Annotated in this window: 51 protein-coding genes and 1 other RNA gene (1 of these 52 running past the window's edge); 37 read left to right on the top strand and 15 right to left on the bottom strand. The window is 63.2% G+C overall.

All coding sequences use genetic code 11. From position 1 onward, the window contains the following. From ccoN (ACLEJU_RS16875) to ACLEJU_RS16800, 16 genes are all read left to right on the top strand, one after another. Window positions 1-539: the 3' end of a cytochrome-c oxidase, cbb3-type subunit I gene (ccoN, locus tag ACLEJU_RS16875; protein WP_261943296.1), read on the top strand. The gene continues 886 nt to the left of window position 1, outside the view; 539 of the gene's 1,425 nt are visible here — the last part of the coding sequence; the start codon falls outside the window, past its left edge; the stop codon is at window positions 537-539. Between the two features lie 13 nt (window positions 540-552). Further along, window positions 553-1,161, top strand: a complete 609-nt coding sequence (gene ccoO, locus ACLEJU_RS16870) for a cytochrome-c oxidase, cbb3-type subunit II (RefSeq protein ID WP_435423624.1) — start codon at window positions 553-555, stop codon at window positions 1,159-1,161. A gap of 5 nt (window positions 1,162-1,166) precedes the next feature. Further along, entirely contained in the window at window positions 1,167-1,373 is a 207-nt protein-coding gene (locus ACLEJU_RS16865) for a cbb3-type cytochrome oxidase subunit 3 (RefSeq protein WP_054884102.1), read from the top strand. Continuing rightward, on the top strand, window positions 1,370-2,305 hold the full coding sequence (gene ccoP, locus ACLEJU_RS16860) for a cytochrome-c oxidase, cbb3-type subunit III (protein WP_435423625.1): 936 nt from the start codon (window positions 1,370-1,372) through the stop codon (window positions 2,303-2,305). Before ACLEJU_RS16865 ends, ccoP (ACLEJU_RS16860) begins: the two co-directional genes overlap by 4 nt. Window positions 2,306-2,751: 446 nt before the next feature. Then, window positions 2,752-4,194 (top strand): cytochrome-c oxidase, cbb3-type subunit I, encoded by a 1,443-nt coding sequence (gene ccoN / locus ACLEJU_RS16855; RefSeq protein WP_159411429.1) that lies wholly within the window; start codon window positions 2,752-2,754, stop codon window positions 4,192-4,194. Further along, a complete protein-coding gene (ccoO, locus tag ACLEJU_RS16850; RefSeq protein ID WP_054884105.1) occupies window positions 4,194-4,802 on the top strand; it encodes a cytochrome-c oxidase, cbb3-type subunit II in 609 nt (202 codons plus the stop codon). Before ccoN (ACLEJU_RS16855) ends, ccoO (ACLEJU_RS16850) begins: the two co-directional genes overlap by 1 nt. A gap of 5 nt (window positions 4,803-4,807) precedes the next feature. After that, window positions 4,808-4,999 carry a cbb3-type cytochrome oxidase subunit 3 gene (locus tag ACLEJU_RS16845; RefSeq protein WP_435423626.1) on the top strand — a complete coding sequence of 64 codons (192 nt, stop codon included), beginning with the start codon at window positions 4,808-4,810 and terminating at the stop codon, window positions 4,997-4,999. Next, a complete protein-coding gene (gene ccoP / locus ACLEJU_RS16840) occupies window positions 4,996-5,976 on the top strand; it encodes a cytochrome-c oxidase, cbb3-type subunit III (protein ID WP_422763259.1) in 981 nt (326 codons plus the stop codon). The genes ACLEJU_RS16845 and ccoP (ACLEJU_RS16840) overlap by 4 nt, the downstream gene beginning before the upstream one ends. Window positions 5,977-6,297: 321 nt before the next feature. Next, a complete protein-coding gene (ccoG, locus tag ACLEJU_RS16835; protein ID WP_294337453.1) occupies window positions 6,298-7,713 on the top strand; it encodes a cytochrome c oxidase accessory protein CcoG in 1,416 nt (471 codons plus the stop codon). 17 nt (window positions 7,714-7,730) lie between these two features. Beyond that, the gene (locus ACLEJU_RS16830) at window positions 7,731-8,261 is read left to right on the top strand and encodes a FixH family protein (protein WP_435423627.1); all 531 of its coding nucleotides are present in this window, start codon (window positions 7,731-7,733) and stop codon (window positions 8,259-8,261) included. A 139-nt stretch (window positions 8,262-8,400) separates the two neighbouring features. Next, the gene (locus tag ACLEJU_RS16825) at window positions 8,401-10,872 is read left to right on the top strand and encodes a heavy metal translocating P-type ATPase (protein WP_435425626.1); all 2,472 of its coding nucleotides are present in this window, start codon (window positions 8,401-8,403) and stop codon (window positions 10,870-10,872) included. Then, the gene (gene ccoS / locus ACLEJU_RS16820; RefSeq protein ID WP_435425625.1) at window positions 10,854-11,069 is read left to right on the top strand and encodes a cbb3-type cytochrome oxidase assembly protein CcoS; all 216 of its coding nucleotides are present in this window, start codon (window positions 10,854-10,856) and stop codon (window positions 11,067-11,069) included. The genes ACLEJU_RS16825 and ccoS overlap by 19 nt, the downstream gene beginning before the upstream one ends. After that, on the top strand, window positions 11,062-11,745 hold the full coding sequence (locus ACLEJU_RS16815; protein ID WP_435425624.1) for a sulfite exporter TauE/SafE family protein: 684 nt from the start codon (window positions 11,062-11,064) through the stop codon (window positions 11,743-11,745). The genes ccoS and ACLEJU_RS16815 overlap by 8 nt, the downstream gene beginning before the upstream one ends. Window positions 11,746-11,860: 115 nt before the next feature. Continuing rightward, window positions 11,861-13,243 carry an oxygen-independent coproporphyrinogen III oxidase gene (gene hemN / locus ACLEJU_RS16810; protein ID WP_435425623.1) on the top strand — a complete coding sequence of 461 codons (1,383 nt, stop codon included), beginning with the start codon at window positions 11,861-11,863 and terminating at the stop codon, window positions 13,241-13,243. Window positions 13,244-13,428: 185 nt separating this feature from the next. Then, window positions 13,429-14,163 (top strand): Crp/Fnr family transcriptional regulator FnrA, encoded by a 735-nt coding sequence (gene fnrA / locus ACLEJU_RS16805; RefSeq protein ID WP_110636726.1) that lies wholly within the window; start codon window positions 13,429-13,431, stop codon window positions 14,161-14,163. A 55-nt stretch (window positions 14,164-14,218) separates the two neighbouring features. Continuing rightward, window positions 14,219-14,767 carry an adenine phosphoribosyltransferase gene (locus tag ACLEJU_RS16800; protein ID WP_054573138.1) on the top strand — a complete coding sequence of 183 codons (549 nt, stop codon included), beginning with the start codon at window positions 14,219-14,221 and terminating at the stop codon, window positions 14,765-14,767. Between the two features lie 116 nt (window positions 14,768-14,883). On the opposite strand, the gene recR is transcribed toward ACLEJU_RS16800, so the two are convergent. The 3 genes from recR to dnaX all read right to left on the bottom strand — a co-directional run bounded on the left by recR (window position 14,884) and on the right by dnaX (window position 18,096). After that, window positions 14,884-15,486 carry a recombination mediator RecR gene (gene recR / locus ACLEJU_RS16795; RefSeq protein WP_054884114.1) on the bottom strand — a complete coding sequence of 201 codons (603 nt, stop codon included), beginning with the start codon at window positions 15,484-15,486 and terminating at the stop codon, window positions 14,884-14,886. A 147-nt stretch (window positions 15,487-15,633) separates the two neighbouring features. Then, window positions 15,634-15,969 (bottom strand): YbaB/EbfC family nucleoid-associated protein, encoded by a 336-nt coding sequence (locus ACLEJU_RS16790; RefSeq protein ID WP_027921266.1) that lies wholly within the window; start codon window positions 15,967-15,969, stop codon window positions 15,634-15,636. Window positions 15,970-16,032: 63 nt separating this feature from the next. Then, window positions 16,033-18,096, bottom strand: a complete 2,064-nt coding sequence (gene dnaX, locus ACLEJU_RS16785; RefSeq protein WP_435425293.1) for a DNA polymerase III subunit gamma/tau — start codon at window positions 18,094-18,096, stop codon at window positions 16,033-16,035. A 123-nt stretch (window positions 18,097-18,219) separates the two neighbouring features. On the opposite strand from dnaX, the gene ACLEJU_RS16780 reads away from it, so the two are divergent. Next, window positions 18,220-18,987: a substrate-binding periplasmic protein gene (locus ACLEJU_RS16780; RefSeq protein ID WP_435425292.1), complete on the top strand. Its 768-nt coding sequence runs from the start codon at window positions 18,220-18,222 to the stop codon at window positions 18,985-18,987. Window positions 18,988-19,086: 99 nt separating this feature from the next. On the opposite strand, the gene ACLEJU_RS16775 is transcribed toward ACLEJU_RS16780, so the two are convergent. Continuing rightward, window positions 19,087-19,356, bottom strand: coding sequence for a hypothetical protein (locus tag ACLEJU_RS16775; RefSeq protein ID WP_435425291.1), 270 nt, complete (start codon window positions 19,354-19,356; stop codon window positions 19,087-19,089). Window positions 19,357-19,812: 456 nt separating this feature from the next. Between ACLEJU_RS16775 and ACLEJU_RS16770 the strand changes: the two genes are divergently transcribed. Then, window positions 19,813-20,055, top strand: a complete 243-nt coding sequence (locus ACLEJU_RS16770) for a hypothetical protein (protein WP_435425290.1) — start codon at window positions 19,813-19,815, stop codon at window positions 20,053-20,055. A 73-nt stretch (window positions 20,056-20,128) separates the two neighbouring features. Here the strand turns inward: ACLEJU_RS16770 and ffs are convergent. From ffs to ACLEJU_RS16745, 5 genes are all read right to left on the bottom strand, one after another. Continuing rightward, window positions 20,129-20,225: signal recognition particle sRNA small type (ffs, locus tag ACLEJU_RS16765), an RNA gene on the bottom strand. A gap of 276 nt (window positions 20,226-20,501) precedes the next feature. Further along, the gene (gene ligA, locus ACLEJU_RS16760) at window positions 20,502-22,832 is read right to left on the bottom strand and encodes an NAD-dependent DNA ligase LigA (RefSeq protein WP_435425289.1); all 2,331 of its coding nucleotides are present in this window, start codon (window positions 22,830-22,832) and stop codon (window positions 20,502-20,504) included. Between the two features lie 100 nt (window positions 22,833-22,932). Then, window positions 22,933-23,817, bottom strand: coding sequence for a cell division protein ZipA (gene zipA, locus ACLEJU_RS16755; protein WP_435425288.1), 885 nt, complete (start codon window positions 23,815-23,817; stop codon window positions 22,933-22,935). A 204-nt stretch (window positions 23,818-24,021) separates the two neighbouring features. Continuing rightward, the gene (smc, locus tag ACLEJU_RS16750; RefSeq protein ID WP_435425287.1) at window positions 24,022-27,510 is read right to left on the bottom strand and encodes a chromosome segregation protein SMC; all 3,489 of its coding nucleotides are present in this window, start codon (window positions 27,508-27,510) and stop codon (window positions 24,022-24,024) included. 3 nt (window positions 27,511-27,513) lie between these two features. Next, window positions 27,514-28,173 (bottom strand): GntR family transcriptional regulator, encoded by a 660-nt coding sequence (locus ACLEJU_RS16745; protein ID WP_435425286.1) that lies wholly within the window; start codon window positions 28,171-28,173, stop codon window positions 27,514-27,516. A gap of 267 nt (window positions 28,174-28,440) precedes the next feature. Between ACLEJU_RS16745 and xdhA the strand changes: the two genes are divergently transcribed. From xdhA to guaD, 4 genes are all read left to right on the top strand, one after another. Further along, window positions 28,441-29,895 carry a xanthine dehydrogenase small subunit gene (gene xdhA, locus ACLEJU_RS16740; protein ID WP_435425285.1) on the top strand — a complete coding sequence of 485 codons (1,455 nt, stop codon included), beginning with the start codon at window positions 28,441-28,443 and terminating at the stop codon, window positions 29,893-29,895. Further along, window positions 29,888-32,287 (top strand): xanthine dehydrogenase molybdopterin binding subunit, encoded by a 2,400-nt coding sequence (xdhB, locus tag ACLEJU_RS16735; protein WP_435425284.1) that lies wholly within the window; start codon window positions 29,888-29,890, stop codon window positions 32,285-32,287. The genes xdhA and xdhB overlap by 8 nt, the downstream gene beginning before the upstream one ends. A 160-nt stretch (window positions 32,288-32,447) precedes the next feature. Next, entirely contained in the window at window positions 32,448-33,293 is an 846-nt protein-coding gene (gene xdhC / locus ACLEJU_RS16730) for a xanthine dehydrogenase accessory protein XdhC (RefSeq protein ID WP_435425057.1), read from the top strand. A gap of 10 nt (window positions 33,294-33,303) precedes the next feature. After that, window positions 33,304-34,608 carry a guanine deaminase gene (guaD, locus tag ACLEJU_RS16725; RefSeq protein ID WP_435425056.1) on the top strand — a complete coding sequence of 435 codons (1,305 nt, stop codon included), beginning with the start codon at window positions 33,304-33,306 and terminating at the stop codon, window positions 34,606-34,608. Here the strand turns inward: guaD and aqpZ are convergent. After that, complete coding sequence (gene aqpZ, locus ACLEJU_RS16720; RefSeq protein ID WP_435425055.1) at window positions 34,605-35,303, bottom strand: aquaporin Z; 699 nt, start codon at window positions 35,301-35,303, stop codon at window positions 34,605-34,607. The genes guaD and aqpZ overlap by 4 nt on opposite strands. A gap of 150 nt (window positions 35,304-35,453) precedes the next feature. Further along, window positions 35,454-36,209 carry a GntR family transcriptional regulator gene (locus ACLEJU_RS16715; RefSeq protein WP_110636686.1) on the bottom strand — a complete coding sequence of 252 codons (756 nt, stop codon included), beginning with the start codon at window positions 36,207-36,209 and terminating at the stop codon, window positions 35,454-35,456. A 284-nt stretch (window positions 36,210-36,493) separates the two neighbouring features. Between ACLEJU_RS16715 and ACLEJU_RS16710 the strand changes: the two genes are divergently transcribed. After that, window positions 36,494-37,843, top strand: coding sequence for an NCS2 family permease (locus tag ACLEJU_RS16710; protein ID WP_435425054.1), 1,350 nt, complete (start codon window positions 36,494-36,496; stop codon window positions 37,841-37,843). Between the two features lie 161 nt (window positions 37,844-38,004). Here the strand turns inward: ACLEJU_RS16710 and uraH are convergent, their stop codons facing one another. Next, the gene (gene uraH, locus ACLEJU_RS16705) at window positions 38,005-38,358 is read right to left on the bottom strand and encodes a hydroxyisourate hydrolase (protein ID WP_435425053.1); all 354 of its coding nucleotides are present in this window, start codon (window positions 38,356-38,358) and stop codon (window positions 38,005-38,007) included. Between the two features lie 376 nt (window positions 38,359-38,734). Between uraH and puuE the strand changes: the two genes are divergently transcribed. From puuE to ACLEJU_RS16670, 7 genes are all read left to right on the top strand, one after another. Beyond that, window positions 38,735-39,661: an allantoinase PuuE gene (gene puuE, locus ACLEJU_RS16700; RefSeq protein ID WP_435425052.1), complete on the top strand. Its 927-nt coding sequence runs from the start codon at window positions 38,735-38,737 to the stop codon at window positions 39,659-39,661. Beyond that, the gene (gene uraD / locus ACLEJU_RS16695; RefSeq protein ID WP_435425051.1) at window positions 39,661-40,176 is read left to right on the top strand and encodes a 2-oxo-4-hydroxy-4-carboxy-5-ureidoimidazoline decarboxylase; all 516 of its coding nucleotides are present in this window, start codon (window positions 39,661-39,663) and stop codon (window positions 40,174-40,176) included. The genes puuE and uraD overlap by 1 nt, the downstream gene beginning before the upstream one ends. A gap of 52 nt (window positions 40,177-40,228) precedes the next feature. Then, window positions 40,229-40,732 (top strand): ureidoglycolate lyase, encoded by a 504-nt coding sequence (locus ACLEJU_RS16690; protein WP_054884133.1) that lies wholly within the window; start codon window positions 40,229-40,231, stop codon window positions 40,730-40,732. 45 nt (window positions 40,733-40,777) lie between these two features. Then, window positions 40,778-42,106 (top strand): urate hydroxylase PuuD, encoded by a 1,329-nt coding sequence (locus ACLEJU_RS16685; RefSeq protein WP_435425050.1) that lies wholly within the window; start codon window positions 40,778-40,780, stop codon window positions 42,104-42,106. A gap of 214 nt (window positions 42,107-42,320) precedes the next feature. Beyond that, window positions 42,321-43,676 carry a nucleobase:cation symporter-2 family protein gene (locus ACLEJU_RS16680; RefSeq protein WP_435425049.1) on the top strand — a complete coding sequence of 452 codons (1,356 nt, stop codon included), beginning with the start codon at window positions 42,321-42,323 and terminating at the stop codon, window positions 43,674-43,676. 144 nt (window positions 43,677-43,820) lie between these two features. Continuing rightward, entirely contained in the window at window positions 43,821-44,606 is a 786-nt protein-coding gene (locus ACLEJU_RS16675) for an outer membrane protein OmpK (RefSeq protein ID WP_159411453.1), read from the top strand. Between the two features lie 352 nt (window positions 44,607-44,958). Further along, entirely contained in the window at window positions 44,959-45,741 is a 783-nt protein-coding gene (locus tag ACLEJU_RS16670) for an outer membrane protein OmpK (RefSeq protein ID WP_435425048.1), read from the top strand. Window positions 45,742-45,807: 66 nt separating this feature from the next. Here ACLEJU_RS16670 and ACLEJU_RS16665 read toward each other — a convergent pair whose 3' ends face one another. Next, window positions 45,808-46,119, bottom strand: a complete 312-nt coding sequence (locus ACLEJU_RS16665; RefSeq protein ID WP_435425047.1) for a hypothetical protein — start codon at window positions 46,117-46,119, stop codon at window positions 45,808-45,810. Window positions 46,120-46,272: 153 nt separating this feature from the next. Here ACLEJU_RS16665 and ACLEJU_RS16660 point away from each other — a divergent pair, with 153 nt between their 5' ends. Further along, window positions 46,273-48,216 carry an LTA synthase family protein gene (locus ACLEJU_RS16660; protein WP_435425046.1) on the top strand — a complete coding sequence of 648 codons (1,944 nt, stop codon included), beginning with the start codon at window positions 46,273-46,275 and terminating at the stop codon, window positions 48,214-48,216. A gap of 4 nt (window positions 48,217-48,220) precedes the next feature. Here the strand turns inward: ACLEJU_RS16660 and ACLEJU_RS16655 are convergent, their stop codons facing one another. After that, complete coding sequence (locus tag ACLEJU_RS16655) at window positions 48,221-49,135, bottom strand: DUF808 domain-containing protein (RefSeq protein WP_435425045.1); 915 nt, start codon at window positions 49,133-49,135, stop codon at window positions 48,221-48,223. A 131-nt stretch (window positions 49,136-49,266) separates the two neighbouring features. Here ACLEJU_RS16655 and ACLEJU_RS16650 point away from each other — a divergent pair, with 131 nt between their 5' ends. Further along, window positions 49,267-49,878: a TetR/AcrR family transcriptional regulator gene (locus ACLEJU_RS16650; RefSeq protein WP_103446543.1), complete on the top strand. Its 612-nt coding sequence runs from the start codon at window positions 49,267-49,269 to the stop codon at window positions 49,876-49,878. 121 nt (window positions 49,879-49,999) lie between these two features. Here the strand turns inward: ACLEJU_RS16650 and ACLEJU_RS16645 are convergent, their stop codons facing one another. Further along, window positions 50,000-50,440: a GlcG/HbpS family heme-binding protein gene (locus ACLEJU_RS16645; protein WP_060508244.1), complete on the bottom strand. Its 441-nt coding sequence runs from the start codon at window positions 50,438-50,440 to the stop codon at window positions 50,000-50,002. A gap of 257 nt (window positions 50,441-50,697) precedes the next feature. Here ACLEJU_RS16645 and gcl point away from each other — a divergent pair, with 257 nt between their 5' ends. The 5 genes from gcl (at window position 50,698) to pyk (ending at window position 57,197) form a co-directional block, all read left to right on the top strand. Continuing rightward, on the top strand, window positions 50,698-52,473 hold the full coding sequence (gene gcl / locus ACLEJU_RS16640) for a glyoxylate carboligase (RefSeq protein ID WP_159411457.1): 1,776 nt from the start codon (window positions 50,698-50,700) through the stop codon (window positions 52,471-52,473). A gap of 54 nt (window positions 52,474-52,527) precedes the next feature. Further along, window positions 52,528-53,310 (top strand): hydroxypyruvate isomerase, encoded by a 783-nt coding sequence (hyi, locus tag ACLEJU_RS16635; RefSeq protein WP_435425044.1) that lies wholly within the window; start codon window positions 52,528-52,530, stop codon window positions 53,308-53,310. 49 nt (window positions 53,311-53,359) lie between these two features. Next, the gene (locus ACLEJU_RS16630; RefSeq protein WP_103446540.1) at window positions 53,360-54,253 is read left to right on the top strand and encodes a 2-hydroxy-3-oxopropionate reductase; all 894 of its coding nucleotides are present in this window, start codon (window positions 53,360-53,362) and stop codon (window positions 54,251-54,253) included. A 257-nt stretch (window positions 54,254-54,510) separates the two neighbouring features. Beyond that, window positions 54,511-55,785: a glycerate kinase type-2 family protein gene (locus tag ACLEJU_RS16625; protein ID WP_435425043.1), complete on the top strand. Its 1,275-nt coding sequence runs from the start codon at window positions 54,511-54,513 to the stop codon at window positions 55,783-55,785. Continuing rightward, window positions 55,782-57,197 carry a pyruvate kinase gene (pyk, locus tag ACLEJU_RS16620; protein ID WP_110636657.1) on the top strand — a complete coding sequence of 472 codons (1,416 nt, stop codon included), beginning with the start codon at window positions 55,782-55,784 and terminating at the stop codon, window positions 57,195-57,197. The genes ACLEJU_RS16625 and pyk overlap by 4 nt, the downstream gene beginning before the upstream one ends. Window positions 57,198-57,224 lie beyond the last annotated feature (27 nt).

Below are 57,224 nucleotides of genomic sequence, written 5' to 3'. Positions count from 1 at the left end.
GCGCCTGGCACAAACTGCGCAGCGACCCGATCCTGCGCTTCCTGGTGGTGTCGCTGGCGTTCTACGGCATGTCCACCTTTGAAGGCCCGATGATGGCCATCAAGACGGTCAACGCCCTGTCCCACTACACCGACTGGACCATCGGCCACGTGCACGCCGGCGCCCTCGGCTGGGTGGCGATGATCTCGATCGGCGCGCTGTACCACACCATCCCGAAAGTGTTCGGCAAGCAGCAGATGCACAGCCTCGGCCTGATCAACGCGCACTTCTGGCTGGCGACCATCGGCACCGTGCTGTACATCGCCTCGATGTGGGTCAACGGCATCGCCCAGGGCTTGATGTGGCGCGCAGTCAACAGCGACGGCACGCTCACCTACTCGTTCGTGGAAACCCTGGTGGCCAGCCACCCAGGCTTCATTGTGCGCTTCGTCGGCGGCGCGATCTTCCTCAGTGGCATGTTCCTGATGGCCTGGAACACTTGGCGCACCGTGCGTTCGCCGGCGCTCGACGCCGCCCCTGCGAACGCCCAGCTGGCTTGAGGAGACCTGCCTGATGAAACATGAAGTCATTGAGAAAAACGTAGGCCTCTTGGCCCTGCTGATGGTGTTTGCCGTGAGCATCGGCGGCCTGACCCAGATCGTCCCGCTGTTCTTCCAGGACGTCACCAACAAGCCGGTCGAAGGCATGAAGCCCTACACCGCGCTGCAACTGGAAGGCCGCGATATCTACATCCGCGAAGGCTGCGTCGGCTGCCACTCGCAGATGATCCGCCCGTTCCGCGCCGAAACCGAACGCTACGGCCACTACTCGGTCGCCGGCGAAAGCGTCTGGGACCACCCGTTCCTGTGGGGCTCCAAGCGCACCGGGCCGGACCTGGCCCGCATCGGCGGCCGCTACTCGGACGACTGGCACCGCGCGCACCTGTACAACCCGCGCAACGTGGTACCGGAATCGAAGATGCCATCCTACCCGTGGCTAGTCGCTGAAAAGGTCGACAACAGCCACACCGACACCAAGATGCGCACCCTGCGCACCCTGGGCGTGCCGTACACCGCCGAGGACATTGCCGGCGCCCGTGACGCCGTCAAGGGCAAGACCGAGATGGACGCCCTGGTCGCCTACCTGCAGGTGCTCGGCACCGCGATCAAGAACAAGAGGTAACCACCATGGAAATGGACATCGGCATGATCCGTGGCCTGGGAACCCTGGTAGTGATGATCGCCTTCATCGGCCTCTCACTGTGGGTGTTCAACCGTCGCCGCGACCATGATTTCGCCGAAGCGCGCCTGCTGCCCTTCGTCGACGACCGCCTGCCCCCTGCCGGGCAGGAACCTGCTGCCATGACTGCGGCTGTGAGGAGCAAAGCGCAATGACCACCTTCTGGAGTACCTACATCAGCGTACTGACCATCGGCAGCCTGATCGGCCTGGCCTGGCTGTTGCTGTCGACCCGCAAGGGCCAGAGCAACAACACCACCGACCAGACCATGGGGCACAGTTTCGATGGCATCGAAGAGTACGACAACCCGCTGCCCAAGTGGTGGTTCTGGCTGTTCGTCGGCACCCTGGTGTTCGGTGCCGGTTACCTGGTGCTGTATCCAGGCCTGGGCAACTGGAAAGGCATCCTGCCGGGCTACGAGAATGGCTGGACCGGTGCCAACGAGTGGCAGAAGGAGATGGAAAAGGCCGACGCCAAGTTTGGCCCGATCTTCGCCAAGTACGCCGCCATGCCCGTCGAGGAAGTGGCCAAGGACCCACAGGCGCTGAAAATGGGCAGCCGCCTGTTCGCCTCCAACTGCTCGGTGTGCCACGGCTCGGATGCCAAGGGCGCCTATGGCTTCCCCAACCTGACCGACAAGGACTGGCGCTGGGGCGGCGAGCCGGAAACCATCAAGGCCTCGATCATGAATGGCCGCCACGGCGTTATGCCGGCGTGGGTCGAGGTGATCGGCGACCAGGGCGTGGCAGATGTCGCCGCGTTCGTGCTGACCAACCTCGACGGCCGTAGCCTGCCTGAAGGGGTCAAGGCCGACCCGGTCAAGGGCAAGCAACTCTTCGCCAGCAATTGCGTAGCCTGTCATGGGCCTGAAGGCAAAGGCACCCCGGCCATGGGCGCGCCGAACCTGACCCACCCGCAGGCGTTCATCTATGGTTCTAGCTTCGCCCAGTTGCAGCAGACCATTCGCTACGGCCGCCAGGGGCAGATGCCGGCCCAGGCGGAAATCCAGGGCAATGACAAGGTGCACCTGCTGGCAGCCTATGTGTACAGCCTGTCGCAGGACGTTGAACAGCTGACCGCCCAGTAACACCCGGGGCCGCTTTGCGGCCCTTTCGCGACACAAGGCCGCTCCTACAAGGGACCGCGATCGCCTGTAGCAGCGGCCTTAAGTCGCGAAAGGCTGCACAGCAGCCCCCTCTCCCCGCTACACCCCTCCCTTGCACCCCCTCCGAACAGAACTAAGCTTGTTGCCACAGTGGGCTTCGCTCCGAAAAGACCGATGCAGACGCGGCGCACAGCCTGATGCCGCCCCAGAAAAAGCTTGACCGATCGATCAGAAAAAGATGAAAAACGGTACACATTACAAATATTTATTTGTGTACAATCGTCCCTACCCTATCGCCGTGGGACACCGGCGAAAGGGCCCGGACACGGGTCGGCGCAAGGATCCTTGCGTTGCCATAACCCAAGTGGTTATCGATACTGGCGCCGATTTTTCGACCAACAAGAACACCAAAACCGTGGAACCTTAGAATGAGCACAGCAATCAGTCCGACTGCTTATAACTATAAGGTCGTCCGCCAGTTCGCCATCATGACGGTGGTCTGGGGGATCCTTGGCATGGGCCTGGGCGTCTTCATCGCCTCGCAGCTGGTGTGGCCGCAACTGAACCTGGACCTGCCCTGGACCAGCTTCGGCCGCCTGCGCCCGCTGCACACCAACCTGGTCATCTTCGCCTTCGGTGGCTGTGCGCTGTTCGGCACCAGCTACTACGTGGTGCAACGGACCTGCCAGACCCGGCTGATCTCCGACAGCATGGCCGCCTTCACCTTCTGGGGTTGGCAGGCAGTGATCGTCGGCGCACTGATCACCCTGCCGATGGGCTTCACCACCACCAAGGAATACGCCGAGCTCGAGTGGCCGCTGGCGATCCTCCTGGCCATCGTCTGGGTCACCTATGGGCTGGTGTTCTTCGGCACCATCGTCAAGCGCAAGACCAAGCACATCTATGTCGGCAACTGGTTCTACGGCGCCTTCATCGTGGTCACCGCGATGCTGCACATCGTCAACCACATCTCGCTGCCGGTGAGCCTGTTCAAGTCGTACTCGGCCTACGCCGGCGCCACCGACGCGATGATCCAATGGTGGTACGGCCACAACGCGGTGGGCTTCTTCCTCACCACCGGCTTCCTGGGGATGATGTACTACTTCGTGCCCAAGCAGGCTGAACGGCCGATCTACTCCTATCGCCTGTCGATCGTGCACTTCTGGGCACTGATCACCCTGTACATCTGGGCAGGTCCCCACCACCTGCACTACACCGCCCTGCCGGACTGGGCGCAATCGCTGGGCATGGTGATGTCGATCATCCTCCTGGCACCGAGCTGGGGCGGCATGATCAACGGCATGATGACCCTCTCGGGCGCCTGGCACAAACTGCGCACCGACCCGATCCTGCGCTTCCTGGTGGTGTCGCTGGCGTTCTACGGCATGTCCACCTTCGAAGGCCCGATGATGGCCATCAAGACCGTGAACTCGCTGTCGCACTACACAGACTGGACCATCGGCCACGTGCACGCCGGCGCCCTCGGCTGGGTGGCGATGATCTCGATCGGCGCGGTCTACCACATGATCCCGAAACTCTACGGCCGCGAGCAGATGCACAGCGTCGGCCTGATCAACGCGCACTTCTGGCTGGCGACCATCGGTACCGTGCTGTACATCGCCTCGATGTGGGTCAACGGCATCACCCAGGGCCTGATGTGGCGCGCCATCAACGATGACGGCACGCTCACCTACTCCTTCGTCGAAGCCCTTCAGGCCAGCCACCCTGGCTATATCGTCCGCGCCCTGGGCGGTGCGTTCTTCGCCACCGGCATGCTGCTGATGGCCTACAACGTGTTCCGTACCGTACGTGCCGCCAACCCGGTACAGGCCGAGGAAGCCGCCAAGATCGTCGTCGTGGGAGCGCACTGATGAAGCATGAAGCCGTCGAGAAGAACATAGGCCTGCTGGCCTTCTTCATGGTCATCGCCGTGAGCGTCGGTGGCCTGACCCAGATCGTCCCGCTGTTTTTCCAGGACGTCACCAACAAGCCGGTCGAAGGCATGAAGCCGCGCACCGCACTGGAAGTCGAAGGCCGCGACATTTACATCCGTGAGGGCTGCGTTGGCTGCCACTCGCAGATGATCCGCCCGTTCCGCGCCGAAACCGAACGCTACGGCCACTATTCAGTCGCTGGCGAAAGCGTCTGGGACCACCCGTTCCTGTGGGGTTCCAAGCGCACCGGCCCGGACCTGGCCCGCGTCGGTGGCCGTTACTCCGATGACTGGCACCGCGCGCACCTGTACAACCCGCGCAACGTGGTACCGGAGTCGAAAATGCCGGCCTACCCGTGGCTGGTCGAGAACAAGCTCGACGGCAAGGACACCGCGAAGAAGCTGGAAGTGCTGCGCACCTTGGGCACACCGTACAGCGACGCCGACATCGCCGGCGCCCGCGACGCGGTCAAGGGCAAGACCGAAATGGACGCACTGGTCGCGTACCTGCAGGGTCTTGGCACCATCATCAAAAGCAAACGGTGACGCTGATGGATATCGGGATGATTCGCGGCCTGGGCACCGTCGTGGTGATGGTGGCCTTCGTGGGCCTGGCGCTGTGGGTGTTCAACCCACGGCGCAAGAAGGACTTCGACGAAGCGACCCAACTGCCCTTCGCGGATGATCCCGGGGCCAGCAAGCAAGTCGAGCAAGCAAAAGCTTCTGGGAGCAAACAACAATGACAACCTTCTGGAGTCTGTACGTTACCGTCCTGACCCTGGGCACCATCTTCTCGCTGACCTGGCTGCTGCTGTCGACCCGCAAGGGCCAGCGCGAAGAGGTCACCGACGAAACCGTCGGGCATGCCTTCGATGGCATCGAGGAATACGACAACCCGCTGCCAAAGTGGTGGTTCTGGCTGTTCGTCGGCACCATCATCTTCGCCCTCGGTTACCTGGTGCTGTACCCCGGCCTGGGCAACTGGAAAGGCATCCTCCCGGGCTATTCGTACCTGGATACCGACAAGCAGACCGAGTTTTCCAACGGCCAGCCGGGCTGGACCGGCGTGCACGAGTGGGAAAAGGAAATGGCCAAAGCCAACGCACGCTTCGGGCCGATCTTCGCCAAGTTCGCGGCGATGCCGATCGAAGAGGTCGCCAAGGATCCGCAAGCACTGAAGATGGGCGCCCGGCTGTTCGCCTCGAACTGCTCGGTGTGCCACGGTTCCGACGCCAAAGGTGCCTACGGCTTCCCCAACCTGACCGACCAGGACTGGCGCTGGGGCGGCGAGCCGGAAACCATCAAGACCACCATCATGGGCGGCCGCCACGGGGTGATGCCGGCCTGGGGTGAAGTGCTGGGCGAACAGGGCGTGGCCGATGTCGCCGCGTTCGTCACCAGCAAGCTCGATGGCCGCACGTTGCCAGAAGGCGCCAAGGCCGATGCCGAGAACGGCCAGAAGCTGTTCGCCGCCAACTGCGTGGCCTGCCACGGGCCTGAAGGCAAGGGTACTCCAGCCATGGGCGCGCCAAACCTGACCCACCCGCAGGCGTTCATCTACGGCTCGAGCTTTGCCCAGCTGCAGCAGACCATTCGCTATGGTCGCCAGGGGCAGATGCCGGCGCAGGAACAGCTGCAGGGTAACGACAAGGTGCACTTGCTGGCGGCTTATGTGTACAGCCTGTCGCACCAGCCGGAAGCGGCCCAACAGGCCGAGTAACGCAGGCCTGGCCTCTTCGCGGGTAAACCCGCCCCCACAGGTACTGCACAAGTCTCAGGTTCTGTGCGCCCCCTGTGGGAGCGGGTTTACCCGCGAAGAGGCCATTACAGGCAGTGCATTTCTCGCCGGTAAATGACCTGGATCAATTGACACCTGCCATAACACGTTTCACACCACCAACCCAACGCGACTAAAGGTCGCAGCGCGATCCCATATCGCCACCAGCGGCGTATCATTGATCGCAGCGCGCTAGCAGAAAGCGCGAGACTGCGGCCGGCACGCACTGGCCGCGGCGTTTCTCCACTGCCGTGGGACTTGATGATGAGCAAGCAAATTCCGGTACATGACGTCACCCCGCCTGCCAACAAAGGGAAGGATTCCGTCGACCTCTACGCCTCTCGCGAGAAGATCTACACCCGCGCCTTCACCGGCATCTTCCGCAGGCTGCGGATGGTCGGCGGTGCCGTGCTGTTCCTGCTCTACTTCGGCACCGTGTGGCTGAACTGGGGCGGCCACCAGGCCGTGTGGTGGAACCTGCCGGAGCGCAAGTTCTACATCTTCGGCGCCACCATCTGGCCCCAGGACTTCATCCTGCTGTCGGGCATCCTTATCGTCGCCGCCTTCGGCCTGTTCTTCATCACTGTGTTCGCCGGCCGCGTATGGTGCGGCTACACCTGCCCGCAAAGCGTGTGGACATGGATCTTCATGTGGTGCGAAAAAGTCACCGAGGGTGACCGCAACCAGCGCATGAAACTGGACCGCTCGCCCATGAGCGGCAACAAGTTCCTGCGCAAGTTCGCCAAGCACAGCTTGTGGCTGCTGATCGGCTTCGTCACCGGCATGACCTTCGTCGGCTACTTCTCGCCGATCCGCGAACTGCTTACCGAATTCTTCACAGGCGAAGCCGATGGCTGGGCCTACTTCTGGGTCGGTTTCTTCACCCTGGCCACCTACGGCAACGCCGGCTGGCTGCGCGAGCAGGTTTGCGTGTACATGTGCCCCTACGCGCGCTTCCAGAGCGTGATGTTCGACAAGGACACCCTGATCGTCTCCTACGACCCGCGCCGCGGCGAAACCCGCGGCCCGCGCAAGAAGGACATCGACTACAAGGCCAAGGGCCTGGGCGACTGCATCGACTGCACCATGTGCGTGCAGGTCTGCCCCACCGGCATCGACATCCGCGACGGCCTGCAGATCGAGTGCATCGGCTGCGCGGCATGCATCGACGCCTGCGACAGCATCATGGACAAGATGAACTACCCCAAGGGGCTGATCAGCTACACCACCGAGCACAACCTCTCGGGGCAGAAGACCCACATGCTGCGCCCGCGCCTGATCGGCTATGCCGTGGTGCTGCTGGTGATGATCATCGCTCTGGGCACCGCCTTCGCCACCCGCTCGCTGGTGGGCTTCGACGTCAGCAAGGACCGCGTGCTGTATCGCGAGAACGCCCAGGGCCGGATCGAGAACGTGTACAGCCTCAAGGTCATGAACAAAGACCAACGCGACCACGTCTACGTGCTCGACGCCGCCGGCCTGCCCGACCTGCGCCTGGAAGGCCAGCGCGAAATCCGCGTGGCCGCCGGCGATATCGTCAGCCTGCCGGTGCAGCTGTCGATCGCGCCTGAGAAGTTGCCTTCGACCACCAACGAAATCACCTTCATCCTCAAGAGCGCCGACGACAGCGCCGCGAAGGTTGAAGCCAAGAGCCGCTTCATCGGCCCACAGATCCGCTGACAGAGAGAACCCTGACAATGCCTGCCGCCACCGCCGCCAGCCCCTGGTACAAGCACCTCTGGCCCTGGATCATCATCGGCATCCTGACCACCTCGGTGTGCCTGAGCCTGACCATGGTCAGCATTGCCGTGCACAACCCGGACAACCTGGTCAACGACAACTACTACGAGGCCGGCAAAGGCATCAATCGCTCGCTGGACCGTGAGCTGCTGGCCCAGACCCTCAGCCTCAAGGCCAGCGTGCACCTGGATGAGCTGACCGGCGAGGTGGACGTGCGCCTGAACGGCAACAGCGACCCGCAGACCCTGGAGCTGAACCTGATTTCGCCGACCCAGCCGGAAAAGGACCGCAAGGTGCTGCTCAGCCGGGTCGAGGCCGGGCGTTATGTCGGGCAGCTGGATGACAAGGTCGACGGGCGGCGTTTCGTCGAATTGCTGGGCAGCCAGGATGACCATGTATGGCGGTTGTTCGAGGAAGAGAAGGTCGAGCATGGGGCCACTTTGCAACTGGGTGACGAAGCCATCCAAGGCGCCGAACACCTGCAATAGCCACATCACCATTCCCTGTGGGAGCGGGCTTGCCCGCGAATGCGCCAGACCTGAAAACATCATTGCCTGATCAACCGCATTCGCGGGCAAGCCCGCTCCCACAGGGTATATCATCTGCCCCACCAGCCGTGTTCGCCTTATGACCCAACCCACCCCCTGCTACCACTGCGCCCTGCCCGTCCCCGCCGGCAGCCGCTTCACCGCCGTGGTCCTCGGCGAGCCCCGGCAGTTCTGCTGCCCCGGCTGCCAGGCGGTGGCCGAGTCCATCGTCGCCGGCGGCCTGGAGCACTACTACCAGCACCGCAGCGACAGCAGCGCCAACCCCGAGGCACTGCCGAAACAACTTCAAGACGAACTGGCCCTGTACGACCGCAGCGACGTGCAGCAGAGCTTTGTGCGCCATGCCGGCGACTTTTCCGAGGCGACCTTGCTGGTTGAAGGCATCAGCTGCGCCGCCTGCGGCTGGCTGATCGAAAAGCACCTGCGCAACCTGCCCAGCGTCGGCGAAGCCCGCCTGAACCTGTCCAACCACCGCCTCCTGCTCAACTGGGACGACCAGCAGCTGCCGCTGTCCCGGGTGCTCGCCGAACTGCGGCAGATCGGCTACGCCGCCCACCCGTATCAGCCCGACCAGGCCGCCGAGCAGCTCGCCAAAGAGAACCGCAGCGCCCTGCGCCGCCTGGGCGTGGCCGGGCTGCTGTGGTTCCAGGCGATGATGGCGACCATGGCCACGTGGCCGGAATTCAACATCGACCTGTCTCCGGAGATGCACACGATCCTGCGATGGGTTGCGCTGTTCCTGACCATTCCGATCGTGTTCTACAGTTGCGCACCCTTCTTCAAGGGCGCCGCGCGCGACCTGCGCACCCGCCACCTGACCATGGACGTGTCGGTGTCGCTGGCCTTCGGCCTGGCCTTCGGCGCGGGCATCTGGACGGCCGTGACCGGCAGCGGCGAGCTGTACTTCGATACCGTCGGCATGTTCGCCCTGTTCCTGCTCACCGGCCGCTACCTTGAGCGCCGCGCCCGCGAGCGCACGGCCGCAGCCACCGCGCAGCTGGTCAACCTGCTGCCGGCCTCATGCCTGCGCCTGGACAGCTACGGGCAAACCGAACGTATCCTGCTCGGCGAACTGCAGCGTGGCGACACCGTACAGGTGCTGCCTGGCGCGGTGATCCCGGCCGACGGGCGCATCGTCGAAGGGCGCTCCAGCATCGACGAGTCGCTGCTGACGGGCGAGTATCTGCCGCAACCACGGCGGGCCGGCGAGCGTGTCACCGGCGGCACGTTGAACGTCGAGAGCACATTGAACGTTGAAGTCGAAGCCCTCGGCCATGACTCGCGCCTGTCCGCCATTGTCCGCCTGCTCGAACGCGCGCAGACAGAGAAGCCCCGGCTGGCGGAAATCGCCGATCGCGCCTCACAGTTTTTCCTGCTGTTCTCGCTGCTGGCCGCCGTGGCTATCGGCGTGTGGTGGTGGTACCTGGACCCTGCACGGGCCTTCTGGATCGTCCTGGCCATGTTGGTGGCGACCTGCCCGTGCGCCCTGTCCCTGGCCACCCCGACCGCACTCACGGCCGCCACCGGCACCCTGCACAAGCTCGGCCTGCTGGTGACCCGCGGCCATGTGCTTGAAGGCCTCAACCAGATCGACACGGTGATCTTCGACAAAACCGGCACCCTCACCGAAGGCCGCCTGACCCTGCGCAGCATCCGCCCACTGGCGACGCTGCCGGCCGACCGTTGCCTGGCCCTTGCCGCCGCCCTCGAGAACCGCTCCGAGCACCCGATTGCACGCGCCTTTGGCCGCACCGCCAGCCCCGCCGACGACGTGCAGACAGTCCCGGGGCTCGGCCTTGAAGGCAGGGTCGATGGTCAGCCGCTACGCATCGGCCAGGCCACGTTCGTCTGCGCCCTGAGTGGTGCCGAAATCCCCACCGTTCCGGAACCTCGCGGCCAGTGGCTGCTGCTCGGCGACCGCCATGGCCCACTGGCCTGGTTCGGCCTCGATGATCGATTGCGCGAGGATGCCCCGGCGCTACTCGCTGCCTGCCAGGCGCGAGGATGGCGCACCTTGCTTTTGTCCGGCGACAGCTCGCCGATGGTCGCCGAGGTGGCCGCGCAGCTGGGCATCGACCAAGCCATCGGCGGCCTGCGCCCGGACGACAAGCTGGACCGGCTCAAGACACTGCAGGCATCCGGGCGCAAGGTGTTGATGCTTGGCGATGGGGTCAACGACGTACCCGTGCTAGCCGCCGCCGACATCAGCATCGCCATGGGCAGCGCCACCGACCTGGCCAAGACCAGCGCCGACGCGGTGCTGCTGTCCAACCGCCTGCAGGCCCTGGTACAGGCCTTCGACCTGGCCCGCCGCACGCGCCGCATCATCCTCGAGAATTTGCTCTGGGCGACCCTGTATAATGGCCTCATGTTGCCGTTCGCCGCACTAGGCTGGATCACCCCGGTATGGGCGGCCATCGGCATGTCGGTCAGCTCGCTGATCGTGGTGCTCAATGCCCTGCGTCTAACCCGCTTGCCTGCATCAGTTGGCTTGCCCGCGAACGACACAGCAGCTTACGGAAGGAAGTCGCCATGCCCGCCCTCTATGTGATGATCCCTGCCGCCCTGCTGTTGGTTGGCGTGGCCGTGTACATCTTCTTCTGGGCAGTGGACAGCGGCCAGTACGACGACCTCGACGGCCCGGCCCACAGCATCCTGTTCGATGATCAGGACCCGCGTCATCAGGCGGCCGTCAAACCCGAAGAAAGCGCAACGCCAGACGATAAGGAAACACCACCCCGTGCCTGACCTGCTTCCGCTGCTCGGCTCGGCACTGGTGCTCGGCCTGCTCGGCGGCGGGCATTGCCTGGGTATGTGCGGCGGCCTGATGGGCGCGCTGACCCTGGCCATCCCTCCCGAGCAACGCGGTCGGCGCCTGCGCCTGCTGATGGCCTACAACCTTGGGCGCATCCTCAGCTATGCCTGCGCCGGCCTGCTGCTGGGCCTGGCGGGCTGGGCGCTGGCCAGCAGCCCGGCGGCCATGGCCTTGCGTGCGGTGGCTGCGTTGCTGCTGATCGCCATGGGCCTGTACCTGGCTGGCTGGTGGAGCGGGCTGACCCGCATCGAAGCCCTGGGCCGGGGGTTGTGGCGGCATATCCAGCCGGCCGCCTCGCGCCTGATGCCAGTGTCCAGCATGCCCCGTGCGCTGCTGTTGGGGGCGCTGTGGGGCTGGCTGCCATGCGGCCTGGTGTACAGCACCTTGCTGTGGGCGGCCAGCCAGGGCGATGCGAGCTACAGCGCGGCGCTGATGCTGGCGTTCGGGTTGGGCACCTGGCCGATCCTGCTGGCCACCGGCCTCGCGGCGGAGCGGGTAAACGCCTTGTTGAGGCGGCGCAGCGTGCGCATGGCGGGCGGAGTGCTGGTGATCCTGTTTGGTATCTGGACTTTGCCCGGCCCGCACCAGCATTGGCTCATGGGCCACTGACGGGGGCCGCTTTACGGCCCATCGCAGCCCCTGTATGCCTTGATACAAATCAACACAGTTTCCTACAGACGGCCATAGACTCCGGACACTGCTGCATCATCCGGGGACCGCCCACATGCTCGCCGACCTACGTTGGGATGCCGACCTGATCCGCCGCTACGATCTCGCCGGCCCACGCTACACCTCCTACCCGACCGCGGTGCAACTGCACAGCGAGGTAGGCTCGTTCGACCTGCTCCACGCCCTGCGCGAGAGCCGCCGGGCCGTGCGCCCGCTGTCGCTGTACGTGCACGTGCCGTTCTGCGCCAACATCTGCTACTACTGCGCCTGCAACAAGGTCATCACCAAGGACCGCGGCCGCGCTGCGCCTTACCTGCAGCGCCTGGAGCAGGAAATCCAGCTGATCGCCTGCCACCTGGACCCTAAACAGCGCGTTGAGCAGCTGCATTTTGGCGGTGGCACGCCGACCTTTCTTAGCCATGTGGAACTGCGCCAGCTGATGGCCACCCTGCGCCAGCACTTCAATCTGCCGGATGACGATTCCGGCGACTACGGCATCGAAATCGACCCGCGCGAAGCCGACTGGTCGACCATGGGCCTGCTCCGTGAACTGGGTTTCAACCGCGTCAGCCTCGGCGTGCAGGACCTCGACCCGGCCGTGCAGCGTGCAGTCAACCGCCTGCAGAGCCTGGAGCAGACCCGCACCCTGATCGAGGCAGCCCGCACCCTGCAGTTCCGCTCGATCAACCTCGACCTGATCTACGGCTTGCCGAAACAGACCGTGGAAGGCTTCGCCCGCACCGTCGACGAGGTGATCCGCCTGCAACCCGACCGCCTCTCGGTGTTCAACTACGCCCACCTGCCCGAGCGCTTCATGCCGCAGCGGCGCATCGACAGCAACGACCTCCCGGCCCCGGCAGAGAAACTCGAGATGCTGCACAACACCATTCAACAGCTGACCACCGCCGGCTACCGCTACATCGGCATGGACCACTTCGCCCTGCCCGACGACGAACTGGCCATCGCCCAGGAGGAAGGCACCCTGCAGCGCAATTTCCAGGGGTACACCACCCACGGTCATTGCGACCTGATCGGCCTTGGGGTATCGGCAATCAGCCAGATCGGCGATTTGTACTGCCAGAACAGCAGCGACCTCAACACCTACCAGGACAGCCTGTCCAACGCCCAGCTGGCAACCCAGCGCGGGCTGGTCTGCAACCACGACGACCGCCTGCGGCGGGCCGTGATCCAGCAGCTGATCTGCCATTTCGAACTGGACTTCGAGCCGATCGAAGCGGCCTTCACCGTCGATTTTCGCGGCTATTTCAACGATCTTTGGCCAGAACTGCAGACCATGCAGCGCGATGGCCTGATCAGCCTGGACGACAAGGGCATCCGCATCCTGCCGGCTGGGCGCCTGCTGGCGCGCTCGGTGTGCATGGTGTTCGACGCCTACCTGGCGATGCAAAACCGCCAGCGCTTCTCGCGGGTGATCTGATTGCGGAGTCAATCCACCACATGGACAAGCTCCCTGGGCAGGCACACTATGGGCTGACAAGGACTCCCGGCATTTTCCTGCCGGGTTTTCGCCAGTTCGCTTCAAAGTAGCGCAGACTGGCCTACACCCTCGGTCGTGAGTTACCCTTACGACCTATGTGTGCTTTCCCACAAGGAATGATTCAAATGTCCGAGCCAGTCAAACTGCGCGCTCACAACCAGGCCCATTGCAAGGACTGCAGCCTGGCCCCCCTGTGCCTGCCTCTTTCGCTCAACCTGGAAGACATGGATGCACTGGATGAAATCGTCAAACGCGGACGCCCGCTGAAAAAAGGCGAGTTCCTGTTCCGCCAGGGTGACAATTTTGGCTCGGTTTACGCCGTACGTTCTGGCGCCCTCAAGACCTTCAGCCTGAGCGACGGCGGCGAAGAACAGATCACCGGCTTCCATCTGCCCAGCGAGCTGGTCGGCCTGTCTGGCATGGACACCGAGGCCTACCCGGTGTCGGCCCAGGCCCAGGAAACCACCTCGGTCTGTGAAATCCCCTTCGAGCGCCTCGATGAGCTCTCCGTTCAACTGCCACAGCTGCGTCGCCAGCTGATGCGGGTGATGAGCCGTGAAATTCGCGACGACCAGCAGATGATGCTGCTGTTGTCGAAGAAAACCGCCGACGAACGCATCGCCACCTTCCTGGTCAACCTGTCCGCCCGCTTCCGCGCCCGCGGCTACTCGGCCAACCAGTTCCGCCTGAGCATGTCGCGCAACGAGATCGGCAACTACCTGGGGCTGGCGGTGGAAACCGTGTCGCGGGTGTTCACCCGCTTCCAGCAGAACGGCCTGATCCGCGCCGAAGGCAAGGAAGTGCACATCCTCGACCCGATCCAGCTGTGCGCGCTGGCCGGTGGTGCAATCGAGGCCTGAGGCCGGCGTTTAGCGGGTATACTTGGGCATTCGTTTTCCCAGGATACCCGCAACAATGCACAGCGACGCCTTCGACCTCAAAGCCCTGATCCGCCCGGTAGTGGACTTCCCCAAGCCCGGCGTGATCTTCCGCGACATCACCCCGCTGTTCCAGTCGCCGCGCGGGCTGCGCTACGTGGCCGACCAGTTCATCGAGCGTTACGTCGAGGCTGAGTTCAGCCACATCGGCGCCATGGATGCGCGTGGCTTCCTGATCGGCTCGATCATCGCCCACCAGCTGAACAAGCCGCTGATCCTGTTCCGCAAGCAGGGCAAGCTGCCGGCTGACGTCTTGAGCGAGGGCTACCAGACCGAATACGGCGAAGCCTTCCTGGAAGTGCATGCCGACAGCCTGTGCGAAGGCGATTCGGTGCTGATCTTCGATGACCTGATTGCCACCGGCGGCACCCTGCTGGCTGCCGCTAACCTGGTGCGCCGCACCGGGGCGCAGGTGTTCGAGGCGGCGGCGATCATCGACCTGCCAGAGCTGGAGGGCTCGCGCCGGCTGCAGGCCGCTGGGGTGCCGACCTTCTGCCTGACCGAGTTTTCCCTGAGCGAATACTGAGTCTTCGGGGGGCGTTTTGCGCCCCTTTCGCGACACAAGGCCGCTCCTACAGGGGATCACGTTTCCTGCAGGAGCGGCCTTGTGTCGCGAAAGGGCTGCAAAGCAGCCCCAGCGATTTACAGCGAGATCGGCTTACGCCCGGCGAAGGCATGGGCCAGGGTGCCACCGTCAACCAGCTCCAGCTCCCCGCCCAGCGGCACACCATGGGCAATCCGCGACGCCACCAGCCCCTTCTCGTTCAGCAACTGGGCAATGTAATGCGCCGTCGCCTCACCCTCCACGGTCGGGTTGGTCGCCAGGATCACCTCGGTAAAGCTGCCCTGCTCTTCGATCCGCGCCATCAGCTGCGGCACTCCTATCGCCTCAGGCCCCAGGCCATCGAGCGGCGACAAATGCCCCTTGAGCACGAAGTAACGCCCACGATAGCCAGTCTGCTCCACCGCATACACATCCATCGGCCCTTCCACCACGCACAGCTGCGTGTCGTCACGGCGCGGGTCGCTGCACTGCGGGCATAGCTCCTGCTCAGTCAGGGTCCGGCACTGGCGGCAGTGCCCTACCCCTTCCATGGCCTGGCTCAACGCCTGGGCCAGGCGCAGGCCGCCGCTGCGGTCACGCTCAAGCAGCTGCAGGGCCATGCGCTGGGCGGTTTTCTGGCCGACGCCCGGGAGGGTGCGCAGGGCGTCGATCAGTTGGCGGATCAGGGGGCTGAAGCTCATGGGAAATGCCTGATAAATCAATGAGAGGCGGTTTATACCCAGCGCAGGCATGGGCGTCAAATCAGTAGACCCTGTGAGCGGGCCATTTGCACAGGCAAAAAAAAGCCGCCGCGGTTACCCCGCGGCGGCTCTGTGCAACGCGATGCCTTAGAACGGCATCTTGAAGCCCGGCGGCAATTGCATGCCAGCGGTCATGTTGCCCATCTTGTCCTGGCTGTTCTGCTCGATCTTGCGCACGGCGTCGTTCAGCGCAGCGGCGATCAGGTCTTCCAGCACTTCCTTGTCGTCTTCATCGGTCGACATCAGGCTCTGGTCGATGCTGACGCGCTTGACGTCGTGACGACCGGTCATCACCACGCTCACCAGGCCGCCACCGGATTGGCCGGTGACTTCGGCGTTGGCCAGCTCTTCCTGCATCTTCTGCATCTTTTCCTGCATCTGCTGGGCCTGCTTCATCAGGCCGGCCATGCCACCTTTCATCATGGGGTATACCTCGATTGGGTCATGTGATGCGGCCCGGCGAGGGGCCGGCCGCATGGTTATCGATTACTGGCCCTGGCTGGCCAGGGCTTCTACAGGCTCAATAGTATCCTGTCGCACCGTGGCACCGAACTGCTTGATCATCTGCTGGATCAACGGATCCTGCTCGATCGACAGCACGGCATCCTGCTGGCGCTCGGCACGCTTGCGTGAGGCTGCCTGGGCCGGGGTCTCCTGCTCGGGGCGAATCAGCTCGATCCGCAGGTTCAGGGTGCGCCCCAGGTGCTGGTTGAGCGCCTCGTTCAGCCGGCGTTGCTGGGTGGTATTGAACAGCGCGCCTTGGCCTGGGTCCAGGTGCAGCAGCCAGTCGTCGCCGTCGGCGGCCATCAGCGTACAGTTTGCAGCGATGTTGCCTGTCATGCCGGATACAGGCAACTGTGGGAATAATTCCAGCCATTGCAGGGCCAGGCCAGTCGCGGGCTGGGCAGCCGGCATTGGCTCGGGGGCGGCGGCAGGTGCTTCCTCCTGAACGTGTTCGGCCAGCTCGTCGAGGTAGCTGAAGCCTACCGGGTCGCTTTCGCCACCGTAGTAGTCCTCATCCATGGGCGGCTCATCGTCGCGATCCATGCCAGCCGAAGCGTAGGCGGACGGGTCGAAGGGCGGCTCGTCGTAGGCAGGCTGGGCGCTCTGCGAGGCTGCAACCGGAGCCGGGGCCGGAGCGGGTGCTGGCTCGGGCCCGGGCGCAGGCGTTGGCGTTGGCGTGGGCGTGGGCGCCGCAGCAGGCTCCTCCCAGGGGAGGTCGATGACCTCCTCTACCACCACCGGCTCAGGCGCGGCAACTTCGGGTTCAGGCTCTGGCTCAGGCGCCGGCGCCACAACCGGTGCGGCCTCAGCCTGCGGGGCCGGCGCCACGGGTGCAGGCTGCGGCGGCTCAACGGCAGGCGCCTCGTCAACAACGGCTGGCGCTGCCACCGGGGTTGCCGGATCAGCTGTGGCCTGGCTGATCCCCACTGGCTTTAGCACTGGTTTCGGCGCATCGTCGGTATCTGCCGGGCGGAAGGCCAGCATGCGCAGCAGGACCATTTCGAAACCGCCCCGCGGGTCCGGCGCCAACGGCAGGTCGCGGCGCCCGATCAGGCCCATCTGGTAGTAGAACTGCACATCTTCGGCCGGCAACGCCGAGGCCAGCGCCAGCACCCGGTCGCGATCACCCTGGCCGTTGTCAACTGCCTCGGGCAGCGCCTGGGCAATGGCCACGCGGTGCAGCACATTGAGCATTTCGGCCAGCACGCCGCTCCAGTCCGGCCCCTGTTCGGCCAGGTTGCGCACGGCTTCGAGCAGCGCCCGCGCATCACCTTCGAGCAGCGCCTGCAGCACGCCATAGACCTGGCCATGATCGAGGCTGCCGAGCATGGCGCGCACATCGGCGGCCAATACCTTGCCCTCGCCAAAGGCGATGGCCTGGTCGGTCAGGCTCATGGCGTCTCGCATTGAACCGTCGGCCGCACGGCCGAGCAGCCACAAGGCATCCGACTCGAACGGCACGTTCTCGGCCTGCAGCACGTGGCTCAGGTGCTCGACCACCCGCTCCGGGCTCATGTTCTTCAGCGAGAACTGCAGGCAGCGCGACAGGATGGTGGCCGGCAGCTTCTGCGGGTCGGTGGTGGCAAGGATGAACTTGACGTAGGGCGGCGGCTCTTCCAGCGTCTTGAGCAAGGCGTTGAACGAGTGGGTGGAGAGCATGTGCACTTCGTCGATCAGGTAGACCTTGAAGCGCCCACGGCTCGGCGCGTACTGCACGTTATCGAGCAGTTCGCGGGTGTCTTCGACCTTGGTGCGGCTCGCGGCGTCGATCTCGATCAGGTCGACGAAGCGACCCTCGTCGATCTCCCGGCACACCGAACAGGTGCCACAGGGCGTGGACGTGATGCCGGTCTCGCAGTTGAGGCATTTGGCGATGATCCGCGCAATGGTAGTCTTGCCCACACCCCGGGTACCTGTGAACAGGTAGGCGTGGTGCAGGCGCTGGTTGTCCAAGGCATTGATCAAGGCCTTGAGCACATGGGTCTGGCCGACCATTTCGCGGAACGAGCGCGGACGCCATTTACGTGCAAGAACCTGATAACTCATCGAAAAACCATCGCAGCCTGATCGAGCGGAAGATCGCTAATGCTAGCGGAGCGGGGGCAAAATTGCACCCTGCACGGCTCGTCTAAGCTAAGCAACTGGCGCGCTGTTCAAGGAGGATGTGCATTGCGACGTTTGCTGGCCCTGCTATTGCTCTGGACCACCCACAGCCTGGCGGACCTCCCGGTGCTGCGCTTTTCCGTGGCCGAGAGCTGGAGCATGCCGCTGGTGCGGGTCGAAGGCGGCCAGCCGGTGGAGGGCCTGGTATTCGACCTGATCCAGGCACTGGCCCGGGAGGCCGGCGTGCGCCCGGAGTATCACGTGATGGCCCGCCTGCGCCTGCAACAGGCGATGGATGCGGGTGACATCGATGTGCGCTGCTATGTGAGCAGCCAGTGGTTCAATGATCGGCCGGGGAATTTCGTCTGGAGCATTCCGTTGATTCTGCAGCGCGACGTGTTGGTCGGGCGACCGGGCGACGCCACCCCTGCTCGCCCCGAACAACTGCCACCCCAGGCGATCGGCACGGTGCTGGGGTATGCCTACGGCACGCTGGAGCCGCTGTTTGCCCAGAGGCGCCTGCTGCGCGAGGACAGCCGCAGCCAGCAACTGGCGCTGCAGAAGCTGCAGATCGGGCGGTATCGGCATGCGGTGAGCAATGAGCTGTCATTGCAGTGGTTCAACCAGAGCTTGCCCGCCGAGCAGCGGCTGCAGGTGCAGGCGGTGCTGGAGGAACAGGCGCTGGGGTGCATGGTGAGGAATGACCCGGCGATACCGACCCAGGGGGTTTTGCGGGCATTGGTGCGAATGAAGGAATCGGGGGAGATTGAGCGGATTGTGCGGCGGTATGGGGCGACAGCGTATTCAGGGGAGATTTCGGCGGTCCAGCGTTGAGTTTAGCCCGGACCGCTGGACGCCTGCCTGTATAGAGCATCTGGGCACCTGGAGGCCCTGACGCAATTACCTGCCAGGCACCTGCCAGCCCTCACGCGATCACTGCCTTTCCATAGCCGCCACCAGCGCATCCGCCTGCCCACAGGCAATCTGCATCGCTCGCAGCCCATGCTGGAGCAACTGCCGCGTCTCCTCATCCTCGATCCGTTCAAGCGCCCGGCGGCTATCGCTGTAGGCGAACATCAAATAATGGGAAACATTCATCAACACATATTCCATCGGGACAATGCCCTCGCTGATGGCGCGCGACAGGACCTTGCCTGGCTGTGGATCGAGGTCAAGGGGTGGATCAGGGACAATCTTTTTCATAACAGCTCCGTGTTGATTGTGCTGCGCTCCTCTTGCTTCCACGCATAAGGGTGGCAGCTGTACACGGGGTGGAAGACCAGGTACACGGCAAACCCGGCAGGTACGAATACCTCCCGCGCACAGCTGCCATAACGACAACCGCCAGTGTACTTGCTGGGCTTCCACACCCGATCGCTGAACCGACAGCGACCAGAAAATGCTAAAGGGCAGGCTTCCCAGGGACAATCAGACGGGTGGCAACAGGTTGCGTAGGATAATTCTTCAGCAAATGAATGCGTGTAGGAGATTTCTCTTTTTAGCCAAGGAGAATTCCAGGCACACGCTGCAGCCCTTGAAATATCGGAAAAATCAAAGCCACCGAGACTACAACAACATCCGAAGCGAACGATTTCCCTAAGAAAGGAAACAGAACAAAATAGCTGTACAGGCGCGCTCACTATCGAACAAGGAAGCCTCATGCGTCAGGACGAGCGTGACAACCTGGACCTCGACAGACTGCTGATCGAAAACCACAAACTCAGAGCTGAGGCCATTGAGGAAATCCGCGAGCAATTTCATCTTGACCTTGAGGAACTGGAAGAGGAAATGCGCAGAATCAGGAACGAGTCTCCCTGGCAAGCGCTGGTGCCTCTTGGTCTGGGAGCGGGATTCACTTTGGTTGTGATAGTTGTCGGCACGCTGATCATGCGACACCTGTAGCCAAGTGATACAGAGGGGGACGAATCTGAAAGCCGGGCCGAATGCAATTTTCCGACCCCGGAAATGGAGGCGGCCCCACCAGCCACACCCCGGCACTCGATGTTCCCGCTATGGCTGCTCCCTTCCGGGCCTGACCAGGTTAACGGGTAATCAATGCGGGGGGACCGATGGGGCCACCACTACGCGGCTCGCCAAGCAGCGAGCCGCGCCATTGTACCGGTCTGGGGCGAAGATACAACCTCTAGGGCGAGAAAAAGTCATCATTTCTCAATGACTTGACTGGATTGCGGTTAACGCAGGGTTGGCACAGGATTCGTGTAGGAGCGGCCTTGTGTCGCGAAAGGGGGCGCGAAGCGGCCCCAGATCTTCAGAACACTTCGGAAATGCCGGGGCTGCTTTGCAGCCCTTTCGCGACACAAGGCCGCTCCTACAGGGACCGCAGAACGTCAGACAGTGATGCCATGCTCTGCCAGGAAGGTTACAAAGGCCTCTTCATCCAGCACCTTCACCCCAAGCTCACTGGCCTTGGCCAGCTTGGAACCCGCACCAGGGCCAGCCACCACGCAGTGGGTCTTGCCAGACACCGAACCGGCCACCTTGGCACCCAGCCCTTCCAGCTTCTCCTTGGCGATGTCGCGACTGAAGCGTTCCAGGGACCCTGTCAGCACCCACGTCTGGCCAGCCAGCGGCAGGCCTTCGGCCACCTTCTTCTCGCTGCTCCAGTGCATGCCGAAGGCCAACAGCTGGGCCTCGATATCACGGGCCAGCTTCTGGTTGGCCTCATCCTTGAAGAACTCGCGCACCGCTTCGGCCTGTTTCGCCGCCAGGGCCTGGCGCAGGTCGATGCCGTCAGCCGCGATGATCTTGTCCAGGCTATCGAGCTTGGCGACCAGCTTCTCGGCGCCGGTCGGGCCGACCGAGGCGATGTCCAGCTTGGCGATCATGCCGGCAAGGGTCGTGCTGGCGGCGAACTCGGCAGCCAGCTCGCCTTCATCCTGCAGTTGCATGCCGCAGGCCAGCAACTGCTCGATGACCTTGCGGTTGTGTTCGTCCTCGAAGAAGTTGTGGATCTCGTGGGCAACTTCCAGGCCGATGTCCGGAAGATAGGTCAGCACCTGCGGCAGCGCCTGCTGCACGCGGGCAAGGCTGCCCAGCGAGCGGGCCAGGACCTTGGCGGTCTCCTCGCCGACATCCGGAATGCCCAAGGCGTAGATGAAGCGCGCCAGGCTCGGGCGCTTGCTGGCTTCGATGGCGTCCAGCAGCTTCTTGCTGGAGACCTCGGCAAAGCCCTCCAGGCCGACGATCTGATCGAATTCCAGCTTGTACAGGTCTGCCGGCGAGCTGATCAGCCCTTCATCCACCAGCTGCTCGACGCTTTTCTCGCCCAGGCCATCGATGTCCATGGCACGGCGGGAGACGTAATGAATGATCGCCTGCTTGAGCTGGGCGGCGCAGGCCAGGCGGCCGACGCAGCGGTACACCGCACCTTCACTGGTGGTTTCCTTGCCCTTGCTGCGCTTGACCAACTGGGTGCGCTCGACCTGCGAGCCACAGACCGGGCATTCGCTCGGCACCTGTACCGGGCGCGCATCGTCGGGACGGCGCTCAAGCACCACCTGCATGACCTGCGGGATCACGTCACCGGCACGGCGGATGATCACCGTATCCCCGATGCGCAGCCCCAGCCGGGCAATTTCGTCCATGTTGTGCAGGGTGGCGTTGGACACCGTCACACCGGCTACCTTGACCGGTTTCAGGCGCGCCACGGGCGTGACCGCGCCGGTACGGCCGACCTGGAATTCCACGTCCAGCACTTCGGTGAGCTCTTCCATGGCCGGGAACTTGTGGGCGATGGCCCAGCGTGGCTCGCGCGCGCGGAAACCCAGCTCGCGCTGGGCAGCCAGGCTGTTGACCTTGAATACCACGCCGTCGATTTCATACGGCAGGCTGTTGCGCCGCTCGCCAATGTCGCGGTAATAGGCCAGGCACTCTTCAATACCGGCCGCATGCCTGAGTTCACGGCTGATCGGCAGCCCCCACTGCTTGAGCTGCTCAAGGATGCCGATGTGGCTTTCGCCGATGCTCTCGGAAACCTGCCCGACGCCGTAGCAGCAGAATTCCAGCGGGCGGCTGGCAGTGATCTTCGAGTCCAGTTGGCGCAGGCTGCCGGCAGCGGCGTTGCGCGGGTTGGCGAAGGTCTTGCCGCCCGCTTCAGCCTGGGCAGCATTGAGGCGGTCGAAACCGGCCTTGCTCATGTACACCTCGCCGCGCACTTCGAGCACGGCGGGCCAGCCCTCGCCCTGCAGCTTCAGCGGGATGTTGCGCACGGTGCGCACGTTGGCACTGATGTCCTCGCCGGTGGTGCCGTCGCCACGGGTAGCACCCTGCACCAACTGGCCGTCACGGTACAGCAGGCTCACCGCCAGGCCATCGAGCTTCGGCTCGCAACTGAAATCCACCGCGCCAGGCTGGTCGAGCCCCTCGACCACCCGGCGGCCGAACTCGCGCAGGTCGGCCTCCTCGAAGGCGTTGCCCAGGCTGAGCATGGGCACCTCATGACGCACCTGGCTGAAGGCTGCCAGGGCAGCGCCGCCAACACGCTGGGTGGGCGAGTCGGGGGTGACCAGGTGCGGGTGCTCGGCTTCGAGCGCCTTGAGTTCATTGAACAGGCGGTCGTATTCGGCATCGGGCACGCTCGGCTCGTCGAGCACGTAGTAGCGGTAGTTGTGCTGATCGAGTTCGGCGCGCAGTGCGTGGATTCGGGTTTCGGCGGTCATTTTTCAGGTTCTCTTGCAAAGCAAAAGAGCAGCCCAGGGCTGCTCTTGCGCTTGAAACAGGGTGGGCGAGACCAAGGCCAGGTCCGCCCACTTGGGCACATCAGCGCTTCTGGGTCAGCGCACGGCGCTCGAACTCGACGATGCGCTGGCGGTAGTGCTCGATGGTCTGGGCGGTCAGCACGCTGCGCTGGTCGTCCTTCAGTTCGCCATTGAGCTCGTGGGCCAGCTTGCGCGCTGCCGCCACCATCACATCGAAGGCCTGCTTCGGATGACGTGGGCCTGGCAGGCCGAGGAAGAAGCTCACGGCACGGGTGCTGAAGTGGTCGATGTCGTCCAGGTCGAAGATGCCCGGCTTGACCGCGTTGGCCATGGAGAACAGCACTTCACCGTGACCGGCCATGCTTTCGTGGCGGTGGAAGATGTCCATCTCGCCGAAACGCAGGCCGCTTTCGAGGATGTTCTGCAGCAGGGCCGGGCCCTTGAAGCCGCCTTCGTCACGGGAAATCACGCTGATCACCAGCACTTCCTCGACCGGTGGCAACTCCTTGGTAGCGTTACCGGTGGCAGCAAAGCCGCTGTTGCGGGTGTTGTCGGCGGCGAAATCTTCGTCGGCATCGGCGAACAGGTCGGGCTCACGCGGCTCGGCGGCCAGGTTCAGGTCGCCCTGCTGCTGCGCCTCTGCCGCGCGCTTGCCGCGTTTGCTGGCCTTGGCCGGCTTCGGCTCGCGCTCACGTTCGCGCGCCGGTGCACTGAGCGACGGCAGGTCGGCCTCGTCCAGTTCAGGCTCCTTCTGGGTATCCAGTACCCGCGACGGGCCGAGCACTTCAGCGCTGCCCTCCTCGTCCGGCAGGTTGGAATAACTGCGATCCAGACGGAATTTCAGCTTGCCTTTTCCGCCGCGCATGCGGCGCCAGCCGTCGAAAAGAATACCGGCGATGACAATGACGCCGATGACGATCAGCCACTCGCGCAGACCGATTTCCATGTAATCCCGTGCCTCTATAAAAATATGCTTGAAAACAAAGGGTTCAAAGCCCTTTAACACGTGGCGCCAACTCTATGTTCTGACAGGCGTTTTACCCACGCAAAAAACGAGTGACATTAAGCTAGCACGACCAAAGACAACTTTACACCGTCTGTCGCACATGACAGGGGCATTTGCCTACAGTTTTCGCCCTATCTTCGCTCATCAGGCGTCTACCATGGCCAGGGCCTCCTCCACATCAACTGCAACAAGACGTGAGCAACCGGGCTCGTGCATGGTCACCCCCATCAATTGATCCGCCATCTCCATGGCAATCTTGTTATGGGTGATGTAGATGAACTGCACGCTTTCACTCATTTCCTTGACCAGCCGGGCGTACCGCCCGACGTTGGCATCGTCCAGCGGCGCATCGACCTCGTCGAGCATGCAGAACGGTGCGGGGTTCAACTTGAAGATGGCAAACACCAGCGCCAATGCGGTCAGTGCCTTCTCGCCGCCGGACAGCAAATGGATGGTGCTGTTCTTCTTGCCCGGCGGACGCGCCATGATCGTCACCCCTGTATCGAGTAGATCTTCGCCCGTCAGTTCCAGATAAGCGCTGCCGCCACCGAAAACTTTTGGAAAAAGTGCCTGTAATCCGGCATTTATCTGATCAAAGGTATCCTTGAAGCGGTTGCGGGTTTCCTTGTCGATCTTGCGGATGACGTTTTCCAGAGTGTCCAGAGCTTCGACCAGGTCAGCGTCCTGGGCGTCGAGGTAACGCTTGCGTTCGGACTGCTGTTCGTACTCCTCGATGGCCGCCAGGTTGATCGCACCCAGGCGCTGGATGCGGCCTTCGACCTGCTCCAGGTCCTGCTCGGTACTCTGCTCGCTGGCATCGGCCTCGACGGTGGCAAGCACGCCCTGCAAATCGTAGCCGTCGGCCAGAAGTTGTTCCTGCAAGGTCTTGCGGCGGATGTCCAGGCCCTGGTTTTCCAGGCGCATCTGCTCCAGCTGGCCACGCAGCAACTGGGCTTGCTGCTCGGCCTGGGTGCGGCGCTTTTCGGCATCGCGCAGCGCGCGGTCGGCTTCATCCATGTGCAGGCGCGCCAGGCGCATTTCCTCATCGACGCTCATGCGCCGCTCCAGCAACTCTTCGAGCTTCAGGCGCAGCTCTTCGAGCGGCGCCTCACCTTCCTCGAGGTTCAGGCTCAGCTGCTCCTGGCGCTCGCTCAGGCGTGCGGCCTGCTGCTCCAGGCGCTCCAGGGCCTGGCGGGTGGAGTCGTGCTGCGCACGCAGCGAACCCAGGCGCACGGCCAACTGGTGGGCGTGGTCCTTGTGCTGGCGGGCTTCCTGGCGGATGCGATCGAGAGCTTCGCGCAGGGTGTCGCGGCGCGCCATCAGCTGTTCGCGCTGCTCGGTGTCCTGGGCCATCAGGTCCAACGCCTCCTGCAGCACCAGGCGAGCCTCGCCCAGTTGCTCCTGCTCCAGAGCACGCTGCTCCTGAAGCTCGGTCAGTTCTTCCTGCAGGCGGCGCCGGCGCAGCTCCACTTGCTCGGCACGGGCGCGGCCGGCAGAGAGGTTGGCCTTGAGCTCGCCGTGCTGGCGGTTTTCATCCTGCGTGCGGCGGCGCAGCTGCTCGCGCTGCTCCTCCAGCTCCAGCTGCTGCTCGCGGGTTGCCTGAAGCTGCTGCTCCACCTGCTCCAGCGCGGCTTCAAACTCGAGCTGTTCCTGACCCAGGCGTTCGATTTCCTGACCACGGGCCAGCACGCCGCCTTGGGCCTCGCCACCCCGGCTGACGCGCAGGAAATGGCGGCCAACCCAGTAGCCATCCCGGCTGACCAGGCTCTGCCCTTCAGCCAATTCGGCGCGCCGTGCCAGGGCCTCGGCAAGGTCTTCGACCGGCTGCACTCGGCCCAGCCACGGGGCCAGATCGATGTGCCCTTCGACCTTGTCGAGCAGGCTGCCGGGCTGACGCTCGATGTCGCCAGCCGTCAGCAACAGGCGTAGCTCGCCCTGCTCCAGGCCGCTGAAGTCCAGCCCGGCAAAATCATCCAGCAGCACGGCCTGCAAATCGGCACCGAGCACGGTTTCCACCGCCAGCTCCCACCCCGGCTCCACGCGCAGGCCCTCAGCCAGGCGCGGGCGCTGCTCCAGGCCCTGCTCGCGCAACCAGTCGGCGGCGCCGACGCCCGGCTCCAGCGCAGCCTGCTGTAGTGCCTCCAGCGAGGCCAGGCGGCCGCCGAGGCGCTGCAGGTCACCCTGCTGCTCCTGTTGGGCATGGGTGGCTTGCTGCAGTTGCTCGCGCACGCTTTCCAGGCGCTCGACCAGCTGCTCCTCCGACAATTGCAACTCTTCAAGCAGCATCTCGCTGCTGGCCAGTTGCTCGGAGAGATCGAGCAGAGTGGCATCCTGTGGCTCCACCCCCAGCTGCTCGCCTTCCTCGACCAGTTTGCGCTGTCGTTCGGCCAGACGCTCCAGGCTGGTTTCCAGCTGCTGCAGGCGCGCTTGCTGCACTTCGGCCTGGCGCCGTGGCTCGGCAGAGCGGGTATTGAAGCGGTCCCACTGCTCCTGCCAGCCGTGCATGCCCAGCTCGGCCTCTTCGAGGGTGGCGGCAGCCTCTTCGGCGGCGGCCAGGGTCAGTTCCTGCTCGGGCTCGAGCGTGGCCAGCTCTTCACCCAGGGTGGCCAGCAGGGTGCGATCATGGCCCAGATGCGATTCGGTTTCCTGACGGGTGCGCTCGGCTTCCTTGAAATCGTCCTGCAACTGGCGCAGGCGCTGCTGCCCGTGCTGGATGCTCTGCTCGACCCGGGCGATATCACCGGCCACCGAATAGAAGCGGCCCTGCACCTGGTTGAAGCGCTCGGACAGTTCATGGTGGCCATCGCGCAAGCGCTCGATGCTGGCATCGGCATTGCGCTGCTCGGCAACCAGCGCTTCATGGGCGATATCCTGATCGCCGATCGCCGTCTCGCGCTGGCGCACACGCTCGTCCAGGTCGCGCCAGCGCAACGCCGACAGGCGCGCCTTGAGCTGGCGTTCCTGGGCCTTGTATTCGCGATACTTCTCAGCGGCCTGAGCCTGGCGGTGCAGGCGTTCGAGCTGGCGCTCCAGCTCTTCGCGCAGGTCGGTCAGCCGCGCCAGGTTCTCCTGGGTGCGACGGATGCGACTCTCGGTCTCGCGGCGGCGCTCCTTGTACTTGGAGATGCCGGCCGCCTCTTCGATGAAGTTGCGCAACTCTTCGGGCTTGGCCTCGATCAGCTTGGAAATCATGCCCTGCTCGATGATCGAGTAGCTGCGCGGGCCCAGGCCAGTGCCGAGGAAGATGTCGGTGATGTCCCGACGGCGGCATTTGGTGCCGTTCAGGTAATAGCTGTTCTGCCCGTCGCGGGTGACCTTGCGGCGGATGGAAATCTCGGCATACGCGGCGTATTCACCCAGCAAGGTGGTTTCGCTGTTGTCGAACACCAGCTCGATGCTGGCCTGGCTCACCGGCTTGCGGCTGGTGGAGCCGTTGAAGATGACGTCGGTCATCGACTCGCCGCGCAGGTTCTTCGCCGAACTTTCGCCCATCACCCAGCGCACCGCGTCGATGATGTTGGACTTGCCGCAGCCGTTGGGGCCTACCACCGCCGCCATGTTGCTGGGGAAGTTGACCGTGGTCGGGTCGACGAACGACTTGAACCCGGCCAGGCGAATGCACTTCAGGCGCATCGGTCAGCCCCGGGCCAGCGCCGCCAGCACCAGTTCGCAGCTGCGCTGGCCATAGGCGGTGAGCACCTCGCGGATGCGCGACAGGTCACGGGCAACCACGGCTTCGAGCAGGCGGGCGAACAGGTCGAGGTAGTCGTCCATGTTGGCCTGGCGCTGATCCAGCGCCAGGTAGTAGGCGCGACTCATGGCCGGCTGCAGGTTTTCCACGGTTTCCTGCAGATAAGGGTTGTCGGCGAAGGGGTAGGCAGCGCGCATCACTGCGAAGCTCTCGGCGACGAACACCTTGATGTCCTGATGATCGCGTGCCTGCTGCAAGCGCTGCTGGATGTCCAGGAACGGGCTCAGGTCGGTGTCCAGGCGCCATTTCTGGGCAACGGCGTTGCCGAGCAGGATGTAGAACTCGCCCATCAGGGTGCACAGGCTGCGCACGCTGCGCTCGTCCAGTTCGGTGACATGGGCACCACGTCGCGGCAGGATCGCGATCAGATGGCGACGTTCGAGGATCAACAGCGCTTCGCGCACCGAGCCGCGGCTGACGCTGAGGGCCTGGGTGACCTTCTGCTCCTGGATCCGCTCACCGGGCGCAAGCTCGCCGCGAATGATGCGTTCGGCCAGGTAGTCGGCAATCTGCTCGGAGAGGCTGTCCGGCGCCTTGAACGTCATGGTTTTCCTTCAAAATCATTGAACTGGGCACAAGGGAGCGATTGTAGCGCACTTGCCCAGCCCACGCGCAGAGGGGCATGGCGCTTTATTTGACCCGCCAGGCAGCCAGCCACCCGGCGCGATCTATGCTTGTGATAGGGGCACTGTGTTCGGCTGGACGTCGACATACGCAATTTCCTGACCTTTGAGTCAGAAAAATATTGACCACTGCGACAGGTCTGCTTATTGTCCGCCCAACAACAATAAAACCATTGCGAGGCCATCCCCGTGATCCAGTTTCTCGTCAACCAGGAGCTGCATAGTGAGCATGCCCTGGACCCGAACATGACGGTGCTGCAGTACCTGCGTGAGCACCTGGGCAAACCCGGCACCAAGGAAGGCTGCGCCAGTGGCGACTGCGGCGCCTGCACCGTGGTGGTCGGCGAGCTTGTGCAGGATGAACAGGGCGAGGACAGCCTGCGCTACCGCAGCCTGAACTCCTGCCTGACGTTCGTTTCTTCCTTGCACGGCAAGCAACTGATCAGCGTCGAAGGCCTCAAGCACAACGGCCAACTGCACAGCGTGCAACAGGCCATGGCCGATTGCCATGGCTCGCAATGCGGCTTCTGCACCCCCGGTTTCGTCATGTCGCTGTTCGCCCTGCAGAAGAACAGCCAGGGTGCCGACCTGCATCAGGCCCAGGAAGCCCTGGCCGGCAACCTGTGCCGCTGCACCGGTTACCGCCCGATCCTCGACGCCGCCGAGCAAAGCTGCCGCCTGCCCTGCCGCGACCAGTTCGACGCCCAGCAGGGGCAGACCATCGCCCGCCTCAAGGCCATCGCCCCGACCCAGACCGGCGAGCTCAACAGTGGCGACAAGCGTTGCCTGGTGCCACTGACCGTGGCCGACCTGGCCGACCTGTACAGCTCGCACCCTGAAGCCCGCCTTCTGGCCGGCGGTACCGACCTGGCGCTGGAGGTCACCCAGTTCCACAAGACCCTGCCGGTGATGATCTACGTCGGCCACGTCGCCGAACTCAAGCGCATCGACAAGACCGCCAGCCACCTGGAAATCGGCGCCGCCACCCCGCTCACCGACTGCTACGGCGCACTCAACGAGGAATACCCGGACTTCGGCGACCTGCTGCACCGCTTCGCCTCGCTGCAGATTCGCAACCAGGGCACCCTCGGCGGCAACATCGGCAACGCCTCGCCGATCGGCGACTCGCCACCCCTGCTGATCGCCCTGGATGCGCAGGTGGTGCTGCGCCAGGGCGAGCGCCAGCGGGTCATGCCGCTGGAAGACTACTTCATCGATTACCGCATCACGGCCCGCCAGGACAGCGAGTTCATCGAGAAAATCATCGTGCCACGCGCCAGCAACGACTGGGCCTTCCGTGCCTATAAAGTGTCCAAACGCCTGGACGACGATATCTCCGCCGTGTGCGGCGCCTTCAACCTGAGCATCGAAGACGGTGTGGTCAGCGGTGTACGCATTGCCTTCGGCGGCATGGCGGCCATCCCGAAACGCGCCCGCGCCTGTGAAGCCGCCTTGCGCGGCAAGCCGTGGAACCAGGCCAGCATCGAACGCGCCTGCCAGGCCCTGGCCGAGGACTTCACCCCGCTCAGCGACTTCCGCGCCAGCAAGGAATACCGCCTGCTGATCGCGCAAAACCTGCTGCGCAAGTACTTCATCGAACAGCAAACGCCCTACATCGAGACCCGGGTGACCGACTATGTCTAACCATCACGTAGCCAAGAGCCAAGCCGAGATGGCCGAACTGTTCAGCCAGGACCTGACCACCGGGGTCGGCCGCAGCGTCAAGCACGACAGCGCCGACAAGCATGTGTCGGGCGAAGCGCTGTACATCGACGACCGCCTGGAATTCCCCAACCAGCTGCATGTGTATGCACGCACCGCAGACCGTGCCCATGCGCGCATCCTGCGCATCGACACCACGCCCTGCTACGCCTTCGAAGGCGTGCGCATCGCCATCACCCACGAAGACATCCCGGGCCTGAAGGACATCGGCCCGGTGGTCGCTGGTGACCCGCTGCTGGCCATCGACAAGGTCGAGTTCTTCGGCCAGCCGGTGCTCGCGGTGGCGGCCCGCGACCTGGATACCGCACGCCGTGCCGCCATGGCTGCCATCGTCGAGTACGAAGACCTGGAGCCGGTGCTGGATGTGGTCGATGCCTTGCGCAAGAAGCACTTTGTGCTCGACAGCCACACCCACCAGCGCGGCGACTCGGCCGCCGCCCTGGCCAGCGCCCCGCACCGCCTGCAAGGCACCCTGCACATCGGCGGCCAGGAGCACTTCTACCTAGAAACCCAGATCTCTTCGGTGATGCCCACCGAGGACGGCGGCATGATCGTCTACTGCTCCACGCAGAACCCCACCGAAGTGCAGAAGCTGGTCGCCGAAGTGCTCGACGTGCCGATGAACAAGGTGGTACTGGACATGCGCCGCATGGGCGGCGGCTTCGGCGGCAAGGAAACCCAGGCGGCAAGCCCTGCCTGCCTGTGCGCGGTGATCGCGCGCCTGACCGGCCAGCCAACCAAGATGCGCCTGCCGCGGGTCGAAGACATGACAATGACCGGCAAGCGCCACCCGTTCTATGTGGAGTACGACGTCGGCTTCGACGACGACGGGCGCCTGCACGGCATCAACCTCGACCTGGCTGGCAACTGCGGCTACTCGCCCGACCTGTCCGGCTCGATCGTCGACCGCGCCATGTTCCACTCCGACAACGCCTATTACCTGGGCGATGCCACCGTGCATGGCCACCGCTGCAAGACCAACACCGCCTCCAACACCGCCTACCGCGGCTTCGGCGGCCCGCAGGGGATGGTCGCCATCGAACAGGTGATGGACCACATCGCCCGCCACCTGGGCCGCGACCCGTTGGCCGTGCGCAAGGCCAACTATTACGGCAAGACCGAGCGCAACGTCACCCACTACTACCAGACCGTCGAGCACAACATGCTCGAGGAAATGACCGTCGAACTGGAAGCCAGCAGCGACTACGCCGAGCGCCGCGAGTCGATCCGCCGCTTCAACGCCAACAGCCCGGTGCTGAAGAAGGGCCTGGCGCTGACCCCGGTCAAGTTCGGTATCTCGTTCACCGCCACCTTCCTCAACCAGGCCGGTGCACTGATCCACATCTACACCGACGGCAGCATTCACCTGAACCACGGCGGCACCGAGATGGGCCAGGGCCTGAACACCAAGGTGGCACAGGTGGTGGCGCAGGTGTTCCAGGTCGACTTCAGCCGCATCCAGATCACCGCCACCAATACCGACAAGGTGCCCAATACCTCGCCGACCGCCGCTTCGAGTGGCGCCGACCTGAACGGCAAGGCCGCCCAGAACGCCGCCGAGATCCTCAAGAAACGCCTCACCGAGTTTGCTGCACGGCACTACCAGGTGACCGAGGAAGACGTCGAGTTCCGCAACGGCCACGTGCGCGTGCGGGACCAGATCGTCAGCTTCGAGCAACTGGTGCAGCAGGCCTATTTCGCCCAGGTGTCGCTGTCGACCACCGGCTTCTACCGCACGCCAAAGATCTACTACGACCGCAGCCAGGCGCGCGGCCGGCCGTTCTACTACTTCGCCTTCGGCGCTGCCTGCGTGGAAGTGATCGTCGACACTCTGACCGGCGAGTACAAGATGCTGCGCGCCGACATCCTGCACGACGTGGGCGATTCGCTGAACCCGGCCATCGACATTGGCCAGGTCGAAGGCGGCTTCATCCAGGGCATGGGCTGGCTGACCACCGAAGAGCTGGTGTGGAACGCCAAGGGCAAGCTGATGACCAACGGCCCGGCCAGCTACAAGATCCCGGCGGTGGCCGACATGCCGCTGGACCTGCGGGTGAAGCTGGTTGAGAACCGCAAGAACCCGGAAGACACCGTGTTCCACTCCAAGGCCGTGGGCGAGCCGCCGTTCATGCTCGGCATCGCTGCCTGGTGTGCGCTCAAGGACGCCGTGGCCAGCATCGCCGACTACCGCGTGCAGCCACAGGTGGATGCACCGGCGACACCGGAGCGGGTGTTGTGGGGGTGCGAGCAGATGCGCAAGGCGGTGGCTGCAGCGCAACTGACCGTACAGGAACTGGAAACCGTCACCCACTGACAACGCAAGGCCCTGTAGGAGCGGCCTTGTGTCGCGAAAGGGTCGCGAAGCGGCCCCAGGATCTGTGCAGCAATGAAGATAGCTGGGGCTGCTTCGCAGCCCTTTCGCGACACAAGGCCGCTCCTACAGGGACCGTGTCGCTCTTGAGAGAGGTTGAATCATGCACCAATGGATCAACGCCCTCGCCGACCACCAGTCCCGCGGCGAAGCCTGCGTGCTGGTGACCATCATCGAGGAGCGCGGTTCGACCCCGCGCAACGCTGGCTCGAAGATGGTCGTCAGCGCCACCGGCCTGTTCGACACCATCGGCGGCGGCCACCTGGAATACAAGGCCCTGCACATCGCCCGGCGGATGCTCGAGGAACACCGCAACACCCCGCACCTGGAGCGTTTCAGTCTCGGTGCCAGCCTCGGTCAGTGCTGCGGCGGCGCCACCGTACTGCTGTTCGAGCCGATGGCTGCGGTGCAGGCGCACATCGCCGTGTTCGGTGCGGGCCATGTCGGCCGGGCTCTGGTACCCTTGCTCGCCGCGTTGCCCTGCCGGGTGCGCTGGATCGACTCGCGTGAACAAGAATTCCCCGAACACATCCCCAACGGGGTGAGCAAGGTCGTCAGTGAGGAGCCGGTCGACGAAATCGCGGACCTGCCGCCAGGCAGCTACTGCATCGTCATGACCCACAACCACCAGCTCGACCTGGAACTGACCGCCGCCATTCTCAAGCGCAACGATTTCACCTGGTTCGGCCTGATCGGCTCGAAGACCAAACGGGTCAAGTTCGAGCACCGCCTGCGCGAGCGCGGCTACGACGATGCCGTGCTGGCGCGCATGCGCTGCCCGATGGGCCTGCCCGAGGTCAAGGGCAAGCTACCGATCGAGATTGCCGTGTCCATCGCCGGCGAAATCATTGCCACCTACAACGCCTGCTTCGGCCAGCATGACGCTGCCGCCAACGCCGGCCCGATTGCCCAGTTGCTGCCGCCCTCCCGGCGCAGCCAAGCCATTTGACGAGTGTGTTATGACCGTTACCCGCAAAGCCTACCGTGCCTCCATTCTGCACAGCATCGCCGACCCGGCCGAAGTAGGCCTGGACGCTTCCCATGAGTACTTCGAGGACGGCCTGCTGGTGATCGACGATGGCCGCATCAGCGCCGTCGGCCCTGCCAGCGAACTGCTGCCGAAACTGGCGGCCGACATCGAGGTGGTGCATTACCAGGACGCGCTGATCACCCCTGGCTTCATCGATACCCACATCCACTTCCCGCAGACCGGCATGATCGGTTCCTACGGCGAACAACTGCTGGACTGGCTGAATACCTACACCTTCCCTTGCGAGAAACAGTTCGCCGACAAGGATCACGCCGACAAGGTGGCGAAGATCTTCCTCAAGGAACTGCTGCGCAACGGCACCACTACCGCCCTGGTGTTCGGCAGCGTGCACCCGCAGTCGGTCAATGCCCTGTTCGAAGAAGCCGAGCGCCTGGACCTGCGGATGATTGCCGGCAAGGTAATGATGGACCGCAACGCCCCGGACTACCTGACCGACACCGCCGAGTCCGGCTATACAGAGAGCAAGCAGTTGATCGAGCGCTGGCACGGCAAGGGTCGCCTGCACTATGCCGTGACCCCACGCTTCGCCCCGACCAGCACGCCGGAACAACTGGCCCTGGCCGGTCAGCTGCTGAAGGAATTCCCAGGGCTGTACATGCACACCCACCTGTCCGAGAATCTCAAGGAAATCGACTGGGTGAAAGAGCTGTTCCCCGAGCAGAAAGGCTACCTGGACGTTTACGACCACTTCGAGCTGCTTAGCGAGCGCTCGGTTTTCGCCCACGGCGTGCACCTGTGCGACAGCGAATGCCAGCGCCTGGCGGAAACCGGCTCGGCCGTGGCCTTCTGCCCGACCTCCAACCTGTTCCTCGGCAGCGGCCTGTTCAACCTGCCCCAGGCCGAACGCTTCGAGGTCAACGTGGGCTTGGGCACAGACGTCGGCGCCGGCACCAGCTTCTCGCTGCTCAACACCCTGAACGAGGCCTACAAGGTGATGCAGCTGCAAGGCGCGCGCCTGCACCCGTACAAGTCGCTGTACCTGGCTACCCTCGGCGGCGCTCGTGCACTGCGCCTGGACGACCGTATCGGCAGCCTGCGCCCGGGCAACGATGCCGACTTCGTGGTACTCGACTACAAGGCCACGCCGCTGCTGGACTACCGCATTCAGCAGTCCAGCAGCATCGAAGAAACCCTGTTCGTGCTAACCACCCTGGGTGACGACCGCACCGTGCGCGAAACCTACGCCGCGGGGCGTTGCGTGCACCAGCGCTAAGGCTCCTTCGTAAGGGCCCGGTACAGCGCGCCGCCGATCGCAGCCCCGATCAGCGGAGCCACCCAGAACAGCCACAGCTGCTGCACAGCCCAGCCACCGACGAACAAGGCCGGCCCCGTGCTACGCGCGGGGTTGACCGAGGTATTGGTCACCGGGATCGAGATCAGGTGGATCAGGGTCAGGGCCAGGCCGATGGCAATCGGCGCGAAGCCTGCCGGGGCACGGGCGTCGGTGGCGCCCATGATCACCACCAGGAACATGGCGGTCATCACCACTTCACTGATAAAGCCTGCGCCCAGGGTGTAACCGCCGGGCGAGTGGTCGGCGTAGCCGTTGGACGCCAAGCCCGAGGACAGCTCGAAACCGGCCTTGCCACTGGCGATGAGATAGATCACGCCAGCGGCCAGGATGGCGCCGATCACCTGGGCGATCACATAAGGCAACAGCTCTTTGGCCGGGAAGCGGCCACCGACCACCAGCCCGAACGACACGGCGGGGTTGAGATGACAGCCGGAGATATGACCAATAGCGAAGGCCATGGTCAGTACGGTAAGACCGAAGGCGAAGGCGACACCGAGCACACCGATGCCGACGGGAGAACTGGCTGCGAGTACGGCGCTGCCACAACCACCAAGAACCAACCAGAAGGTGCCGACCAGCTCGGCCCCCATCCGTGTACCCAGAGACATGGTCATCGACCTTTCCTCAAGTAGTGGAACGCAATGGATGCGCAAGCCCAACTGCTTGATGAAGGTTTGCTCACAAGAATTTAGCAGACGTTCGGCTAATGGCCAGTAACGACGAAGGGCTGCACATGCAGCCCTTCGGTCACATCAGGCAAACGATCAACCCTTGGCCGACACCTTGGGCTTTTTCAGCAGGTGCGAGAACACCGCATGCAGGTCGTCCGAGGCGCTCTCTTCGTCCAGGTTCAATTTACTGTCGATATGATCCATGTGGTGCATCATCAGGCTCACCGCCTGTTCGGCATCGCGCGCCTCGATGGCATCGATCAATTGCATGTGCTCGTCATACGAGCAGTGCGAGCGGGTGCCAGTTTCATATTGGGCAATGATCAGCGAAGTCTGCGACACCAGGCTGCGCTGGAAGCTGACCAGCGGGGCGTTGCCAGCCGCTTCGGCCAGCTTGAGGTGAAACTCGCCGGAAAGGCGGATACCGGCCCCACGGTCGCCCCGGGAGAAGCTGTCGCGCTCCTCGCGCACCATCTGGCGCAGTTCGTTGAGCTGCTCCAGCGTCGCGTGCTGCACCGCCAACTCGGTGATGGCGCGCTCGACCATGCGCCGCGAGAAGAATACCTGACGCGCCTCTTCCACCGTCGGGCTGGCCACCACGGCACCGCGGTTCGGCCGCAGCAGCACCACGCTTTCGTGGGCCAGGCGCGACAACGCGCGGCGAATGATGGTGCGGCTGACGCCAAAGATCTCGCCCAGCGCTTCCTCGCTCAACTTGGTGCCCGGCGCCAATCGCTGCTCGAGGATCGCCTCGAAGATGTGCGCGTAGACGATGTCGTCCTGGGTACCACTGCGGCCGGCCTTGCCAGTGCGCGCAGGTTTTTTCAGAGGTTGCAGCTGTTCGTTCATGGGCTCTCGAGGCACGAAGAGAAAGTATGGCGCCATTGTACACAGGCTGAGGCGATTCCGCAGGGGGCGTTTTACCTATATAGCCGTTATACGACGCATTGTGCACACAAAAAATAAAACATTATTTGCATTCTTTGTACACAAACGCATAATCCATCGAGCAACTTCTTGACCCGTTAGTCAACAAACGCGTCAGTCGTCTGCCTTCCCTCGCGGAGCCACCAAGTGCATCGCTCAGGACCCTGGCTCCAACAACAACAAGAAAGACTTGAGGAGTACTCGCTGTGGAAAGCCGCAAATCCGAAGCCCCTACGCTGGATCTCGCGCCACCGCTCGAAACGAGTTGGCTGGAACGGATTTTCAAACTCAAGCAACACGGCAGCACTGTCAGAACCGAACTGATCGCCGGGGTGACCACCTTCATCACCATGGCCTACATCATCTTCGTCAACCCGAACATCATGGCCGACGCCGGCATCGACCATGGTGCCGCCTTCGTCGCCACCTGCATCGCCGCCGCGCTGGGCTGCCTGTTAATGGGCCTGTACGCCAACTGGCCGGTGGGCCTGGCGCCAGGCATGGGGCTGAATGCCTTCTTTACCTACACCGTGGTCGGCACCATGGGCTACAACTGGGAAACGGCGCTGGGGGCGGTGTTCGTCTCGGGCGTGCTGTTCATGTTCCTGACCTTGTCACGCGTGCGCGAATGGCTGCTCAACAGCATCCCGGTGAGCTTGCGCCATGCCATGGGGGCCGGCGTCGGATTGTTCCTCGGACTGATCGGCCTGAAGACCGCCGGCATCATCGTCGACAGCCCGGCCACCCTGATCAAGCTGGGCTCGCTGCATGAGCCAGGGCCGCTGCTGGCGGCGCTGTGCTTCCTGCTGATCGCCATCCTCAGCTACAAGCGCGTGTTCGGCGCGATCCTGATCAGCATCATCGGTGTCACCCTGGCCGGCTGGGGTCTGGGCCTGGTCAAGTTCGGCGGGGTGATGTCGATGCCACCGAGCCTGGCACCGACCTGGATGGCCATGGATGTGGCCGGCGTGTTCAACGTCAGCATGATCAGCGTGGTGCTGGCATTCCTGTTCGTGCACATGTTCGACACTGCCGGCACGCTGATGGGCGTGGCGCAGCGGGCCAATCTGGTGGCGCCTGATGGCCGCATCGAGAACCTGTCGCGGGCGTTGAAGGCGGACAGTGCTTCAAGTGTGTTCGGTGCCGTGGTGGGCGTACCACCGGTAACCAGCTATGTGGAAAGTGCTGCCGGCGTGGCCGCAGGTGGCCGGACTGGCCTGACTGCAGTGGTGGTGGGCATTTTGTTCGTCGCCGCGATGTTCTTCGCGCCATTGGCTGGAATGATCCCGGCTTACGCAACTGCCGGTGCGCTGATCTATGTGGCAATGCTGATGATGGGCAGCATGGCGCACATTCATTGGGATGAAGCGACTGACAGCATTCCGGCGATCGTCACGGTGATCATGATGCCGCTGACTTTCTCCGTCGCCGACGGTATTGCTCTGGGCTTCATCAGCTATGTGGCATTGAAGGCCGGGACCGGCAAGTACAAGGAGATCTCCGCCAGCCTGTGGGTGCTGTGTGCGATCTTCATTGCCAAGTTCGTGTTCCTCTGACCCTCACCGCACCAACCAAGGGCGCTTCGGCGCCCTTTCTTTATTTCTATAGCCTGTACCGACCCTTTCGCGGGACAGGCATTACAAAAACAGCAGACGAAAAAAAGCCCGCCAGTGTGGGAGCGGGCCAAAGGACCTACGAAGATTCTTCTAGCGACCAACTAGCTTCCGCGATAGGTCGAATAGCTGTACGGCGAGATCAGCAGCGGCACGTGGTAGTGCTCCTGCTTTTCATCGATGCCGAAGCGCAGCACGACAACATCCAAAAACGCCGTGTCCGGCAGCTGCACGCCGCGGGCACGGTAATAGGCGCCAGCGCTGAACTGCAGCTGGTAGACGCCGGTACGGTAATCGTCACCCTGCAGCAGCGGCGCGTCGACGCGGCCATCGCTGTTGGTCAGGGTAGTGTTCACCAGCTCCAGCTGCTGGCCTTCGACGCGGTACAGCTCGACCTTGATCGAGCTGCCTGGGCAGCCATGCGCGGCATCCAGTACGTGTGTGGTCAAACGTCCCATCTGCTTGTCGCCTCTTGTTCAATCTATGGGCAAAAATTACACAGCCAACGCCCCAGCTTAGGGCCTGCGATGTGCGGGAATGACGCCATTAAGACATTTCATCGCCAGATTGTACACAATTTTTTAATCCCTTCTGTCGCAGCCCCGATAAACCGGCCATCAGTCGCAAATACAGGCGCCGTGCAGAGCCTTACACCATTAGCTGACCAATCAGGCAGGTTTCTTGCAACGCATTCTCATGCGACAAAAGGGAAGAAATGCGGAAAAACAGGCTTACAAAAGATTTCAGAAGTTGTATACAATCAGCCCATCCGGTGGTGCGACATCCCGACGCGGCCCGCCCACCCCGCACCAACACACAAGAAGGAAGACTGCAGTGAGCGCTGACTACCCTCGCGACCTGATCGGTTACGGCAACAACCCTCCTCACCCGCAATGGCCGGGCAACGCTCGCATCGCGCTGTCTTTCGTCCTCAACTACGAGGAAGGCGGCGAACGCAACATCCTGCACGGTGACAAAGAGTCCGAAGCCTTCCTGTCCGAGATGGTAGCCGCCCAGCCTCTGCAGGGTGCGCGCAACATGAGCATGGAATCGCTGTACGAGTACGGCAGCCGCGCCGGTGTGTGGCGCCTGCTCAAGCTGTTCAAGGACAGCGGCGTTCCACTCACCATCTTCGCCGTTGCCATGGCCGCCCAGCGCCACCCCGATGTGATCCGCGCCATGGCCGAAGCCGGCCACGAGATCTGCAGCCACGGCTACCGCTGGATCGACTACCAGAACATGGACGAGGCCCAGGAGCGCGAGCACATACTCGAAGCCATCCGCATCCTCACTGAACTCACCGGCGAACGCCCAGTGGGCTGGTACACCGGCCGCACCGGCCCGAACACCCGCCGCCTGGTGATGGAGGAAGGTGGCTTCCTCTATGACAGCGACACCTATGACGACGACCTGCCCTACTGGGAACCGAACAACCCGACCGGCAAGCCGCACCTGGTGATCCCGTACACCCTGGACACCAACGACATGCGCTTCACCCAGGTGCAGGGTTTCAACTGCGGCGAGCAGTTCTTCCAGTACCTGAGAGACGCCTTCGACGTGCTCTATGCCGAAGGTGCCGAAGCGCCGAAAATGCTGTCCATCGGCCTGCACTGCCGCCTGGTCGGCCGCCCGGCGCGCCTGGCCGCGCTCAAGCGCTTCGTCGATTACGCCAAGAGCCACGACCAGGTCTGGTTCGCCCGTCGCGTGGACATCGCCCGCCACTGGCACGCCACCCACCCGTACAAGAAAGAGAACGCCTGATGACCGCCTTCAAGACCCTCAAGCCATCCGCCCTGGACCGTGACGCCTTCGTCAAGGTGTTCGCCGACATCTACGAGCACTCGCCGTGGGTCGCCGAAAAAGCCTACGACTTGGGCCAACTGGGCGAACTGGACGAGATCGAGGCGCTGCACCAGCGCATGAGCGACATCCTGCTCAGCGCCAATCACGCTGACCAACTCGCGCTGATCAACGCTCACCCGGACCTGGCCGGCAAGGCCGCCATCCAGGGCGAGCTGACCGAATCGAGCACCAACGAACAGGCCGGCGCCGGCATCCACGAGTGCACCGCCGACGAGTTCGCCCGGTTCACCGAACTGAACGACGCCTACAAGGCCAAGTTCCAGTTCCCGTTCATCATGGCGGTCAAGGGCAGCAACCGGCACCAGATCCTCGCCGCCTTCGAAAAACGCATCCACAACGATACCGATGCCGAATTCAAGGAAGCCCTGGCGCAGATCAATCTGATCGCCCTGTTCCGCCTGCTGCAGCTGTAAGCAACAGCCGAACCCTTATTTTAGAAAAACGAACAATAGAAGAGATAACCGCATGCGCACCCTGATGATCGAGCCCCTGACCAAAGAAGCCTTCGCCGAATTCGGAGACGTGATCGAAACCGATGGCAGCGACCACTTCATGATCAACAACGGCTCGACCATGCGTTTTCACAAGCTCGCCACGGTCGAGACCGCCGAGCCTGAAGACAAGGCGATCATCAGCATCTTCCGCGCCGACGCGCAGGACATGCCGCTGACCGTGCGCATGCTGGAGCGCCATCCGCTGGGCAGCCAGGCTTTCATCCCGCTGCTCGGCAACCCCTTTCTGATCGTGGTCGCGCCGGTTGGCGATGCACCTGTATCAGGCTTGGTCCGTGCCTTCCGTAGTAACGGCAGGCAGGGCGTTAATTACCATCGCGGCGTCTGGCACCACCCGGTGCTGACGATCGAAAAGCGGGATGACTTCCTGGTGGTTGATCGCAGTGGTTCTGGCAACAACTGCGATGAGCATTACTTCACCGAGGAACAGATGCTGATCCTCAATCCCCACCAATAAGAAAAGGTCGGTCATCGTTCACGGTGATCGGCAGAGGTACATACTGTGGAAGCACACCTTCACGAATGGCTGAACCTGAGCATTCGCTGGGTTCACATGATCACCGGTGTCGCCTGGATCGGTGCATCGTTCTACTTCGTCTGGCTGGAGAACCACCTGAACCGAAGCAACCCGCGCGATGGGTTGTCGGGTGATCTCTGGGCGATTCACGGCGGTGGTATCTACCACCTGGAGAAATACAAGCTCGCACCCCCGAAAATGCCCGAGAACCTGCACTGGTTCAAATGGGAAGCCTACTTCACCTGGATGTCCGGTATCGCCCTGCTGTGCGTAGTGTTCTACTGGAACCCGAGCCTGTACCTGCTGGCACCCGGCAGCACCCTGAGCGGTGCCGAAGGCGTGGCCATCGGTATCGGTTCGCTGGTCGCCGGCTGGTTCATCTACGACTTCCTGTGCGACTCGCCGCTGGGCAAGCACCCTGCCCTGCTCGGCGCCGTGCTGTTCGTCCTCATCATTGCCGCCTGCTTCGGCTTCAGCCTGGTGTTCAGCGGCCGTGGTGCGTACCTGCACACCGGTGCAATCATCGGCACCATCATGGTCGGTAACGTGTTCCGCATCATCATGCCGGCCCAGCGCCAGCTGGTGGCGGCGATCGAGAACAACCAGACCCCGGACCCGGTACTGCCGGCCAAGGGCCTGCTGCGCTCGCGTCACAACAACTACTTCACCCTGCCGGTGCTGTTCATCATGATCAGCAACCACTTCCCGAGCACCTACGGTAGCCAGTACAACTGGCTGATCCTGGCTGGCATCGCAGTAGCCGCGGTACTGATCCGCCACTACTTCAACACCCGCCACGACAGCAACAAGTACGCCTGGACCCTGCCGGTTGGCGCCCTGGCGATGATCTGCCTGGCCTACGTCACCGGCCCCAAGCCGATCGCCGTCAGCCCTGAGCAGGCCGCAGCGAAGGTCGAGTACCAGCCGCTGCCAGCCACTGCCGTCGGTGGCAAGACCGCTGCTGAACTGCGCGCCGAGGACGCCGCCAAGGCCGCCGAAGCCCCAGCCGCGCCAGCCGAGGCTCCGGCCCAAGCGACCGCACAGGCCGCCGGTGGCGACTTCGACAAGATCCACAAAGTCATCCAGGAACGCTGCAGCGTGTGCCACTCGTCGAAACCGACCAGCCCACTGTTCAGCGCAGCCCCTGCCGGCGTGATGTTCGACACCCCGCAGCAGATCCAGGCCCAGGCCGCACGCATTCAGGCGCAAGCGGTTGCCAGCCAGATCATGCCGCTGGGCAACATCACCCAGATGACCGCCGAAGAGCGCAAGCTCGTCGGTGACTGGATCGCCAAAGGCGCCCAGGTCAACTGATCCACCCTCTCCTGCCTGGGCGTCCGCGCGCCCGGGCGGGGGCGGCCTTGCGCCGCGAAGAGGCCGGCAACCCCGGCCTCGCCCTTATAGATTCATGCAACAAGCAAGCATCGAGCGTTCGACTGCATGCGGGAACCCCAGGCTGCCACCACCGGGCCTGCCGTATGCGACTGGCGCTTGGATCCGAGAATAAAAACAAAACTCGAGGTGCTGCATGTCCGAGTCACGCAAGGCGTACATTCCAGTTGCGCCGCCGCGACAGCCTCTGCCCCTGTTCCAACTGATCCTGGTTGGCCTGCAACATGTGTTGCTGATGTATGGAGGTGCGATCGCCGTCCCTCTGATCATCGGCCAGGCCGCTGGTTTGTCTCGTGAAGAAGTCGCTTTCCTGATCAACGCCGACCTGCTGGTCGCCGGTGTCGCCACCATCATCCAGTCGTTCGGTATCGGCCCGGTCGGGATCCGCATGCCAGTGATGATGGGTGCCAGCTTCGCTGCCGTCGGCAGCATGGTGGCCATGGCCGGCATGCCGGGCGTAGGCCTGCAGGGGATCTTTGGCGCGACCATCGCTGCCGGGTTCTTCGGCATGCTGATCGCGCCGTTCATGTCCAAGGTCGTTCGGTTCTTCCCGCCACTGGTCACCGGTACGGTGATCACCTCGATTGGCCTGTCGCTGTTCCCGGTGGCAGTCAACTGGGCCGGTGGCGGCCAGGACGCCGCGACCTTCGGTTCGCCGATCTACCTGCTGGTGGCGGGCCTGGTGCTGGCCGTCATCCTGTTGATCAACCGCTTCATGCGCGGTTTCTGGGTCAACGTGTCGGTGCTGGTGGGCATGGGCCTGGGCTACATCCTGGCCGGCTCCATCGGCATGGTCGACCTGTCGGGCCTGAGCGACACGCCGTGGCTGCAAGTGGTGACCCCACTGCACTTCGGTATGCCGACCTTCAGCCTGGCGCCGATCCTGTCGATGTGCCTGGTGGTGGTGATCATCTTCGTCGAGTCCACGGGCATGTTCCTCGCCCTGGGCAAGGTGACAGACCGTGAAGTGACACCAGGAATGCTGCGTCGCGGCCTGTTGTGCGATGCTGGCGCGTCGTTCATCGCCGGTTTCTTCAACACCTTCACCCACTCCTCGTTCGCCCAGAACATCGGCCTGGTGCAGATGACTGGCGTGCGTTGCCGCTACGTCACGATCACGGCAGGTGCACTGCTGATCGTGCTCAGCCTGCTGCCGAAGGCGGCCTACCTGATCGCCTCGATCCCGCCTGCGGTACTGGGCGGCGCGTCCATCGCCATGTTCGGCATGGTCACCGCCACCGGGATCAAGATCCTCCAGGAAGCCGACATCGGCGACCGTCGCAACCAGTTGCTGGTTGCGGTGAGCGTCGGCTTTGGCCTGATCCCCGTGGTCAAGCCGGAGTTCTTCGCGCAGATGCCGCAGTGGATGGAACCCATCACCCACAGCGGGATCGCCATGGCCACGGTCAGTGCCCTGGTGCTCAACGTGCTGTTCAACATCCTCGGTGGTGCCGAGCGCGCCGTGCATAACGACGTCTGCCACGAGCATTGAGCCCTGAGCGGGGCGGCGCAGTTTGCCGCCCCTGCTCATTTCCTGCTGTAACCGCTTCACCGTCGACCCGCCGGAATGGGCCGCTCGGGGCGCCCGCGCGCCGAAAAAACCGCCAACAAAAACAATAAGTCCGGGAATAACAACATGAAGCGCATCGCATCAAGCCTGCTGCTGGGCAGCAGCCTGCTGGCCACCCTCCCCGCCCATGCAGGCGATTGGCTGCTGTGGCACGGCGAAAGCCTGACGTACTTGTACGGAAAGGATTTCAAGGTCAACCCCGATATCCAGCAGACCATTACCTTCGAACACGCCAACAAATGGAAGTACGGCGACACCTTCATGTTCGTCGACAAGATCTTCTACAACGGCAAGCCCGACGCCAGCAAAGGCGTGACCACCTACTACGGTGAGTTCAGCCCGCGCCTGTCGTTCGGCAAGATCTTCGACCAGAAGCTCGCCTTCGGCCCGATCAAGGACGTGCTGCTGGCCATGACCTACGAGCGTGGCGAAGGCGACAACGAGGCTTACCTGATCGGCCCTGGCTTCGACCTGGACATCCCCGGCTTCAACTACTTCACGCTGAACTTCTATGTGCGCAACACCGAAGGCAGCCGCCCAGGCGACAACGTCTGGCAGATCACCCCCGGCTGGTCCTACACCATTCCCGTGGGTCGCTCCGACATTCTCATCGATGGTTACATGGATTGGGTCACCGACAACGACCAGACCCGCCGTGGCACCTACCACGCCAACCTGCACTTCAACCCGCAGGTCAAGTACGACTTGGGCAAGGCGCTGAACATCGGGGCCAAGCAGCTCTACGTCGGCTTCGAGTACAGCTACTGGAAAGACAAGTACGGCATCGACAGCCGCGGCAATCTGGAGAGCAATCAGAGTGTCGCCAGCGCCCTGATCAAAGTACACTTCTGAAAATCTGACCAAACGCCCAAGTTTGAGTCGATGTGCTCCAGGACGGAGCACTTGAGGTGCGGCGCGCAAGCCAGTAATCTGCGCGCCCCCTCGATCAGGGCAGGAAGGATTCTGCCTGCGTTTACTGACCGCTCAGTCAATGAATTCGGGCGGTTGGCCAACGTGTTGCCAGCCTGAAAGACCCTTTTCATCCGTTCAGAACGAAGTCGAGCAGGAAGGTTTTGCCAACCCGGAAAAGTTGGCTCGACCCTTGCCAAACAGCTGTGGCCTATCGAAAAAAGCTGACTCAAAAGACAAGAAAGCGCCAACAACGAGCGCTGACAACAGATCAATCAAGGGAGCGACACTTGCAATGCGTACCATCAATAGCCTGATTCTCGCGGGCGGCCTGCTGGCCTGCGGCACCACTTTCGCCGGCGACCTGCTGCAGTGGCAGAACAACAGCCTGACCTACCTGTGGGGCAAGAACTTCAAGGTCAACCCCGATACCCAGCAGACCTTCACCTTCGAGCATGCCGATGGCTGGAAGTACGGCGACAACTTCTTCTTCGTCGACAAGATCTTCTACCAGGGCAAGAAGGACGCCAGTAACGGCCCCAACACCTACTACGGCGAGTTCAGTCCCCGCCTGTCGTTCGGCAAGATCTTCGACCAGAAGCTCGAGTTCGGCCCGGTCAAGGACGTGCTGCTGGCCGCGACCTACGAGTTTGGCGAGGGTGACGTCGAGTCGTACCTGATCGGCCCAGGCTTCGACCTGAACATCCCGGGCTTCGACTACTTCCAGCTGAATTTTTACAACCGCATTCCGGAAGGCAGCCGCGCAGGCAACAATGTCTGGCAGATCACCCCGGTCTGGTCCTACACCATTCCGGTCGGTGACTCCGATGTGCTGATCGACGGCTTCATGGACTGGGTGGTCGACAACGACGAGAACCGTCACGGCACCTACCACGCCAACCTGCACTTCAACCCACAGATCAAGTACGATCTGGGCAAGGCCCTGCACCTGGGCGAGAAGCAGTTGTATGTGGGTGTCGAATACGACTACTGGAAGGACAAGTACGGGATCAAGGACAGCGATGGCTTCACCACCGACCAGAACACCATGAGCTTGCTGGTGAAAGTGCACTTCTGATTGGCTGATATGTGCAAGCGCCGCCGTCTGGCGGCGTTTTCACAATCATGACTTGTAAGTTAACGCTTACAACTTTTTCAGACTTATCTTACTTAAAGACGAAGCTGCCTTATAAGTCAAAAATATGGCCGATGGCAGTGCCATGCCAAAAACCAGCAATATCAACTCCACTTCATGGTGCGGGATGACCCGAACGATATCCAGCACCAGCACCACCGCATTGATTGCCAATGCCAGGCCAAACATCGCACAGCACTTGTAAAGGGCCTGTGCGTCGGCGCTACGCAGCAGGAAGCCAAAGCCCAGAGCCCCCCAGGCCAACGCCGTGAGCAGGTAGAGCGCCAGGTGGTAGGCGTCGTAAGTCAGTACACCGAACATGTGGAACTCTCCTCGCGATCAAGTCTGAAGTGGCAAATTACGACTATAAAGCCGTGACCCACGTGCGCGCCGCAGATTTTTGACATTTTTTTTGCAACTTTTCGACTAGAATTGGGGCCCTCGCACAGCCAAGAAATAAAACAGGCCAACTTGATGCGTACTCCCCTCGCCGCGCCATGGCGCTATCTGCTGCTGCTTTGTTCAACCTGGTTCGGCATCTTCCTGCTGACTCGCCTCATATTGCTGGTTACTCATCTGGATGAGGTCAGCGGCAATTATTTTTCGATCTTCTTCGACGGTGCCCTCTACGACCTGAGCTTCCTGATCTACACCGCCCTGCCGCTAGGCGTGTACCTGTTCCTGTGCCCGAATGCCTTGTGGCGTTCGCGTGCTCACCGCTGGCTGCTCAGCGGCTTGTGGGTGGTCAGCCTGTTCGTGATGCTGTTCGTCGCCGTGGCCGAGTGGCTGTTCTGGGACGAGTTCGGCGTACGCTTCAACTTTATCGCTGTCGACTACCTGGTGTATTCCAAGGAAGTGCTGGATAACATCCGCGAGTCCTATCCACTGCCAGCACTGCTCAGCAGCATTGCGGTGGCCGCAGTCCTGCTCGCCCTGGTGCTGCGCAAGCCGCTGGCCCGGGCCCTCGCCGCTCCCGCCGTCACCTCGCGCCAGCGCTGGTCCGGGCTCGGCGTGCTGGCGGTGCTGGTCGGCCTGAACATCGTGGTGATCGACCAGCAGTTCCCGCGCGGCCTGGGCGGCAACGCCTACCAGCGCGAGCTGGCCAGCAACGGCCCATACCAGTTCTTCGCCGCCTTCCGTAACAACGAACTGGATTACACCCAGTTCTACGCCAGCCTCGGCGCCGGCGAAGTCGGCGCGCAGATGCACCAGGAGCTGGCCGAACCCAACGCCCGCTTCCAGGGTCAGGAACCACAGGACATCCGCCGCCACATCAGTGCCAGCGGTGAACAGCGCACCCCGAACATCATCCTGGTGACCATCGAGAGCTTCAGCGCCAAATACATGGGCAGCAACGGCGATGCGCGCAACCTCACACCAAACCTCGACGCCCTGCGCAGCGAGAGCCTGTACTTCAACAACTTCTACGCCACCGGCACCCGTACCGACCGCGGCCTGGAAGCCATCACCCTGTCGATCCCGCCCACCCCGGGCCGCTCGATCGTCAAGCGCATCGGCCGCGAAAGCGGCTACGCCAGCCTTGGCCAACAACTGACCGCCAAAGGCTACGACGCCGTCTTCGTCTACGGCGGGCGCGGCTACTTCGACAACATGAACGCGTTCTTCAGCGGCAATGGCTACCGCATCGTCGACCAGAGCAGCGTCGATGAAAGCGAAATCAGCTTCAAGAACGCCTGGGGCATGGCTGACGAGGACTTGTACCGGCAGACCCTCAAGCTGGCCGATGCCGATTACGCCCAGCAGAAGCCGTTCTTCCTGCAACTGATGACCACCTCGAACCACCGCCCTTACACCTACCCGGACGGCCGCATCGACATCCCGTCAGGCGACGGTCGCGAAGGCGCGGTGAAGTACACCGACCATGCCATCGCCCAGTTCCTCAAGGAAGCCAAGGGCAAGCCGTGGTTCGACAACACTCTGTTCGTCTTTGTCGCCGACCACACGGCCGGCAGCGCCGGGGTCGAAGACCTGCCGGTGAACAACTACCAGATCCCGCTGTGGATCTACGCACCGAAAATGATCGAGCCCCGCGAAGACAGCAAGCTGGCCAGCCAGATCGACCTGGCGCCTACCCTGCTGGGCCTGCTCAACTTCGACTACACCTCGACCTTCTTCGGCCGCGACCTGCGCAAGGAGGACGACCTGCCACCCCGCGTGCTAATCGGCAACTACCAGCACCTGGGGCTGTTCGATGGCAACAACCTGGCCATTCTCAGCCCACGTGGCGGCATGCGAGTGCATGAGGACGCCCTGGGCAAGAGCCATGAAACCACGGTCACCAGCGACAACCCGCTGATCCGCCGGGCGATTGCCTACTACCAGAGCGCGGCCTACGGCTTCAGCCAGGGCCTGCTGGCCTGGAAGCCCGAGGAGCACGGCGTCGCAGCCGGCAAGTGAACCCTCATGTGGCGGGCCGCAGCGCCCGCCACAGTTTCCCCGCAACAGCCACCACTGCCAGTACCACGGCCCCGGCCAGCACGCCGGCCACGCCATTGAGCAGGCCGCTGGTCAGCGCCCCACCGCGCCCTTCGCTGAACGCTTCTATCGCGTGATGCAGCGGCGCCACCCCATGTACCAGAATCCCGCCACCGACCAGGAACATCGCGGCGGTGCCGATCACCGACAGGCTCTTCATCATGTAGGGCGCGGCCCGCAGGATGCCGTTGCCGATCGAACGGGCCAGCGCTGAAGACTTCTGGGTCATCCACAGCCCCAGGTCGTCAAGCTTGACGATACCGCCCACCAGCCCATACACACCGATGGTCATGACCACTGCGATGCCCGACAGCACGATGATCTGCTGCGTCAGCGGCGAATCGGCGACGATGCCCAAGGTAATGGCGATGATTTCTGCAGAGAGAATGAAGTCGGTACGCACCGCGCCCTTGATCTTGGCTTTCTCGAACGCCACCAGGTCGACAGTGGCATCGGCCACGGCCTCCTTGCGTGCTTCGTGCTGCACCTCGTCCTCTTCCTTGCTGTGCAGGAACTTATGCGCCAGCTTCTCGAAGCCTTCGAAGCACAGGTAGGCGCCGCCAAGCATCAGCAGCGGCGTCACTGCCCAAGGGATGAACGCGCTGATCAACAGCGCCGCCGGCACCAGGATCGCCTTGTTAACCAGCGACCCCTTGGCCACCGCCCACACCACCGGGAGCTCGCGCTCGGCGCGCACCCCGGTGACCTGCTGGGCATTGAGCGCCAGGTCGTCACCCAGCACGCCCGCGGTCTTTTTCGCCGCGACCTTGGTCATCAGCGAAACATCGTCGAGCACCGTGGCGATGTCGTCGATCAGTACCAGTAGACTGCTTCCTGCCATGTTTGCCTGTATCCAAATGAGTCAGTGTGCCGGATTCTAGCCCAAAGCCGCTGCCTTGAGCGCCCGTCGGGCGCGGTGCTACCATGCCCGATCCCTCTTAGAGGTGGCCACAACCGAGGAAGATCCCTGACATGAGCACCATTCGCGAGCGCAACAAGGAACTGATCCTGCGCGCAGCCAGTGAAGAATTCGCCGACAAGGGCTTCGCCGCCACCAAGACCAGTGACATCGCCGCCAAGGCCGGGCTGCCCAAGCCGAACGTGTATTACTACTTCAAGTCCAAGGACAACCTCTACCGCGAGGTCCTGGAGAGCATAATCGCGCCGATCATGCAGGCATCGACGCCGTTCAATGCCGACGGTGATCCGAAAGAAGTGTTGAGTGCGTACATCCGTTCGAAGATCCGCATTTCGCGTGACCTGCCCCATGCCTCGAAGGTGTTCGCCAGCGAAATCATGCATGGCGCACCGCACCTGTCGCCGAACCAGGTGGAGCAGTTGAACGAGCAGGCCCGGCATAACATCGAGTGCATCCAGCGCTGGATCGACCGCGGGCAGATCGCCCATGTCGATGCCCACCACCTGATGTTCAGCATCTGGGCCGCGACCCAGACCTATGCCGATTTCGATTGGCAGATTTCCGCCGTGACCGGCAAGGCCAAGCTAGCCGACAGCGACTACGACGCTGCGGCCGACACCATCATTCGCATGGTGCTCAAGGGCTGTGAGCCTGAGGTGGCCTGACCCGTTACCGAAACGCATTCGCGGGCAAGCCGCTCCCACAGGATTACCTCAAGCCAAGACACTGTGAGGTTCCTGTGGGAGCGGGCTTGCCCGCGAATAGGCCAGAACAGGCAGTAAAGCGTTAAGCCGCTACACCGGCATCCGCCTTCAACCCCACCTCTTCGATCGCACTGATCGCACACTGCTCGTCGATATCCGACGTATCGCCGCTAATCCCTACCGCTCCCAGCACCTTTCCGTCCTGATCACGAATCAGCACCCCCCCCGGTGCCGGCACCACCGGCCGCTCGCCCAGGCCGTTCAACGCCGCGAAAAACGCCGGCCGCTGCTGCGCATCCAGCGCCAGCAGGCGCGAGCCCTTGCCCAGGGCAATAGCACCCCAGGCCTTGCCGGTGGCCACTTCCGGCCGAATCAGGCTGGCGCCGTCCTCGCGCTGCAAGGCCAGCACGTGCCCGCCGGCATCGAGCACGGCCACGGTCAGTGGCGCTGCGTTGATCTTGCGGCCCGCCGCCAACGCGGCGTTCACCAGGCTGACAGCGACTTTCAGGTTCAAAGCGTTCATGGAAAGGTCCTCTTCTTGTTGTGAGAAGCCCTGAGGGCAGGTGAAAAATCGATAAGCCAATAGAACACAACTAAATGTATTTTTGTATACAATAAATTGAAACGATCGTATGCGGGATCGCAAAGCGCCGTTTTCACGGGCGCTCGAACGAAAGCCACCTTGTCCGACGAAAACCCGTTGACCTGAGCGGCCAGCCATGAATACACTCTGGCACAAAGCAAGTTGTATACAATTACAAAATCGATGAGGCACAAACCATGAGCAAAATGAGAGCAATCGATGCAGCCGTTCTGGTCATGCGCCGTGAAGGTGTAGATACCGCGTTCGGCATCCCGGGGGCTGCCATCAACCCGTTGTACTCGGCCCTGAAGAAAGTCGGTGGCATCGATCACGTCCTCGCTCGTCACGTCGAAGGCGCCTCGCACATGGCCGAGGGCTACACCCGTGCCAACCCAGGCAACATTGGCGTGTGCATCGGCACCTCCGGCCCAGCCGGCACCGACATGGTCACCGGCCTGTACAGCGCCTCGGCCGACTCCATCCCGATCCTGTGCATCACCGGCCAGGCACCCCGTGCCCGCCTGCACAAGGAAGACTTCCAGGCTGTCGACATCACCAACATCGTCAAGCCGGTCACCAAGTGGGCCACCACCGTTCTGGAGCCAGGCCAGGTGCCTTACGCCTTCCAGAAGGCCTTCTATGAAATGCGCACCGGCCGCCCAGGCCCTGTGCTGATCGACCTGCCGTTCGACGTGCAGATGGCCGAAATCGAATTCGACATCGACGCCTACGAGCCATTGGCAATCAACAAGCCGTCCGCTACCCGCGTACAGGCCGAGAAAGCCCTGGCCCTGCTCAATGACGCCGAGCGCCCACTGCTGGTAGCCGGTGGCGGCATCATCAACGCCGACGCCAGCGACAAGCTGGTCGAGTTCGCCGAACTGACCGGCGTACCGGTAATCCCGACCCTGATGGGCTGGGGCACCATTCCGGACGACCACGCACAGATGGTCGGCATGGTCGGCCTGCAGACTTCGCACCGCTACGGCAATGCCACCCTGCTGAAATCCGACCTGGTGTTCGGTATCGGCAACCGCTGGGCCAACCGCCACACCGGTTCCGTCGACGTCTACACCGAAGGCCGCAAGTTCGTGCACGTGGACATCGAACCGACCCAGATCGGCCGTGTGTTCACCCCGGATCTGGGTATCGTTTCCGACGCCGGCAAGGCGCTGGATGTGTTCCTCGAAGTGGCCCGCGAGTGGAAAGCCGCTGGCAAGCTGAAGTGCCGCAAGGCCTGGCTGGAAGACTGCCAGCAGCGCAAGTCGAGCCTGCAGCGCAAGACCCACTTCGACAACGTGCCGGTCAAGCCGCAGCGCGTATACGAAGAGATGAACCAGGTGTTCGGCAAGGACACCTGCTACGTCAGCACCATCGGCCTGTCGCAGATCGCTGGCGCGCAGTTCCTGCACGTGTACAAGCCACGCCACTGGATCAACTGCGGCCAGGCCGGCCCGCTGGGCTGGACCATCCCTGCCGCGCTGGGTGTTGTCAAAGCCGATCCGAAGCGCAAGGTCGTCGCGCTGTCGGGTGACTACGACTTCCAGTTCATGATCGAAGAACTGGCCGTCGGCGCACAGTTCAACCTGCCGTACGTCCACGTGCTGGTGAACAACGCTTACCTGGGCCTCATCCGTCAGGCACAGCGTGGCTTCGACATGGATTACTGTGTACAACTGGCGTTCGAGAACATCAACTCGACCGACGCTGCCACCTATGGTGTCGACCACGTCGCCGTGGTCGAAGGCCTGGGCTGCAAGGCCATCCGTGTGTTCGAGCCGGCCGAGATCGCCCCTGCTCTGCTCAAGGCACAGAAGATGGCCGAAGAGTTCCGTGTGCCGGTTGTGGTCGAAGTGATCCTCGAGCGTGTGACCAACATTTCCATGGGCACCGAGATCAACGCGGTCAACGAGTTCGAAGACCTGGCCCTGGTCGGCAACGACGCGCCAACCGCCATCTCGCTGCTGGACTGATCGCCTGACGCCCCCAGGCTAGCCCTGGGGGCCTTCATCGCAAGGAGACAACCCATGCCTCGCTTCGCTGCCAACCTGTCCATGCTGTTCACCGAACAGGACTTCCTGGCCCGCTTCAAGGCTGCCGCCGACGCTGGCTTCAGCGGCGTCGAATACCTGTTCCCGTACGACTTCAGCGCTGCCGAAATCAAGCAGCAGCTGGACGCCCACGGCCTGACCCAGGTGCTGTTCAACCTGCCGGCAGGCGATTGGTCGAAAGGTGAGCGCGGTATCACCTGCCACCCTGACCGCGTCGAAGAATTCCGCGCCGGTGTCGACAAAGCCATCGAATACGCCAAGGTGCTGGGCAACACCCAGGTCAACGCCCTGGCCGGCATTCGCCCACAAGGTCTGCAGTGCGCCGACGTGCGCAAGACCTTCGTGGAGAACCTGCGCTACGCCGCCGACAAGCTCAAGGCCGCCGGGATCCGCCTGGTCATGGAAATGATCAACACCCGCGACATCCCGGGCTTCTACCTGAACACCACCAAACAGGCCCTGGAAATCCAGGCCGAAGTCGGCAGCGACAACCTGTTCCTGCAGTACGACATCTACCACATGCAGATCATGGAAGGTGACCTGGCTCGCACCATGGAAACCAACCTGAACCTGATCAACCACATCCAGCTGGCCGACAACCCGGGCCGCAACGAACCAGGCACTGGCGAGATCAACTACCGCTTCCTGTTCGAACACCTTGACCGCATCGGCTACAACGGCTGGGTGGGCGCGGAGTACAAGCCGCTGACCACCACCGAAGCGGGTCTGGGCTGGCTGAAAACGCACAACGCGATCTGAATCACTGCTCCCACTGGGAATGCGAACAAATATAAAGAGGTAATTTCTCATGGCTAAAATCGGTTTCCTCGGCACCGGCATCATGGGCAAGCCCATGGCGCAGAACCTGCAGAAAGCAGGTCACAGCATCTTCGTTTCCACCCACCACGACGCTGCCCCGGCCGACCTGATCGCCGCTGGCGCAGTGGCCCTGGCCAACCCGAAAGAAGTGGCCCAGGAAGCTGAATTCATCATCGTCATGGTGCCGGACACCCCACAGGTCGAAAGCGTCCTGTTCGGTGAAAACGGCGTCGCTGAAGGCGTGGGCCCGAACAAGGTGGTGATCGACATGAGCTCGATCTCCCCTACCGCCACCAAAGCCTTCGCCGAGAAGATCAAGGCCACCGGCGCCGCCTACCTGGACGCCCCGGTGTCCGGTGGTGAAGTCGGTGCCAAGGCCGCGACCCTGAGCATCATGGTCGGTGGCTGCCCGAAAGCCTTCGAACGCGCCCAGCCGCTGTTCGAAGCCATGGGCAAGAACATCACCCGCGTGGGTGGCAACGGCGACGGCCAGACCGCCAAGGTCGCCAACCAGATCATCGTCGCCCTGAACATCCAGGCTGTTGCCGAGGCCCTGCTGTTCGCCGCCAAGAACGGCGCCGACCCAGCCAAGGTCCGTGAAGCGCTGATGGGCGGCTTCGCTTCGTCGAAGATCCTCGAAGTGCACGCCGAGCGCATGATCAAAGGCACCTTCGACCCAGGCTTCCGCATCAACCTGCACCAGAAGGACCTCAACCTGGCCCTGCAAGGCGCCAAGGAACTGGGCATCAACCTGCCCAACACCTCCAATGCCCAGCAAGTGTTCAACACCTGCCAGGCCCTGGGCGGCGGCAACTGGGACCACTCGGCGCTGATCAAAGGCCTGGAGCACATGGCCAACTTCTCGATCCGCGACGACAAATGATTTGAATCCTGGGGCTGCTGCGCAGCCCTTTCGCGCCACAAGGCCGCTCCTACAGGAGATACGGTTTCTTGTAGGAGCGGCCTTGTGTCGCGAAAGGGGCGCAAAGCGCCCCCAAGATTCCAGATTCAACACCCCTTGACCTGCGACCACAGGCTCAGGGGTGACCCCGAGCAACACCCGCCCCTGGTTCGGCCTGCACGGAGGCAGTTCCAGGGGCGTTTTCGATTCTGCAGAACAACAATAAATGGGAGCCTGCCATGTCGGTCGATCCGCAAAAACTTCTCCGCGACCTGTTCGACACAGCCATCGCCGCCGCCCACCCGCGCCAAGTCCTCGAATCCTACCTGCCCGCCGACCGTAGCGGCCGGGTCATCGTCATCGGCGCCGGCAAGGCCGCAGCCGCCATGGCCGAAGTGGTCGAAAAAAGCTGGCAGGGCGAGGTCTCTGGCCTGGTCGTGACCCGCTACGGTCACGGCGCCAACTGCCAGAAGATCGAGGTGGTCGAAGCCGCTCACCCGGTCCCCGACGCCGCCGGCCTGGCCGTGGCCAAGCGCGTGCTGGAGCTGGTCAGCAACCTCAATGAAGAAGACCGCGTCATCTTCCTGCTGTCTGGCGGTGGGTCCGCCCTGCTGGCGTTGCCAGCCGAAGGCCTGACCCTGGCGGACAAGCAACAGATCAACAAGGCGCTGCTGAAATCCGGCGCCACCATCGGCGAGATGAACTGCGTGCGCAAGCACCTCTCGGCGATCAAGGGCGGCCGCCTGGCCAAGGCCTGCTGGCCAGCCACCGTCTACACCTATGCGATTTCCGACGTGCCTGGCGACCTGGCCACTGTCATCGCCTCCGGCCCGACCGTGGCCGACCCGAGCACTTCGGCCGATGCCCTGGCGATCCTCAAGCGCTATAACATAGAAGCGCCGAAAGCCGTCATCGACTGGCTCAACAACCCCGCTTCGGAAACCGTCAAGGCCGATGACCCGGCCCTGGCCCGCAGCCACTTCCAGCTGATCGCCAAGCCCCAGCAATCGCTCGAAGCCGCCGCGGTCAAAGCCCGCCAGGCCGGTTTCAGCCCGCTGATCCTCGGCGACCTGGAAGGCGAATCGCGCGAAGTGGCCAAGGTACACGCGGGCATTGCCCGGCAGATCGTGCTACACGGCCAGCCGCTGAAGGCGCCTTGCGTGATCCTCTCCGGCGGTGAAACCACCGTCACCGTGCGCGGCAACGGCCGTGGCGGGCGCAACGCCGAGTTCCTGCTCAGCCTCACCGAAAGCCTCAAGGGCCTGCCGGGCGTGTATGCCCTGGCCGGTGACACCGACGGCATCGACGGTTCGGAAGAAAACGCCGGCGCATACATGACCCCGAGCAGCTACGCCCGCGCCGAAGCCCTGGGCCTGTCGGCCAGCGACGAGCTGGACAACAACAACGGCTATGGCTACTTCGCCGCGCTCGATGCACTGATCGTCACCGAGCCGACCCGTACCAACGTCAACGACTTCCGCGCCATCCTGATCCTCGAGACTGCCCAATCATGACGCCTGATAAAAAAGTAAAGATCCTCGCCACCCTCGGCCCTGCGATCAAAGGCATCGACGACATCCGCCAGCTGGTCGAAGCCGGGGTGAACATCTTCCGCCTCAACTTCAGCCACGGTGAGCACGCCGACCACGCCCTGCGCTACCAGTGGATCCGCGAAGTCGAGCAGCAGCTGAACTACCCGCTGGGCATCCTCATGGACCTGCAAGGGCCGAAGCTGCGCGTCGGCCGCTTCGCTGAGGGCAAGGTCCAGCTGCAACGCGGCCAGGCCCTGCGCCTGGACCTGGACAAGACCCCGGGCGACAGCCGCCGGGTCAACCTGCCCCACCCGGAGATCATCGCGGCATTGGAGCCAGGCATGGACCTGCTGCTCGACGACGGCAAGCTGCGCCTGCGGGTAACCGCCAAGCACGATGACGCCATCGACACCGAAGTGCTGAACGGCGGAGAGCTGTCCGACCGCAAGGGCGTCAACGTGCCGCAAGCGGTGCTCGACCTCTCCCCGCTCACCGAGAAAGACCGCCGCGACCTGGCCTTCGGCCTGGAACTGGGCGTGGACTGGGTAGCCCTGTCGTTCGTGCAGCGCCCGGAAGACATCGTCGAAGCACGCCAGCTGATCGGCGACCGCGCCTATCTGATGGCCAAGATCGAGAAGCCCTCGGCAGTCGAACAACTGCAAGCCATAGCGGAACTGGCGGATGCGATCATGGTGGCCCGTGGCGACCTGGGCGTGGAAGTGCCGGCCGAAAGCGTGCCGCAGATCCAGAAGCGCATCATCGGCACCTGCCGCCAGCTGGGCAAGCCGGTCGTTGTAGCCACCCAGATGCTCGAGTCGATGCGCTTCTCGCCAGCGCCGACCCGCGCCGAAGTCACCGACGTGGCCAACGCCGTGGCCGAAGGCGCCGACGCGGTGATGCTGTCGGCCGAGACCGCTTCGGGGGACTACCCGCTGGAAGCCGTGCAGATGATGAGCAAGATCATCCGCCAGGTGGAGAACGGCCCGGACTACCAGGCCCAGCTCGACGTCGGCCGGCCGAAAGCCGAGGCCACCGTCTCGGACGCCATCAGCTGCGCGATCCGCCGTATCAGCGGCATCCTGCCGGTGGCGGTGCTGGTCAACTACAGCGAGTCGGGCGCATCGACCCTGCGTGCCGCGCGCGAGCGGCCACGGGCGCCGATCCTCAACCTGACGCCGAACCTGGCCACCGCCCGCCGCCTGAGCGTGGCCTGGGGTGTGCACTCGGTGGTCAATGATCGCCTGCGCCAGGTCGACGAGGTCGTGTCCACCGCCCTGGAGATCGCCCAGGCGCAAGGCATGGCCAGCCGTGGCGACACGCTGCTGATCACCGCCGGTGTGCCTTTCGGCAAGCCGGGTTCGACTAATACCTTGCGGATCGAGACCTTGGTCTGAAATCCCTGGGGGCGCGCTGCGCCCCTT

It is taken from the genome of Pseudomonas sp. SMN11 (genome assembly GCF_052041945.1).
Taxonomy (GTDB): domain Bacteria; phylum Pseudomonadota; class Gammaproteobacteria; order Pseudomonadales; family Pseudomonadaceae; genus Aquipseudomonas.
This window is presented reverse-complemented; position numbering and strand designations above follow the sequence as displayed.

Bases quoted from the DNA above. Each gene is read 5' to 3' on its own strand.
- ccoO (WP_435423624.1), top strand. From the start codon at position 553: ATGAAACATGAAGTCATTGAGAAAAACGTAGGCCTCTTGGCCCTGCTG.
- ACLEJU_RS16865 (WP_054884102.1), top strand. From the start codon at position 1,167: ATGGAAATGGACATCGGCATGATCCGTGGCCTGGGAACCCTGGTAGTG.
- ccoP (WP_435423625.1), top strand. From the start codon at position 1,370: ATGACCACCTTCTGGAGTACCTACATCAGCGTACTGACCATCGGCAGC.
- ccoN (WP_159411429.1), top strand. From the start codon at position 2,752: ATGAGCACAGCAATCAGTCCGACTGCTTATAACTATAAGGTCGTCCGC.
- ccoO (WP_054884105.1), top strand. From the start codon at position 4,194: ATGAAGCATGAAGCCGTCGAGAAGAACATAGGCCTGCTGGCCTTCTTC.
- ACLEJU_RS16845 (WP_435423626.1), top strand. From the start codon at position 4,808: ATGGATATCGGGATGATTCGCGGCCTGGGCACCGTCGTGGTGATGGTG.
- ccoP (WP_422763259.1), top strand. From the start codon at position 4,996: ATGACAACCTTCTGGAGTCTGTACGTTACCGTCCTGACCCTGGGCACC.
- ccoG (WP_294337453.1), top strand. From the start codon at position 6,298: ATGAGCAAGCAAATTCCGGTACATGACGTCACCCCGCCTGCCAACAAA.
- ACLEJU_RS16830 (WP_435423627.1), top strand. From the start codon at position 7,731: ATGCCTGCCGCCACCGCCGCCAGCCCCTGGTACAAGCACCTCTGGCCC.
- ACLEJU_RS16825 (WP_435425626.1), top strand. From the start codon at position 8,401: ATGACCCAACCCACCCCCTGCTACCACTGCGCCCTGCCCGTCCCCGCC.
- ccoS (WP_435425625.1), top strand. From the start codon at position 10,854: ATGCCCGCCCTCTATGTGATGATCCCTGCCGCCCTGCTGTTGGTTGGC.
- hemN (WP_435425623.1), top strand. From the start codon at position 11,861: ATGCTCGCCGACCTACGTTGGGATGCCGACCTGATCCGCCGCTACGAT.
- fnrA (WP_110636726.1), top strand. From the start codon at position 13,429: ATGTCCGAGCCAGTCAAACTGCGCGCTCACAACCAGGCCCATTGCAAG.
- ACLEJU_RS16800 (WP_054573138.1), top strand. From the start codon at position 14,219: ATGCACAGCGACGCCTTCGACCTCAAAGCCCTGATCCGCCCGGTAGTG.
- recR (WP_054884114.1), bottom strand. From the start codon at position 15,486: ATGAGCTTCAGCCCCCTGATCCGCCAACTGATCGACGCCCTGCGCACC.
- ACLEJU_RS16790 (WP_027921266.1), bottom strand. From the start codon at position 15,969: ATGATGAAAGGTGGCATGGCCGGCCTGATGAAGCAGGCCCAGCAGATG.
- dnaX (WP_435425293.1), bottom strand. From the start codon at position 18,096: ATGAGTTATCAGGTTCTTGCACGTAAATGGCGTCCGCGCTCGTTCCGC.
- ACLEJU_RS16775 (WP_435425291.1), bottom strand. From the start codon at position 19,356: ATGAAAAAGATTGTCCCTGATCCACCCCTTGACCTCGATCCACAGCCA.
- ACLEJU_RS16770 (WP_435425290.1), top strand. From the start codon at position 19,813: ATGCGTCAGGACGAGCGTGACAACCTGGACCTCGACAGACTGCTGATC.
- ligA (WP_435425289.1), bottom strand. From the start codon at position 22,832: ATGACCGCCGAAACCCGAATCCACGCACTGCGCGCCGAACTCGATCAG.
- zipA (WP_435425288.1), bottom strand. From the start codon at position 23,817: ATGGAAATCGGTCTGCGCGAGTGGCTGATCGTCATCGGCGTCATTGTC.
- smc (WP_435425287.1), bottom strand. From the start codon at position 27,510: ATGCGCCTGAAGTGCATTCGCCTGGCCGGGTTCAAGTCGTTCGTCGAC.
- ACLEJU_RS16745 (WP_435425286.1), bottom strand. From the start codon at position 28,173: ATGACGTTCAAGGCGCCGGACAGCCTCTCCGAGCAGATTGCCGACTAC.
- xdhB (WP_435425284.1), top strand. From the start codon at position 29,888: ATGTCTAACCATCACGTAGCCAAGAGCCAAGCCGAGATGGCCGAACTG.
- xdhC (WP_435425057.1), top strand. From the start codon at position 32,448: ATGCACCAATGGATCAACGCCCTCGCCGACCACCAGTCCCGCGGCGAA.
- guaD (WP_435425056.1), top strand. From the start codon at position 33,304: ATGACCGTTACCCGCAAAGCCTACCGTGCCTCCATTCTGCACAGCATC.
- aqpZ (WP_435425055.1), bottom strand. From the start codon at position 35,303: ATGACCATGTCTCTGGGTACACGGATGGGGGCCGAGCTGGTCGGCACC.
- ACLEJU_RS16715 (WP_110636686.1), bottom strand. From the start codon at position 36,209: ATGAACGAACAGCTGCAACCTCTGAAAAAACCTGCGCGCACTGGCAAG.
- uraH (WP_435425053.1), bottom strand. From the start codon at position 38,358: ATGGGACGTTTGACCACACACGTACTGGATGCCGCGCATGGCTGCCCA.
- uraD (WP_435425051.1), top strand. From the start codon at position 39,661: ATGACCGCCTTCAAGACCCTCAAGCCATCCGCCCTGGACCGTGACGCC.
- ACLEJU_RS16690 (WP_054884133.1), top strand. From the start codon at position 40,229: ATGCGCACCCTGATGATCGAGCCCCTGACCAAAGAAGCCTTCGCCGAA.
- ACLEJU_RS16680 (WP_435425049.1), top strand. From the start codon at position 42,321: ATGTCCGAGTCACGCAAGGCGTACATTCCAGTTGCGCCGCCGCGACAG.
- ACLEJU_RS16675 (WP_159411453.1), top strand. From the start codon at position 43,821: ATGAAGCGCATCGCATCAAGCCTGCTGCTGGGCAGCAGCCTGCTGGCC.
- ACLEJU_RS16670 (WP_435425048.1), top strand. From the start codon at position 44,959: ATGCGTACCATCAATAGCCTGATTCTCGCGGGCGGCCTGCTGGCCTGC.
- ACLEJU_RS16665 (WP_435425047.1), bottom strand. From the start codon at position 46,119: ATGTTCGGTGTACTGACTTACGACGCCTACCACCTGGCGCTCTACCTG.
- ACLEJU_RS16660 (WP_435425046.1), top strand. From the start codon at position 46,273: ATGCGTACTCCCCTCGCCGCGCCATGGCGCTATCTGCTGCTGCTTTGT.
- ACLEJU_RS16655 (WP_435425045.1), bottom strand. From the start codon at position 49,135: ATGGCAGGAAGCAGTCTACTGGTACTGATCGACGACATCGCCACGGTG.
- ACLEJU_RS16650 (WP_103446543.1), top strand. From the start codon at position 49,267: ATGAGCACCATTCGCGAGCGCAACAAGGAACTGATCCTGCGCGCAGCC.
- ACLEJU_RS16645 (WP_060508244.1), bottom strand. From the start codon at position 50,440: ATGAACGCTTTGAACCTGAAAGTCGCTGTCAGCCTGGTGAACGCCGCG.
- gcl (WP_159411457.1), top strand. From the start codon at position 50,698: ATGAGCAAAATGAGAGCAATCGATGCAGCCGTTCTGGTCATGCGCCGT.
- hyi (WP_435425044.1), top strand. From the start codon at position 52,528: ATGCCTCGCTTCGCTGCCAACCTGTCCATGCTGTTCACCGAACAGGAC.
- ACLEJU_RS16630 (WP_103446540.1), top strand. From the start codon at position 53,360: ATGGCTAAAATCGGTTTCCTCGGCACCGGCATCATGGGCAAGCCCATG.
- ACLEJU_RS16625 (WP_435425043.1), top strand. From the start codon at position 54,511: ATGTCGGTCGATCCGCAAAAACTTCTCCGCGACCTGTTCGACACAGCC.
- pyk (WP_110636657.1), top strand. From the start codon at position 55,782: ATGACGCCTGATAAAAAAGTAAAGATCCTCGCCACCCTCGGCCCTGCG.